Origin of the sequence: Ureibacillus massiliensis 4400831 = CIP 108448 = CCUG 49529, assembly GCF_000772965.1 — a bacterium.
Classification (GTDB): Bacteria; Bacillota; Bacilli; order Bacillales_A; family Planococcaceae; genus Ureibacillus; species Ureibacillus massiliensis.
In genome coordinates this window covers 1-53,355 of sequence record NZ_JPVQ01000026.1, presented here as the reverse complement: position 1 = coordinate 53,355, position 53,355 = coordinate 1, and the positions used below count along the sequence as shown (strand labels likewise).

The 53,355-nt window shown below is 33.9% G+C and carries 53 protein-coding genes; 8 read left to right on the top strand and 45 right to left on the bottom strand.

Annotated elements, in window-relative coordinates; translation table 11 throughout:
* Positions 1-46: 46 nt before the first annotated feature.
* From CD30_RS13245 to CD30_RS13060, 38 genes are all read right to left on the bottom strand, one after another.
* A complete protein-coding gene (locus tag CD30_RS13245) occupies positions 47-322 on the bottom strand; it encodes a PilZ domain-containing protein (RefSeq protein ID WP_036177809.1) in 276 nt (91 codons plus the stop codon).
* Positions 323-568: 246 nt separating this feature from the next.
* Positions 569-973 (bottom strand): flagellar export chaperone FliS, encoded by a 405-nt coding sequence (gene fliS / locus CD30_RS13240; RefSeq protein ID WP_036177795.1) that lies wholly within the window; start codon positions 971-973, stop codon positions 569-571.
* A 36-nt stretch (positions 974-1,009) separates the two neighbouring features.
* Complete coding sequence (locus CD30_RS13235; protein ID WP_036177793.1) at positions 1,010-1,369, bottom strand: flagellar protein FliT; 360 nt, start codon at positions 1,367-1,369, stop codon at positions 1,010-1,012.
* A 15-nt stretch (positions 1,370-1,384) separates the two neighbouring features.
* Entirely contained in the window at positions 1,385-3,664 is a 2,280-nt protein-coding gene (gene fliD, locus CD30_RS20560; RefSeq protein ID WP_052126211.1) for a flagellar filament capping protein FliD, read from the bottom strand.
* A 21-nt stretch (positions 3,665-3,685) separates the two neighbouring features.
* A complete protein-coding gene (locus tag CD30_RS13225; protein WP_036177791.1) occupies positions 3,686-4,054 on the bottom strand; it encodes a flagellar protein FlaG in 369 nt (122 codons plus the stop codon).
* A gap of 177 nt (positions 4,055-4,231) precedes the next feature.
* On the bottom strand, positions 4,232-5,371 hold the full coding sequence (gene pseC / locus CD30_RS13220; protein ID WP_036177789.1) for a UDP-4-amino-4,6-dideoxy-N-acetyl-beta-L-altrosamine transaminase: 1,140 nt from the start codon (positions 5,369-5,371) through the stop codon (positions 4,232-4,234).
* The gene (locus CD30_RS13215) at positions 5,371-6,180 is read right to left on the bottom strand and encodes a formyltransferase family protein (protein WP_036177786.1); all 810 of its coding nucleotides are present in this window, start codon (positions 6,178-6,180) and stop codon (positions 5,371-5,373) included. The genes pseC and CD30_RS13215 overlap by 1 nt, the downstream gene beginning before the upstream one ends.
* Positions 6,177-7,520, bottom strand: a complete 1,344-nt coding sequence (locus CD30_RS13210; RefSeq protein ID WP_235802062.1) for a DUF4910 domain-containing protein — start codon at positions 7,518-7,520, stop codon at positions 6,177-6,179. Before CD30_RS13210 ends, CD30_RS13215 begins: the two co-directional genes overlap by 4 nt.
* Positions 7,521-7,525: 5 nt before the next feature.
* Positions 7,526-8,698: a glycosyltransferase family protein gene (locus CD30_RS13205; RefSeq protein ID WP_141096061.1), complete on the bottom strand. Its 1,173-nt coding sequence runs from the start codon at positions 8,696-8,698 to the stop codon at positions 7,526-7,528.
* A 13-nt stretch (positions 8,699-8,711) separates the two neighbouring features.
* Positions 8,712-9,758, bottom strand: a complete 1,047-nt coding sequence (gene pseI / locus CD30_RS13200; protein WP_036177780.1) for a pseudaminic acid synthase — start codon at positions 9,756-9,758, stop codon at positions 8,712-8,714.
* Positions 9,755-10,717: a UDP-2,4-diacetamido-2,4,6-trideoxy-beta-L-altropyranose hydrolase gene (pseG, locus tag CD30_RS13195; RefSeq protein WP_036177778.1), complete on the bottom strand. Its 963-nt coding sequence runs from the start codon at positions 10,715-10,717 to the stop codon at positions 9,755-9,757. Before pseG ends, pseI begins: the two co-directional genes overlap by 4 nt.
* Before the next feature lies 1 nt (position 10,718).
* Positions 10,719-11,441: a cytidylyltransferase domain-containing protein gene (locus tag CD30_RS13190; protein ID WP_036177775.1), complete on the bottom strand. Its 723-nt coding sequence runs from the start codon at positions 11,439-11,441 to the stop codon at positions 10,719-10,721.
* A 2-nt stretch (positions 11,442-11,443) separates the two neighbouring features.
* Positions 11,444-12,130, bottom strand: a complete 687-nt coding sequence (locus tag CD30_RS13185; RefSeq protein ID WP_036177773.1) for an HAD family hydrolase — start codon at positions 12,128-12,130, stop codon at positions 11,444-11,446.
* Positions 12,127-13,053, bottom strand: coding sequence for an ATP-grasp domain-containing protein (locus CD30_RS13180; protein WP_052126210.1), 927 nt, complete (start codon positions 13,051-13,053; stop codon positions 12,127-12,129). Before CD30_RS13180 ends, CD30_RS13185 begins: the two co-directional genes overlap by 4 nt.
* A gap of 75 nt (positions 13,054-13,128) precedes the next feature.
* Positions 13,129-14,289, bottom strand: coding sequence for a UDP-galactopyranose mutase (gene glf / locus CD30_RS13175; RefSeq protein ID WP_036177771.1), 1,161 nt, complete (start codon positions 14,287-14,289; stop codon positions 13,129-13,131).
* 2 nt (positions 14,290-14,291) lie between these two features.
* Positions 14,292-14,777 carry a hypothetical protein gene (locus tag CD30_RS13170; protein WP_036177769.1) on the bottom strand — a complete coding sequence of 162 codons (486 nt, stop codon included), beginning with the start codon at positions 14,775-14,777 and terminating at the stop codon, positions 14,292-14,294.
* A gap of 11 nt (positions 14,778-14,788) precedes the next feature.
* Positions 14,789-15,676 (bottom strand): glycosyltransferase family 2 protein, encoded by an 888-nt coding sequence (locus CD30_RS13165; protein WP_036177767.1) that lies wholly within the window; start codon positions 15,674-15,676, stop codon positions 14,789-14,791.
* Between the two features lie 15 nt (positions 15,677-15,691).
* The gene (locus tag CD30_RS13160) at positions 15,692-16,666 is read right to left on the bottom strand and encodes a glycosyltransferase family 2 protein (RefSeq protein ID WP_052126209.1); all 975 of its coding nucleotides are present in this window, start codon (positions 16,664-16,666) and stop codon (positions 15,692-15,694) included.
* Between the two features lie 213 nt (positions 16,667-16,879).
* Positions 16,880-18,043, bottom strand: a complete 1,164-nt coding sequence (locus tag CD30_RS13155; RefSeq protein WP_036177765.1) for a glycosyltransferase family 4 protein — start codon at positions 18,041-18,043, stop codon at positions 16,880-16,882.
* Between the two features lie 379 nt (positions 18,044-18,422).
* Positions 18,423-19,793 (bottom strand): LbetaH domain-containing protein, encoded by a 1,371-nt coding sequence (locus tag CD30_RS13150; protein WP_036177763.1) that lies wholly within the window; start codon positions 19,791-19,793, stop codon positions 18,423-18,425.
* Between the two features lie 327 nt (positions 19,794-20,120).
* Complete coding sequence (gene galE / locus CD30_RS13145) at positions 20,121-21,122, bottom strand: UDP-glucose 4-epimerase GalE (protein WP_036177761.1); 1,002 nt, start codon at positions 21,120-21,122, stop codon at positions 20,121-20,123.
* Entirely contained in the window at positions 21,122-22,093 is a 972-nt protein-coding gene (gene pseB, locus CD30_RS13140) for a UDP-N-acetylglucosamine 4,6-dehydratase (inverting) (RefSeq protein ID WP_170933662.1), read from the bottom strand. The genes galE and pseB overlap by 1 nt, the downstream gene beginning before the upstream one ends.
* Before the next feature lie 101 nt (positions 22,094-22,194).
* The gene (locus CD30_RS13135; RefSeq protein WP_036177759.1) at positions 22,195-23,403 is read right to left on the bottom strand and encodes a motility associated factor glycosyltransferase family protein; all 1,209 of its coding nucleotides are present in this window, start codon (positions 23,401-23,403) and stop codon (positions 22,195-22,197) included.
* Positions 23,403-23,750 carry a hypothetical protein gene (locus CD30_RS13130; protein WP_036177757.1) on the bottom strand — a complete coding sequence of 116 codons (348 nt, stop codon included), beginning with the start codon at positions 23,748-23,750 and terminating at the stop codon, positions 23,403-23,405. The genes CD30_RS13135 and CD30_RS13130 overlap by 1 nt, the downstream gene beginning before the upstream one ends.
* Entirely contained in the window at positions 23,747-25,453 is a 1,707-nt protein-coding gene (locus CD30_RS13125; RefSeq protein WP_036177755.1) for a motility associated factor glycosyltransferase family protein, read from the bottom strand. The genes CD30_RS13130 and CD30_RS13125 overlap by 4 nt, the downstream gene beginning before the upstream one ends.
* Before the next feature lie 100 nt (positions 25,454-25,553).
* Positions 25,554-26,477 carry a flagellin Hag gene (gene hag / locus CD30_RS13120; protein ID WP_036177753.1) on the bottom strand — a complete coding sequence of 308 codons (924 nt, stop codon included), beginning with the start codon at positions 26,475-26,477 and terminating at the stop codon, positions 25,554-25,556.
* Between the two features lie 304 nt (positions 26,478-26,781).
* A complete protein-coding gene (csrA, locus tag CD30_RS13115) occupies positions 26,782-27,000 on the bottom strand; it encodes a carbon storage regulator CsrA (RefSeq protein ID WP_036177751.1) in 219 nt (72 codons plus the stop codon).
* Positions 27,000-27,443, bottom strand: coding sequence for a flagellar assembly protein FliW (gene fliW / locus CD30_RS13110; RefSeq protein ID WP_036177749.1), 444 nt, complete (start codon positions 27,441-27,443; stop codon positions 27,000-27,002). The genes csrA and fliW overlap by 1 nt, the downstream gene beginning before the upstream one ends.
* Before the next feature lie 117 nt (positions 27,444-27,560).
* Complete coding sequence (locus CD30_RS13105; RefSeq protein ID WP_036177747.1) at positions 27,561-28,124, bottom strand: DUF6470 family protein; 564 nt, start codon at positions 28,122-28,124, stop codon at positions 27,561-27,563.
* 214 nt (positions 28,125-28,338) lie between these two features.
* Positions 28,339-29,292: a flagellar hook-associated protein FlgL gene (gene flgL / locus CD30_RS13100; RefSeq protein ID WP_036177745.1), complete on the bottom strand. Its 954-nt coding sequence runs from the start codon at positions 29,290-29,292 to the stop codon at positions 28,339-28,341.
* 52 nt (positions 29,293-29,344) lie between these two features.
* Entirely contained in the window at positions 29,345-31,051 is a 1,707-nt protein-coding gene (gene flgK / locus CD30_RS13095) for a flagellar hook-associated protein FlgK (RefSeq protein WP_036177743.1), read from the bottom strand.
* Positions 31,052-31,180: 129 nt separating this feature from the next.
* The gene (locus tag CD30_RS13090) at positions 31,181-31,681 is read right to left on the bottom strand and encodes a flagellar protein FlgN (protein WP_036177741.1); all 501 of its coding nucleotides are present in this window, start codon (positions 31,679-31,681) and stop codon (positions 31,181-31,183) included.
* Positions 31,682-31,808: 127 nt separating this feature from the next.
* A complete protein-coding gene (flgM, locus tag CD30_RS13085) occupies positions 31,809-32,069 on the bottom strand; it encodes a flagellar biosynthesis anti-sigma factor FlgM (protein ID WP_036177739.1) in 261 nt (86 codons plus the stop codon).
* 158 nt (positions 32,070-32,227) lie between these two features.
* A complete protein-coding gene (locus tag CD30_RS13080; RefSeq protein WP_036177737.1) occupies positions 32,228-32,641 on the bottom strand; it encodes a TIGR03826 family flagellar region protein in 414 nt (137 codons plus the stop codon).
* Between the two features lie 184 nt (positions 32,642-32,825).
* Positions 32,826-33,449, bottom strand: a complete 624-nt coding sequence (locus CD30_RS13075) for a ComF family protein (protein WP_036177735.1) — start codon at positions 33,447-33,449, stop codon at positions 32,826-32,828.
* On the bottom strand, positions 33,446-34,888 hold the full coding sequence (locus CD30_RS13070; RefSeq protein ID WP_088350786.1) for a DEAD/DEAH box helicase: 1,443 nt from the start codon (positions 34,886-34,888) through the stop codon (positions 33,446-33,448). Before CD30_RS13070 ends, CD30_RS13075 begins: the two co-directional genes overlap by 4 nt.
* Positions 34,889-35,004: 116 nt before the next feature.
* The gene (locus CD30_RS13065; protein WP_036177733.1) at positions 35,005-35,847 is read right to left on the bottom strand and encodes a DegV family protein; all 843 of its coding nucleotides are present in this window, start codon (positions 35,845-35,847) and stop codon (positions 35,005-35,007) included.
* A 395-nt stretch (positions 35,848-36,242) separates the two neighbouring features.
* Positions 36,243-36,767, bottom strand: a complete 525-nt coding sequence (locus tag CD30_RS13060) for a nuclear transport factor 2 family protein (RefSeq protein WP_036177731.1) — start codon at positions 36,765-36,767, stop codon at positions 36,243-36,245.
* 416 nt (positions 36,768-37,183) lie between these two features.
* Between CD30_RS13060 and CD30_RS20645 the strand changes: the two genes are divergently transcribed.
* Positions 37,184-37,318 carry a hypothetical protein gene (locus CD30_RS20645; protein ID WP_268871092.1) on the top strand — a complete coding sequence of 45 codons (135 nt, stop codon included), beginning with the start codon at positions 37,184-37,186 and terminating at the stop codon, positions 37,316-37,318.
* Between the two features lie 70 nt (positions 37,319-37,388).
* Here the strand turns inward: CD30_RS20645 and CD30_RS13055 are convergent, their stop codons facing one another.
* Positions 37,389-38,063 carry a response regulator transcription factor gene (locus CD30_RS13055; RefSeq protein WP_036177729.1) on the bottom strand — a complete coding sequence of 225 codons (675 nt, stop codon included), beginning with the start codon at positions 38,061-38,063 and terminating at the stop codon, positions 37,389-37,391.
* 86 nt (positions 38,064-38,149) lie between these two features.
* A complete protein-coding gene (locus tag CD30_RS13050) occupies positions 38,150-39,313 on the bottom strand; it encodes a sensor histidine kinase (protein WP_036177728.1) in 1,164 nt (387 codons plus the stop codon).
* A gap of 170 nt (positions 39,314-39,483) precedes the next feature.
* On the opposite strand from CD30_RS13050, the gene CD30_RS13045 reads away from it, so the two are divergent.
* Positions 39,484-40,119 carry a YigZ family protein gene (locus tag CD30_RS13045; protein WP_036177726.1) on the top strand — a complete coding sequence of 212 codons (636 nt, stop codon included), beginning with the start codon at positions 39,484-39,486 and terminating at the stop codon, positions 40,117-40,119.
* Between the two features lie 256 nt (positions 40,120-40,375).
* A complete protein-coding gene (locus tag CD30_RS13040) occupies positions 40,376-41,458 on the top strand; it encodes an LCP family protein (protein ID WP_036177723.1) in 1,083 nt (360 codons plus the stop codon).
* A gap of 598 nt (positions 41,459-42,056) precedes the next feature.
* Here the strand turns inward: CD30_RS13040 and CD30_RS13035 are convergent.
* From CD30_RS13035 to CD30_RS13025, 3 genes are all read right to left on the bottom strand, one after another.
* Entirely contained in the window at positions 42,057-42,278 is a 222-nt protein-coding gene (locus tag CD30_RS13035; protein ID WP_170215840.1) for a hypothetical protein, read from the bottom strand.
* Positions 42,279-42,435: 157 nt separating this feature from the next.
* Positions 42,436-42,636, bottom strand: coding sequence for a hypothetical protein (locus CD30_RS13030; RefSeq protein ID WP_036177719.1), 201 nt, complete (start codon positions 42,634-42,636; stop codon positions 42,436-42,438).
* Between the two features lie 240 nt (positions 42,637-42,876).
* Positions 42,877-43,929 carry a glycosyltransferase family 4 protein gene (locus tag CD30_RS13025; protein WP_036177717.1) on the bottom strand — a complete coding sequence of 351 codons (1,053 nt, stop codon included), beginning with the start codon at positions 43,927-43,929 and terminating at the stop codon, positions 42,877-42,879.
* Between the two features lie 279 nt (positions 43,930-44,208).
* On the opposite strand from CD30_RS13025, the gene secA2 reads away from it, so the two are divergent.
* Entirely contained in the window at positions 44,209-46,572 is a 2,364-nt protein-coding gene (gene secA2 / locus CD30_RS13020) for an accessory Sec system translocase SecA2 (protein ID WP_036177715.1), read from the top strand.
* Entirely contained in the window at positions 46,572-47,468 is an 897-nt protein-coding gene (locus CD30_RS13015) for an accessory Sec system S-layer assembly protein (protein WP_036177713.1), read from the top strand. Before secA2 ends, CD30_RS13015 begins: the two co-directional genes overlap by 1 nt.
* 56 nt (positions 47,469-47,524) lie before the next feature.
* On the opposite strand, the gene CD30_RS13010 is transcribed toward CD30_RS13015, so the two are convergent.
* The gene (locus tag CD30_RS13010; RefSeq protein ID WP_052126208.1) at positions 47,525-48,040 is read right to left on the bottom strand and encodes a C40 family peptidase; all 516 of its coding nucleotides are present in this window, start codon (positions 48,038-48,040) and stop codon (positions 47,525-47,527) included.
* Between the two features lie 534 nt (positions 48,041-48,574).
* Between CD30_RS13010 and brnQ the strand changes: the two genes are divergently transcribed.
* The 3 genes from brnQ to CD30_RS12995 all read left to right on the top strand — a co-directional run bounded on the left by brnQ (position 48,575) and on the right by CD30_RS12995 (position 52,410).
* The gene (gene brnQ / locus CD30_RS13005) at positions 48,575-49,906 is read left to right on the top strand and encodes a branched-chain amino acid transport system II carrier protein (protein ID WP_036177711.1); all 1,332 of its coding nucleotides are present in this window, start codon (positions 48,575-48,577) and stop codon (positions 49,904-49,906) included.
* Positions 49,907-49,966: 60 nt separating this feature from the next.
* Complete coding sequence (locus CD30_RS13000) at positions 49,967-50,914, top strand: LCP family glycopolymer transferase (RefSeq protein ID WP_036177709.1); 948 nt, start codon at positions 49,967-49,969, stop codon at positions 50,912-50,914.
* A gap of 128 nt (positions 50,915-51,042) precedes the next feature.
* Positions 51,043-52,410 (top strand): S41 family peptidase, encoded by a 1,368-nt coding sequence (locus CD30_RS12995; protein ID WP_036177707.1) that lies wholly within the window; start codon positions 51,043-51,045, stop codon positions 52,408-52,410.
* 151 nt (positions 52,411-52,561) lie between these two features.
* Here the strand turns inward: CD30_RS12995 and CD30_RS12990 are convergent, their stop codons facing one another.
* On the bottom strand, positions 52,562-53,143 hold the full coding sequence (locus CD30_RS12990; RefSeq protein ID WP_036177705.1) for a TetR/AcrR family transcriptional regulator: 582 nt from the start codon (positions 53,141-53,143) through the stop codon (positions 52,562-52,564).
* Between the last annotated feature and the right edge of the window lie 212 nt (positions 53,144-53,355).

The following is a 53,355-nucleotide window of genomic DNA, read 5'->3' as shown; positions in this document are numbered from 1 at the left end:
GAGTGGCTCAAAGTTCCGCACAAGTGGCTTATTTAGGATGCAATATTCATCCAAAAGGTCTTGACCAAATAATTTCGCCAACCGCATGAATTTGTGTCACATCAAGAACGAAATGAATCTCAAGTGAAAATGGCTTATTTTTATATTCACCAATTTCGGCCTCAGTATAAATCTTTAAACCACGAGCACTTAAATCCAAAATTTTACAAGAATGCTTGATTTTTTGTGCATCGCTTTTTTCACCTGTACTAATTACGACGAAACTCGCTTCAATTGGTTCATTAAAGACAAAGCGAAAACCTTCTTGTCGTTTAAAAATCATAGGAAAATCCCCCTACAATATAATCAATTATTTACCTTTATTATCAAATTGTTCCGAAAAAATGTCGACTATTTTATCTCATCTTTCGACATTTTTCGCAAAGCTTGTTCAAATAATTGTAACGATTTTCTTATAGAGGGACTATTTTATGAGTTTTAGAAGGGATGATTCTCTAATAAAAAACACCCCCGAATCAATACTTTTTAAAGTACTCATTCAGGGGGGCTTATAATAGATGGAGATTTATTATACTTGTTGGCTATTGCTAAATTGTTGCTGACGTGTAATTTGGATCACTTGCTTCCATGTATCTCGGAATTCTGTAGTGAGGCCAATTACCTCGTCAATAATTGTTGTGTCGTTTTTAAGATTTGCTTCAAGAAGACGACGATTCATATATTCATATAATGGTAACATTTGCTTTGAAATGTCATAGTCCATATTTAATGTGGACATTAATTCATGAATAATGGCTTGTGCTTTTTGAAGATTTGTATTTTTGTTTTGTATATTTTTATCTTCCATCGCTTTTTTTGCCTGTGACAAGAATTTTAGACAACCGTTATATAACATTAACGTCAATTCTCCAGGTGAAGCTGTAGTTACACTATTTTGTTTGTAAGCATTTAGTGCGGAATTTTGTACTGCCAAAATTGACACTCCTTTTAAGGGCTTTAATCTGTATCATTACTTTTTCTTATCGTAGTACTTACCATCCATTACTTGTACTGAAGAATATGGATTCATATATTGTCTTTCGTGCTTTTTAGTGTTTTGAAGATCTTTCATATCTTGTTTGATAGCTTGCATAACCAAATCTAGACGTTCACGAATACCATTGTCCAATTTAGCTAAAGTAGCATGGGTCTTATCGTTTTCATCCATCTGAAAACCTTCATTTCTTAGCTGTTCAATTAATAAACCACGATTGTCTAACAATTGATTAATTGTTTCTATATATTGAGTCCGTTTTTCGCCAGTTGGTATTTCAGCAAGATGTTTAAAAAGTAATGCAGAAGTTTGTACCAATTGCTGTGTCTTATCCATTAGACGTACCTCATATTAATATGCTGGTGCAAATAGTGTAGCTTGGCTATTTGCCTTATTAATGGCTTGTTCCATCGCTGTGAACTGTCTCCAATAACGCTCTTCTACACTAACCAAACGATCTTGTAAACGTTCGATACGCTCTTCGATATCAAGCATTCTTTTACCAATAGAATATTGGTGGTCAGTCATCGTTGAACGACCAGCTTTTTTCTCAATATTTAACTCAAATGTATCAATTGAATCACGTAATCTTTGAACAATTCCGCGTGTGTCCACTTTTTTAGTTAAACCAGTTGCTGGATCTGTCTCAGTTGCATCTTTAGAACCTGTTTGGGTAAAGATTTTAGCCACTTGTTCAGAATCTTTTTCTAATGCGGCACGTAATTTCGTTTCATCAATAACTAACGTTCCACCATCATTATAGGATTTGGAAGTAGTAATTCCAATTTCAGCCAAAGCATCGATTGTCTTATCATTTAAAGCGCCAACTGAAGAAGAGAAATTCAAACGTAGGCTAGACATGCCGTCACGTATAATTGAATCATTACGCAACATACCACTTTTGGCTTTCTCTTCCCAAAGCTTTATTTCATCCTCCGACATATCTTCTTTTTGTTCATCAGTCAAAGGTTGGTAGTCCCGATATTTTGGTTCTTTTATTGTACTATTCAAATCTGTTATTAACCCATTATACGTCGTTACAAATTCTTTAATTTTTTCCATCATACCGTCAGTATCATTTGATGATGTAACTGAGACGCCAGGTACACTTGTATCATAACTTGTTCCACTATAGTTAAACGTCCCATTTAGTTGAATTGAGTATCCAGAAACATTAAAGGTATTTGTTTGACTGCTCATTTCTAAACCATTTACCATATACTCTGCGTTTCTACCACCTGTAGTAGCTAAATCAAAAGTAGTATCTGTACTTGTCGCATCTATTGCAAATCCAAGTTTATTAAATAGTGATTGCCCGGAATTATCTATTTCTGTAGTTGTTTCACCATCAACAGTTTTTTTAAATGTTGTTAGCAGCTGAATTTCGCTAGTTGCCCCGTCTTTATTCGCTCCAGTATTGCTAGCGGTGATAGACATTTGGCCATTTGAGAATAAAGCTGTAACACCAGCACCTGAAGAGTTAATTTTTTTAATTAAAGAATCAATAGTATCCGTTGCTTTAAACTCAATAATTGTTTCTTTCATCTTCCCATCGGCTTGAACAGTATTTAATTTAAATTTACCGTCATCTAATATTCCAATATGTTTTAATATAGTTGAACCTGTTGGAGTCGATGGTGTTTCATCTGCAACCTCATTAAATGCAACTGACTGTCCACTTACGGATTGATAAACACCTAATTGTGAAAGTAGACTAGAAGAAGACTCTGATACTTGTAAAGTCTTTCCATTCGCCCCCGCAATTGCAAACTTCCCTGTAGTCTCATTAAAACTAGCAGTAATGTCTGAACCTGACTTATTCAATTCTGTTAGTAAGTTATCGATTGTCGAAGTTCCACTTAAAGAGCTTAAATCGATTGATTTGATTTCTCCATTTATTTCATAATTGAATGAGGCAGGTAATGTTATTCCTAATTCTGTGAAAGTGGTACTTTTTTTGGCAAGGTTCTCTCCGACTTTAAGTGCTTCAGCTCTGTAACCTGTACCAAATCCTAGCTCTCGAAGATACTCCGCACTAGCTTGATCTGAGACTTCAACTTTAGCAGTTTTTGCTCCTATTGAGAATTGACCAGTACTTGAATTATAAGTAGATGAATCAAGGCCCTTAGATGTTAAGTCAGAGATAAAGCTATCAACAGTTGTAGTTTCATCAATGGTAATACTTTTATCAATGCCATCCACTTTAAAATTTATCGTTTGCGCAGTAAACCCAATATCTACAAGTTTGTCTGTTCCTATTGCATTACGATACGAAGTTTGTGCTACATTAACTGCCCCTGTAGTTGCCGCAGTTGCAAGTTGTTTTACCCCTTGAATATTTAATGTTCCAGAAGCATTTGATGCAGGTGTTATAGTTAACTTATCACTATTTATACCAGTAATAGTCGACTTTTTTTTCGTAAAATTACTAGAAAGTGCAAAGTTATCAAATAAATACGTATCAAATGTTTTTAACTTTGTATTGATATCTCTGTATGCATCTCGTGTCCATTCATAAACTGTTTTATTTTGTTGTAATTTGTTTAACGGGGCGCGTTCCGCCTGCATCAGTTTTTCAACGATAGAATCAATATCCATCCCTGACGCTAAACCACCAATACGTGTCACCATTTATATAACCTCCAATTATTGTTATATTTTTTCATCTACAATCATTCCAACTAGTTTTTGCATTTCATAAAAGGCATCGAGCAATTTCTTAGGTGGAATTTCTTTTACAACTTCTTCAGTGTCTTTATTTACAACTTGAACAAAATAACGATCAAGCCCCTCATGATAGACAAATTTAGAAGAATTATGATTGATTTCTAGGATTTCATTTAATGAATTAACAGCTTTTTCTAGCTTTTCTTCTGTTACTTCATTCTTTTCATAGCCCTGTTGTATTTGCATTGTTGTATCATCTAAGCTTCCTTGCTTTGCGATATTTTCAACTGTTGAACTTTGTACCGTCTTTGATACTGTCTGAGTGTCAACAGCAGATTGTGACAAAATACGCATACAGTCATCCTCCTTGATTTACAAGCGCATATAGTTCATTTGTTTTTATATCGGATACTAAATTAAAAATTACATAGAAAGATGGTGAAAAAAGTAAATAAAAAACTAAACACCCTCATGACTACATTACAATCATTAAAGAAATAAATGATGAATATATCATTGAGTGCTTAGTTTTTAGTTTTTAACTAATTCAATTAAGTTCTTGGCTACAAGTTGGACATCATCATCCGTCATATTTGGATGGATAGGTAACGTTAAAGCCCTATCATACCAATTCTCTGCAACTGGACAAATACCTTTTTCATATCCTAAGTTTTGATAATAAGGATGCCAATATACAGGTATGTAATGGACATGGACACCAATGTTTTGCGCTCGCATTTTATTAAAAATTTCTTTACGGTCGATCTTTTCATCTAGTTGAATCATGTAAAGATGCCAACCGGAGTTAGTAGCTTCTAACTGTTTCGGTATTGTGATCTCTGGGATTTTCTTAAACGCTTCATTGTATAGTTGAGCAATTTTACGACGTCTTTCCAAAAAAGTTTCTAGTTTATTTAATTGAGATAATCCTAGAGCTGCCTGTAAATCCGTCATACGATAATTAAAGCCTAAATCTGTCATTTCATAGTACCAATCTCCCTGTTCTAATGAATAAGGAGTTTTTTCAATCCCATGGCTTCGGAATAATAGAAGCTTTTTATAGAATTCTTCACTATTCGTTACAATGATCCCGCCTTCAGCCGTAGTTATTGGCTTAACGGGATGAAAACTGAACATCGTCATATCAGCAAAAGTACCGACTTTTTCCCCTTTATATTCAGCACCAAGAGAATGTGCCCCATCTTCAATAACAACAAGGTTATTTTTTTTGGCAATCTCCATAATTTTGTCCATATCTGCAGGCTGACCCGTAAAGTCCACAGGAATAATGGCTTTTGTTTTAGGAGTAATTTTTCTCTCAATTTCTAATGGGTCAATATTATAGGTCTCCTTATCTATATCAGCAAATACAACAGTCCCCCCCATATAGCGCACACAATTTGCACTTGCAGCGAAGGTAATAGGTGTTGTGATAACTTCATCACCTTCTTCAATTCCTGCAGCATAACATGCCCCGTGGAGCGCAGCCGTACCGTTACTATATGCAACCGCATATTTAGCACCAACATAATCTGCGATAGCTTGTTCAAATTCTTTAATTTTTGGCCCTTGTGTTAAAAAAGGGGATCGTAATGTTTCAATCACTGTTTGTATATCATCTTCATCAATTAATTGACGTCCATAGGATAAAAATTCAGGTAGTTTCTCCATTACTTTTCTCCTTTTTGAAATGCCGAAATAATAGGCGGATCAAATTTTGGTAATTTTCCATCTAAAAATTGATCTACAATATCGTTATTGTAGGTATTATAGACAAATCGCAAATGTTGCGGTATCCAGTCTGTTCCAACCCATAGCTTCCCGTTTCCCTTTTGCGGTGAATATTGAATTTCATCTAGAGGGATCGTTGTAAGTATTTTGCCTAAATCTATTGCAACCTGCTTTACCGCTTTACACGCAACATCGTGTAAACCATCACCATACTCGAGTGTTGGTACTGCATGATGAACAATATCGCCAGCGTCAAGTCTTGCTGAAAGCCGATGTATTGTCATCCCAGCCCAATTTGGTCGAAGCATATAGAATGGCCAAAATAAAGTAGTATTCCCTTTATACCATGGCGAAAGACCACCATGAATATTCCAGGCGTGTTCTCCTAAAACCTCTAGTAATTCATTATTTAATTTATGAACACCATAGCTGATTGCTATATCAAATTGCTGTTCTTTTATCCAAGAAATCGTATCTTCACTATTTAATTCTTGCAATGATACTTGTAAGGTAGGAATATCTCTATGAACCTGTGTATGACCATAAAAATGGCGATTTTCAGCTTCATCACGATCCTTAAAATGACGAATGAAGTTATTTCGATCAATTTCCTCAAGATTTACAGGTGGTTGAGGGACAAACGATTCTCTTATTTCCATTACATGTGCAGCTACTATTCCTAATTCAGCTAATTTATTCACTATATAAAGATGTCTAGGATGAGAACCTGTTAATAATATAATCTTCATTCGAATAACTCCTTTTCTTCATAAAAAGGACCGGCAAGCAAACCATGTTCCTTTAATGTTTCTATTGATATTTCATAATCCTCAAGTTTATAATTTAATGTTTTTGCTAAATCAGTTAATCGATGCTTTCCGTCTGAATAGTTTAATAAAGTCAAAATTTGGTTAAGTTGTTGACGTCCGTCAATCTTATTACTATTTGAACGCCCCCAAATAGTTGGCGTATTAATGTCAGGATAAAGATCATATTTCCCTAATTTAGGCTCACCAAATGGTTTTAGATTGATATAAAAACCGTTTAATTCTTGAAGTTTTAGAAGATACTCAATTTCATTGACACTTTCTAATAAAGCTTCGATTGTCATCTCTTCTTTTGTATCAAGAGAATTATGATAACCAGGATATTGTCCATAAATCATTTTTGAAAATTGACCTACTGGGAAGTTAAACCCGGGCGAACAGTATTGACGCTCGTCGGATCCGAATAATGGGGTAAATCGTCGTATTGGCATCTCGTATTTTTCTCGTTCATTTAAATGGTTAATTAAAATATCCATAGGTGTATTTTCTAATCGTGGTTGTTTAAAAGATAAACGATGATTTTTTCCACCTAAGCATGTTAATACGACACCAGAATAGATTTTTTTTCGTAAGTGTTCATGATACTTCCACAAAAAACTGATTGAACCAATCGTTTCTGGAAGAAATACAAAACGATAGGTTAACTCTCGATTTTCCCATTGTTTCAAACGGTTATATAAGAAAGTAGCAACTAGCGGACCACTCAATTCATTATTTGCCATAGAAGGGTGGCATATATAAGTACTTATCAAAACCTCTTTATCAGACTTCCCTGGTAAAACAGCTTGTGCAATATTAAGTTCACCGTTAATTTTTTCGCTATCAATATATGCGTGATAATTTCCTTCCGGTAGAGAGTCTAATTGTTCTTGACTCATACAAAATCCCCATCGTTCTTTATAATAAGAAATTACATAGGGCACCGCCTTAGGTTGTGAAGGAATAGTGTGAACATGTTTTTTTAATTCTGCTAATGACATCCATTCATCAATTGGTTCACTATAATTTACCACATGTAGGTTCAAGTCAGCTAAATCTATAATTTTGTTCCCAAACTCATCTTTAATCCATGCTTCTCGAATAACCCACTCTTTAGGTATCTCCCAGTCAAAAATTTCTGTTCCTGAAGGAATACCTTCCATTTTAATAGGTAGATACTCTTGCAATATACGAATGGTTTCTCGAACACCTTCTCCTGTAATACTTCGCATTATAGGAAATAAGCGATCAAATAATTCATCCATTTTTTCTAATTCACTCATAACGGTCATTTCTCCATGTCTTTCCAATATGCAACAGATTCTTTGTAAACATATAAAAGTTCTGATAAACGATTTATCCAAGTATGATTTTCTATTACTTCATTATAATTTGCTACTTGCAATGTTTTTCTGTAATCATCGTCATTAATAACTTTATTTATTTCTAGGATTGTTTCCTCAACATGAGGATAATTAAAATAGATTAAACCCTGAGGGATTTTTTGCTCTAAATATACATTGCAATCTGTTAATGGTATAGCGCCATGAACCATACTCATAAATAATCGGTCATGCCCTCCCTCTGGGAAATTAGGCATAATATTTAAAGCAATTTTAGCTTCGGCATAAACATTATCTAAGTCCTTATAATCCACCATTCCGTTGTTATGGAGATTAGGATAATTAAGAAATTCGTGACTATTTGAAATTGCTCCATAGAAATCAATTGTTAAGCCTCTTTTTAATAGCTCCTCAATTACAAAATTACGTTTAACACCACGAACGTAAAAATCACATTGATTAATTAAACTGTCCATATCAAAATAAGTAGTTTCATATACATAATTTAAATCTGGAATGGATTTAACCATATTTATAACATCTTGATCAATGTATATATCTCTTTTATGTAAAACTAAATTATCTAAGTATTTTTTCACATCAATCATACTCTGTGGAAATAATTTATCCAGTTCCTCTTGAGTCTTTAAATAACCAGTGAAAACAATATCGTATTTTTTCTCAGTATTTAAATAATTCGATCCTTCATACCTTGCGGCTGTAGGAATAAACGTTGTTATTCCTGTAATTTCAGGATGCATCTCTACATAATCAGCATGCGAGTTATCTAAACAGATGATGATCTTCTTATTTATAGGAACCATTAAACGTCCCTTATGATGACTTGGGTGGTCAAGAAGGTAATATACAAAGGGTATATTTAATTCATTGTATAATGATTCATGGCCGATTTTTATATCACAACCAATTCCATTAAATGACAAAACAAAGTCAACTTTTTCAGAAAATGCATTATTTAATAATTCTCCTCTATTTTCCGAGAGAAGATCAACATATTTAACATCAATACCATTCTTCATCATACTTTCACCAATAGCATAAGAAAACTCATTGGCGCTATTATACATAAATCCACCTAAATAAATGACAACCCTCATACTAATACCTCACTTATAATAAATAATCCCAACTTAAAGGTGTACCTTTTGAAGCATCCTTTTTAATTGTTTTTCCTATAACTAAATCGTAATATTTAGTTGGCAATCCTAACCCTGGTCTAACATCACGTACATTTTCCTTCGTTAATACATCGCCAGCTTTTAAGTCAGCTGCTATATACAAGGATCTGCGATGTTCTAAGGAAGCCTCTTCAGCCTTTGTAGGACCATATTTAATTTGCCCTAAACTTTGCCAAGCTCTTTCTGTCTCTTCAACAAGCATTTTCAACTCATGTGGCTCCATTGAAAAAGCGGAATCAACGCCGCCTTCTGCACGTGATGTAGTAAAATGCTTTTCGATAACTGTAGCACCTAGAGTTACAGCAGCAACAGACACCCCCACACCCATTGTATGGTCTGATAATCCAACTTCAGTTCCAAACAAATCTCGCATATGTGGAATTGTTGCTAAATTTGTATTAGATGGAGAGGCAGGATATGTGCTTGTACATTTTAATAATATAATTTGATCATTTCCTTCTTCTCGAACAGTTCTAACAGCTTCGTCTAACTCTGCAGCAGTAGCCATGCCAGTAGAAATGATAATAGGTTTGCCGGTACGAGCAACCTTGCGTATAAGAGGAATATCCACATTTTCAAAAGATGCAATTTTATAAGCGGGAACATCTAATGTTTCTAAAAAATCAACCGCTGTTTCATCAAAAGGAGAACTAAATGCTAGTAAACCTAGTTCTTTAGCTTTATCAAAAATCTGTTTATGCCACTCCCATGGCGTATAAGCCTCCTTATAAAGATTATATAAAGATTGACCTTTCCAAAGGTTAGCATCATTTGTAATAAAAAACTCTCCAGTATGTACATCTAAAGTAATTGTATCAGGTGTATACGTTTGAAGCTTTAATGCATCTACCCCTGCTTCAGCTGCAAGTTCTACTAATCGTAGCGCACGCTCTAGCGATTGGTTATGATTACCTGACATTTCTGCAATAATAAACGGTTTTGTATGTCGACCAATTTCCCTATTTCCAATTTTAATCATTTTATCAACTCCAATATTTTATGGACCCAAGCATTTGGCTGTTTATTTTCCGTTAATTGAATGCCTTTTTCACTTAAGCCTTCAATTTTCAAATCTTTTAATAATTGCTTATAAGTATCAACCGTAACCTGTTCATGCCAACCGAGGTTAATGATAGCTCCTAGCTTAGCTGCAAATTTAGTTGATACAATTTGATTATCGGCAACAATTGTACAAGATGAAGGGAGCCCAACATAACAACGCTCCCATGTTGTTGTTCCACCTGCTCCAATAGAAAAATCCGCTAGTTGCATCAACTGAGCGAGATAATTAATTTGACAATGATAGTTATAGCCCTTTTCCTTACATATTAAATGAATGTTGTCCTTTTGAACATTTCCATTCCCCACTACAATATCAATATGAGCAAAGGAAAATTCATCAAGAGCTTGTAATACTTTCATTGTTTCATTCGTAGGGTCAGTTCCACCCATAAATACTAATAGTCGCTTAATCTCTCCATTCCGATCTCGAAGATGTTTCCTTGCCTCGATAAATTCGTCGCGCATAATTAAATAGCCTGGTCCAAGAAGCTTAACACAGTTTTTAGGCACTAAATTTTCATAACGCATTTCAAAGTTTGGCACTACATTTTGATCCATTAGCAAATCACAATCATGTCTACGATTTGCTAAGTCATCGATAACGGCAATTTTTTTGGTAAATGGACGAACTTGTTTTTCCCATACTTCGTCAATTCCGTAGTGATCAATAATATATAAATCAGCTTTTTCAATTTGTGTTATATTAACAAAGCCTTCTTCTTTTACATAATCAATTAAATTTCCAGGAAGTTGCTTCATGAAAAACTTCACTTTACAATCGTATTCTTGTAAATACTTTGCCACTGTTAGACATCTCATTACATGTCCACTGCCTATTTCTACTGATGCATCTGTTCGAATAATTATTTTTTTCAAATCAAATCACCGGCTTTTGTTCAATATGTGCATTCAGTTTAGCGATTTCAGGATGTTGTTTTAAAAATTGAATCACCTCTGCGCTTGAAACTAGAGGGTTGTTGAAATGTTTTGCTATCTCGTAAAGTAATGCATAATCTTCCTCAGTATCTAACGTGATACGTAGTTCGGGCGCAATACGATTGGAAGGTGCATTATAAGTTACCGATTTAAACTCGTTGGGAAATTCATATGCATAATATGTGACATGTTCTCGATGTCTATTTTCTTTTCCGATAGAGTGTATTCGCTGTAAAGCTTCAAATGATATTAATTCTACAACCAACCCACGAGGCAAATCACCGTCTACAAGCACAATATCTTTACGTTCTTTCTCCATTAACGAAACAATTTCACTCGCCATTTCATAATCTACGAACGGACAATCGGAAGTAACACGCATAACATAGTCAGGATTATACCCCTTAGCACACTGAACATAGCGGTCTAATACATCATCTTCAGAACCACGGAAATATGCCACATTATGCTCTTCACACCATTTTGCAATTGCATCATCTTGTGACAATTCGGAAGTTGCAATAATTACCTCACTCACACCTTTAATTGCCCTACAACGTGCTATATCATATGATAATACATCTGTATCTCCAAGGGCTTTCAGAACTTTCCCTGGTAAGCGGGATGAACCCATTCTTGCTTGAATAATAACAATAGTTTTCATAGTTATACCTCAATTTCTGGCCATAATTTTTTTAATGCATTTGGCAGCTCAGAAATATATTGAATACGAATATCTGCCTCAAATTCCTCAGGCAGTTGTTTATTTACATGCTGCCCTGTCATTATTCTTATCGTTCTAAATCCTAAAGGTTTGATACCAACAAAATCTTTTGACGGATTATCCCCAATATATACAATATGTTCAGGTTCAACCTTTTCTTGTTTCGCTATTAATTGGAAACAATGTGGAGATGGTTTACTATGCTTCAACCCATATCTATATGTAATAAAACATTTATTCATATATTTCTCTAATTCTAAAGCTTGCACTTTATTATTTTGTACAATTTTGTTGCCATCTGTAACAAGGTAAAGTGGAAAGTTCTCCAACTGTTTTAAAACTTCAATGGTTTCATTAGGAAGTTGAATAGTTGGTTTATGTAACCGATAAATTGAAACACATTTTTTAGCCAATGTTTTTTTATACAGACCATATTCTTTTAATAAATCATCAAATATCGCACCTCGACCTTGTTTTTGAAGTCGATTCCACATCCATTGATATGATTCACTCTCAATGATTCCAAATTGTTCATTTAAAAATGTACTAACTGCTCGAAAACCACTTTTAACAAATTCAAATTCATCGTAAAGTGTATCATCCATGTCAAATACAATTACTTTTTTCATAAAATTAAATCCTTCTTATATCTTATTTGTTTTACATTTTTAATCTCAACTGGCCAATCATCAATATTTTCTCCATTACATTCTGCAATCCACCAATTAAATGTATCAAGACCTGCATAAATGCTTAATGTGGAAGCCCCACCAATTCGAGGATTGCATTCAATAATCCATAGCTTTCCCTGGTCATCTTCAAATGCTTGGAACATAACATGCCCTTCAAGTTCTAAAGCAATTGCCGTCTCCTTTATTAAACTTTCTAATCGAGGATGATCGACAATTTCAGTAATTTGGGATTCCCCATCCATAACAAGTGAACGTTTACGTACCACGGCAGCCTTTACCTTTTTATTTCTTGAAACATACACATCGATACTATATTCTTCACCAGTGATCATAGGTTGAATAATGGGTGCCTCAATTGTAGGGAGGATACTTTTCACTTCTTCATAACTTAAATTCAAAAAAAGATTTTTTGAACCAGCACCATTTCTTTCTTTAATAACAAACTTAGATGACGAACTTTTAAATTTATCTAAATTTGTAAAAGTTGGGATCGCTGGCAAACCTTTTGAATGTAAAAAATCAAAAAAATTCAACTTATCATTTGCAACCATTAAAGATTCATTAGAAGAAGAATGGACAAATATGCCTTCTCTTTCTAATTGACTTTTATATGAAGAAAAATATATTAAATCAGGACCTCTAGTTGGTAAAACATATGAAATATGATGTTTCTGACAATATAAAATAAACTCTTCTATTTTTAAATCCTTTAATAATGGCATTTGCCAAAACCCATCGGAAAAATATTGCACGAGATTGTTCGGATTCGCATCAGAAGCGATTATATTAAGGTTTACTGTTTTTTTTATACATTCTATCAGTGGTACTTTATTCGCTGCACTTGTAACTAACAGTTTCAACTATGTTCCCCCTTCATGATAAAAAGCGAAAACTCCAAAAGAGTCTTCGCCTTCTATTTTAAATTAATACGTAAATTATTTGTTAACTTTATCTCGAAAAACTTTTAAAGCCATAGCGACTACAGCATCCATATCATAATAACGATATTCTGCTAAGCGACCCAGTAAGATTAAATTATCAAATTGCTTTGCTTTATTTTTATATAAACTATACTTTTCTTGATTATCGTCATTTTGAATTGGATAGTACGGAATATCTTTACCAGGAACATCTTTTTCATAGCTTTGAGGAAATTCTTTTACAATAGTTGTATTTGCCACATCTTGTCCAGTTAAATGTTTAAACTCCGTGATACGCGTAAAATCATAATCATTTGGATAATTCACTGTACCAACTGCTTGGTATTCATTTTGCTGTAGACTTTCAAATTCAAATCGTAACGAGCGGTATGGTAATTCTCCAAATTCATAATTAAATAGTTCATCTACTTTTCCTGAATAGATTAACTTACCGTTAAATGGTTGTCCAAACAATTCCGTACTACCATTTTCACTATTAAAAGTAAGGACATCATGATAATCCGTATTTAACATGACATGAATATTTTTATTCGCGAATAAGTTTTCAAATAACTTAGTATAACCTTTTTTAGGCATTCCTTGATAACGGTCTTGGAAATAACGATTATCTCGAGAAATATATACTGGTACTCGCCCTGTTACAGCAGGATCAAGGTCCTCAGGCTTCACTCCCCATTGCTTAACGGTATAGTGTAAGAATATTTTCTCATAAATATAATCAGCTAAAAATTGTAAATCATCATCATCTGTTTCACGTAATTTTAAAATTGGTACTTTTACGTTATAACCAAAGCTTGAAATGAGTTTTTCCTCTAATTTACCAGCAAGGCTCGGTGGAAAAACAGTATGTAATGTATTCAAATTAAATGGAATCGGTACACGATTACCATCGAGTACACCCAAAACTTCATGATGGTATAAATACCATTCAGTAAATTGAGATAAATAATCCCATACATCCTTATTGCGTGTATGGAAAATATGTGGACCATATTGATGGATTAATACTCCTTGATCATCATAGCAATCAAAGGCATTACCACCGATATGATTTCTTTTTTCAATTACTAACACTTTTTCATTTAATTCATTTGCGATTCGCTCTGCCATGACAGCCCCAGCAAAACCAGCACCAACAATCACATAATTATACAATGTCAATCTTCCTTTCTTTGAATCGACATTAATTTAAATGGTAATACAAGACAAAGTGGTATAAATAATATAGCTGTAGCAATGGAAGAAAGCAAAGTCATGGTATTACTCTTTAATTTCATCATTTTTATATCTGATGGTGTAACTTCCCAAATTTCAGATACAAGATTACATATGAATCGTTTCTCAGCTTTAATTGTCAATGAGAAATTTAATACATTATAAAAACTTGAACCACTTAAATTCGTAACCGGAACTAAAACAGCATCATATGTATCAACGTCTACCTTTCGATTTACATCGAAAGAACCATTATATGGATATACAATCACATTTTTAATGACATCATACTTTTCTACAAGTTTGACACTATGTTCATGTGTCAACATGTCAATTTGATACTCTGGAAATGTTTTTACGATTTCAGGAAGGTTTTTATCTAATTGCTGCATACTAGCCGAACGAATGATTAATAATCTTTTAGTCATATTAGTCCTTCCTAACGATAAAATGTAAATGCTATATTTAAAGGGTTACGGAGCTTTTCTACGACTTCTTTACTTACAGGTTTACGTTTCCCTTTAAGCTTACTACTATTTTTAAATGCATCCCACATCGCCTTTAAATAAATATTTGTTTTTTGTTCCATTGAATAATAAAAACAATTATAAATTAACTTAGCTGTTGCTTTAATTGCTGTATTTGTCGGGAAATGCTTCCAAATAAGCCAAAAGGCATTGCGTGTATAGTAGAACGGCGCTCGCCAAGAAGCACGATTAGCTGGTGAATACTTATGATACGACACAATATTAGAGAAAAATTCAATCTTATACCCTGCATCCCAAATTTTATAAGCACAATCCATTTCATTGAAGTATAAGAAAAACTCTTCTGGGTAATAACCTATTTGTTTAAAGACATCTTTTCTTACACCCACACCAGCACCATTGAATCCCATGTAATAATCACGAGGGATGGCTTTTACACCTTCTTCATTATCGATATCTTGATTTATATCATCATAGTTATAGTAATTTCTTACATCAAAGGCGCATACACCAAGCTGTGGATCCTGCTCAAATGCCTTTACCATGCGACGCATAGCTGTTTTTGCAGGGAATGAATCATCATCTATAATAATGATATAATCTCCCTTAGCTTGTTCGAAACCAACATTATATGCTTTAATCCCTACATTTTCAGACATTTCAATGAGATTCACATGTGGAAACTCTGTCTTCACTACCTCTTGTGTACCGTCAGTAGAGGCGTTGTCAACAACGATTACCTCGTAGTTGTCATATTCAATTTCAGCAATTCGTGTTAAACTCTCACGCACATCTTCTTTTCGATTCCAGGCGAGCATGACGATGGAAACTTTTTTCATTATAACTCCTCATTCTTAATAATAATCAACATCAACTTTAAATCCCATATAGTGTAAATCCATTTCAATTTCCGCTCTAAAAGTTGAAGCTATAATTATATATGGTTTGGTATTAAAATTTGAAATTTCACTTGAATGAAATATATTTATATTGTTTTCAAACTTTTGGTTTGACCTTTTTATGTTATTATCAATCATACCTTTAATCTTTAGTTTTCTCTTTAATGCAAGTTCATTGTAAACTCTAGAACCTAAAGTACCGGTTCCCCAAATATAAATATCTCTACTACCACTATATTTATTTATGTCGTTATAGATTTTATCGAAACAGTGATGTTCCTCATAAACTTTATCTAAAACCTTATTTATTTCTACTTTTTTTGTATTCGTCAATGAGTCATCATGTTGAAGATAGATATATAGAGCTTGAGGAATATGTATCATTTTATATTTTTCATATATTTTGATCCAATAGTCAAAATCCTCTACTAACCTTTTATCTAATGAGTACCCTCCTAATTCAAGGTATATATCTCTATGGTACATAAAACACGCATAAACATAATTTGTCATGTACATTCGATTTGTTCCACCTAGATTTAACAGATTTATCTTCCCTGTATTCTCATTTTTAAGGTATATATTCGAGTATACAAATATTGGTTCTTTATGTTTATCTAGTTCATTTACCATAACTTCAATTGCATTTTCTAAATATTCATTATCATCACTTGTCCATGTTAAATACTTACCTTTAGATTTCTCAAAACCAAAATTCAGTGCTATAGGTAAACCTTCATTATGTTTATAAAAATATTTAATCCTAGAATCATTAAAGTTTTCTATTACCTTTTTAGTTTCATCAGTTGATCCATCATCAACAATTATTAATTCGATGTCTTTGTAAGTTTGATTCAAACAAGTTTCCACAGCTTTTTTTAGCTTTCCCGCTCTATTGTATGTTGGTAAAACTATTGATACAGTTGTCATATCTTTTAGAACACCTCAAAATTATCATTCAAATAAAATTCACTATTACCAAGGTACCCTTAATACTTATTGGAATTCTATTGAATTTTCTAAATATTTATAAAGGACATAAAAGTAAACCTAATCACTCATTTTCCCATTAGATTTGATGTAATATCAAATACACAGAACAACACTTCTATCCTATAATTAGTTTGTGAATTTAAAAAAATATTAATTTCCAGTATTAATATTATTTCCCCACTTTAAACTATTTAATATGTATGGATTAAGTGTATTAGGTAAGATTTTTTCTTTACATAGATTTAAAAGACTATCAGAATTTCTCATATGGAAAATCTCAACTATATAATCATTATTTACAAATTCCGCATCTATCAAAGTATTTAGATATATTTTATTTACACTAGTTGAGTTGTAATTTTTACTAAAATCCTCAAAAATAAATTCAATATCATCTTCATTAAACTCTAAATTTTCCTTATTTGAAATAAATCGATTTACAAAATTATTTACTTTTATTTGATTATAAATTTCGTAATTTAAGTACCCTGATAATTTACCGTAACCTATTAATATCACTTTTTTCTTCAATGATATTCCTTCCATCACCTGCTGTCCTATACCCAAAACAACCTCATATTTCTCAATTGTTTTTAGCGGATTATCAGAAATACCTTTGTACTCAAAAAAACCTTTTGAAAGTTTCACTAGTTCAATTAACTTTTCTAATTCATTTCCATGGCCATAGATATCTACTTTGGACAAATTATATTTACTTTTATTCTCATAAAATTTTTTCAAAGCTTTTACATTATCATCTGAAAATCTTCCAACAAATACTCCTATGCCTTTACTTACCTCAATTCTTCCCTCTAAAGAAATTGAATCCATATCTATAGAATTAGGAAGATACGTGGTTTTTTCATTAAAATATCCTTCTTTTAGAAACTTGGTATAATATTGGGAAACACTAAAAATATTCGGCTGAACTTCACCGATAAAATATCTAATAAGAATATCATCTTCTAGTCTATGAGTATAATTTAAAGAGCTTAGTCCATGCACAGTATATACCATTGGAATTTGGGTAACTTGACTAGCGAAAATACTACATAATATAGTATTAAATGGGTGTGCATGAATTATATTAATATTATTTTTTTCAACAAATTTAATTAATACTTCTGCACTAGCAAACATTTTTTCCGGTAGGTATAATATATTTTTTCTATTTTCAATTAAATTATGATTATCATATTCCCTAATAGCTAAATATACATTATGACCATTATCCTCCAAATATTTAATCTGTTTGAGAATACTACGTTCAAGACCACCAATTTTAAATTTTTCAGTAACAATTAAAATATTCATATCAACACTCCTGCTTAAACGTTTATTTACAAAATTTTGATTGCTTTGTTATATTAGAATGTTATTATTCCCAAAATATTTTCACTATTGCTTTTTAAAAGTTTGACATATACTAACTATAGTATTAATAAATAAACATTCTGTTCGATTCATATTAGAGTAGAATCTAAGTGTGAGTCTTGTTGATTTAAAGTAATATCCATAGCGTCTAATATATAGATTCTATCAAACTGTCAATAAAAGGCTAACAATGACCTATTAGAGGCACGTTTCCCATATGAAACTTTATTAGATTTTCAATGTTCTCATAGGCTTGAACTTTCATAAAATTTAGTGACTAGTAATTCAAAAAATCAGATATACTATTGAAATACTAATACTAATAGATATGCTTAACTATATAATTTTCTTTTTCTTTAAAACCGTTATCCACAAGTTCTTTTGTTATCTCGTTGTAATATGAGGATCCTACAATGAAAAAAACTTCTTCTTTTTTAAATTTTAAAAACACTTCATTCGGTGCAAATACACGAAAATCATGAAAAAAATTACCGATTTTTCTCGAGTCTGAGTCGATAAATCCACTAACGGTTAAATTTAATTTACTTAACAAATTCAACACTTTTATACCCGCACTACCAGCTCCCCATATAAAAATACTTTTATTAAATCCAATTAAATCGAATAAATCTTGATAAAATTCATCTACTTTTAAATATTTTTCAATCTCTTTATGGTACTCATTTAGTAAGTCAACATAAAAATTAATTGGAATTTCCTCTATCTTTGGAAAAACTGTTAGTTCATTACTTGATTTTACATAATCAAAACGGTGATTTTGAGGTAAGTATTCATTAATATAGTCTATTTCTTTATTTAATAGCTCGGCGTCTGATATCGTATATTTTATGTCTAAAGTAAATTTCTCATCATGAACACTAGAAAAAATATAAGTTGGAACCCAAGAATTTACTAATCCTCGTTCTTTATTTAATTCACCATTCTTCAGCATTGGAAACCGTTGATTCAGCTTTGATAATAATGTTACCGAATATTTCCCTATAGACTCATTACCTGTGAATTTCTTAATTTTTCTAGTATCTACTTCTCCATAACCAATTGTTTCTAAGAAGTCGTCTATTAAGTCATTATTCTTAAAAGCCTTTTTGTTAAACGGGCGGACTGTAACACTTTCCCTTCCGAAAATATTAATCCAACTCTTTATACTATTGCTATAAAATATCCAATGATTTTTATCATTCATACATAATCTAAAAAGATCTTCAAAACTAGACGAAACAAATCCACCTTTTATAGATTCTTGAATAGCACTTGGAATTAAAGCATTAAACGGCCGAACATAAACAATAATTTCTATTTCTTCAAAATATTGTTCAACAAAATTTTTTACTTTCCTAACTTCATCAATTGTTAATTCAGATAACTTTTCAGCTGAAATAATAAAACAATGTCCCTGAAAAGTTTCAAATTCCTTAATCCAATTATTTTTATATAAGGTCTGTTTTTCATTCATTTGGTCACTTTTTAAATCTTTTTGTCTGAAAAAAATTAGATTTTCCGGGTCATCTTTAAAGAGTGAAGTGAAACCATATATATGATCATGCGGTAGAAATTTGGGATAGTACAATCCATAATCCATGAAGCTTAATCTTGAAGCATATAAAGTATTCTGGATGGATGTTGTTCCTGTTTTAGGGGTACCTATATGTATAATTAATTTTTTTTTCAATTGAACTCCACCTTTATTATTTAATTATATTCAGTTATCTTAAACTTTCATACATTTCCTTTTTTCGTCAAATATCCCCACAAAGAAACGATGGATGTAATAAATTTAACTTGTTATTTACTAGAGTAATCGTTGTATAGAGAGGAGATGTTAAAATAACGTCAAATACTCTTCAAGTATCAGGTAAGTTTACTAATTCCCTCTTATAGATAGAGATTTATAACTTGTACCAAGCTCTATAGTTTTATCTCGTTCTTCCGCTACCAAAGGCTGTGGTAAAATCATATTTTACTTAAATTTCTTTACCCAATTGTCATTTATGAAAGGTTATTGGGAAAGTGGCACATTAATAATCTTACCAAATTGCTCTTTATGCCATCCCCAAGCAGTTTCAATAATTTGCTCAAGTTTATATTGTGGTGTCCAACCTATCAATTCTTCTGCTTTTCGAGAAGAACCAATCAATCTAGCTGGATCTCCAGCTCGTCGATCTACTATTTTTTTCTCAATACTTTTTCCAGTTACTTTTTCAACTTCATGAATAATTTCAAGAACAGTGAATCCTTCCCCATTACCTAGATTAAGCTTTAAATTTTGATTTACTTCTATTAAATAATTCATTGCTTTGTAATGGGCATCTGCTAAATCAATTACATGAATATAATCACGGATACATGTTCCATCTGGAGTATCGAAATCTGAACCATATACTGAGATATATTCACGTCTTCCAATTGCTACATCTAAAACAAGTGGAATTAAATGTGTCTCCGGTTCATGCCATTCTCCTATTGTTGCATCCTCAGAAGCACCTGCTGCATTAAAATAACGAAGTGCCGCATATTTTAACCCATACGCAACGGAATAGTCTTCCATTGTTTGTTCAATCATTAGCTTGGTTTTTCCATATGGGTTAATCGGATTCTGTGGATGATCCTCTGTTAAAGGCAAAAATAGTGGTTCACCATAAGTAGCACAAGTTGATGAAAAGACAATATTTTTGACCTTATATTTGATCATCGTATCTAGCAATCGAATTGTATTGACTACGTTATTTTGATAATACTTTGCTGGATGATTAACCGATTCTCCTACATTAGCGAATGCTGCAAAATGAATAACAGTATGAATTTCTGGATAAGATTTAAAAAGATTATCTAAATTATCTTGATTACCCAAATCCCCTTCAATAAACGGAATATTTAATGGGACAAATTCTCGGTGTCCAGTACTTAATTTATCAAAGACAACTACTTGCTCCTCTTGTTCTATTAAGTATTTTACCGTATGCGATCCAATATATCCGGCCCCACCGATTACAGCAATCATTACATACCCTCCGCCAATTCACGTAACTGTTCAATCGTCAACCATTCTGTATTATTATCACTTGCATAAACAAATCCCTCTGGTAATACTTTTCCACCTTCAGCAAACTTTTTAGACCAGAATGGGAACTCTGGTTGAATGACGTAATATGTATCAAACTCAACAGTATGACGTGCATCATCTTCCATAATCATTGCTTCGTGAAGCTTTTCACCAGGTCTGATTCCAACAAATTCGATTTTACATTCAGGTCCAATTGCTTTCGCTAAATCCACAACTCTCATACTAGGAATTTTCGGTACAAATACTTCTCCGCCATGCATGCGTTCTAAGTTATCTAGTACGAATTGCACACCATGATCAAGAGTAATCCAGAAACGCGTCATACGTTCATCTGTCACTGGAAGCACTCCACTTTCTTTTATCTTTTTGAAGAAAGGTACAACACTGCCACGACTACCAACTACATTTCCATAGCGTACTACAGCAAAACGAGTAGGCTTATCCCCTACATAAGAGTTGGCAGCTACAAACAATTTATCTGAGGCAAGCTTTGTAGCACCATATAAATTTACTGGAGAACAAGCTTTATCAGTAGATAGTGCAATTACCTTTTCTACTTTACAGTCAATTGCAGCTTCTATTACATTTTGTGCACCATGAATATTTGTTTTTACAGCTTCAAATGGATTATATTCACAAGCATCCACATGCTTCATCGCAGCTGCATGTATGACATAATCTACTCCATCAAAGGCACGTACTAAACGTTCTTTGTCGCGCACATCGCCTATGAAAAATCGCAGACGAGAATCTTTAAATTCCTGTTTCATTTCATATTGTTTCAATTCATCACGACTAAAAATAATAATTTTTTTTGCGCCAAGCTCCAACGCTTTTTTTGTGAATTTTTTTCCGAACGAACCTGTACCACCTGTTACTAAAACAGTTTTATTTTTTAAAATATTCATAACTAAATATTCTCCATTCTTTCCTGCTTGTCGAATTAAATCGAAATTTACATTACTATTATCGGCTAGATTACTTAAATATAAATAAAAAACCTATGAATTCATAGGTTTTTTGAGTGAATTAAATTTTGGAACTGTTGACGATTTATGTATTGAACATTATTAATCTTTGCGCCATCCCATGCTGTGTTATATACTCTTAACTTTCTAAGTTCCATTTCCCTATTCATCCAACGCAAATAGGTATTTAAGTTCGGTGTCGTAAAAATGGAATTTCCGCTATTTGAAATAACTTCTCGCAAATTATGTTTTCCATTGATAGTTCTACCTGATGTGGACAGCTTTGCATGTGTCAGATTACCTCTAAATCCTAAGTCCATACCAAACAAATATATTTCTTTAAACCCAAGTAGTTCAAGCAAACTAAACGTAGTTGTAGAGACAGATCCTCCTGTATCTATACAAGGAAAATTGATTTCCATTGCTAATTTTTCAGCATCTGGATATCCATTTTGAAATAATATATGTCGTTTTCCTTCGTGTAATTGAACTGCCTCATGATTTGAAGTACTTAAATAGAATAAGGGACCTTTATAGTTCGTACCACTAAGTTGTTTTTTAATTTCAGCTTTGGGATCTGAAATGATAACTCCACTCGGTTTTAATTGATTTGCAAGAACTGCTTTTAATGCCGATCCAACAACAAATAACTCTATTTCACCTTCAACATCTTTTAACCACTGTATTGTTTCATTCAAGGACGGTCCTGATGCAATTAATGCAGCTTGATTGCATTTAAAAGAAGGATATGGGTCAAAATCCTTAAGTAAAGTATTATTATTAAAATTCATCTCCATAATTTTGGCAGACATTTTATATGTCACTTGGTTAATTTTAATATCTTCAAGATAACTATTTAATGGATGTTCATAACCTATGGCCTTTAACCAAACATTAGGTATCATAATTTGAGTGTCAACAGAAATCGGTAAATCCTTCATATCATGTATAATATGGATATTTGATTTTTTCCACCACTGTTTAGAATGATTCAACTTGTAAAAGAGATCACATTCCTGTTGTTCGAAATAGTAAACATAGATGGGTTTTTCTTTTTCTAAATCTGACAATGCTTCTAAATGATAGCCCAACCCCAAGCCTATTAAAAGGTAATTAGAAAATGAGTAATCCAATTCATTATTAACCCATTGTCTGGCATCTTCAAATGGTCGATATTTACTGTAAATAGATATGCCATTTAACAATAAAGTACTTTCCCCATTTTTTGCTTGATTTATCTCCCAAATCATTAATTGTTAGTACCTTCTATTGGCAGTATTTCTTCAAAAAATGGTGCAATTTCATATTCAAACATATCCGCTACTAGTACATAATCTTGAATTTCTAAACCGCTATTGATTTCATTTAAAAATTCATGGATTTTTGTAATATCTAAAGTGATGTCAACTTCATTTTTTTGAAGAAGCTCTGTTGCTTGAGCAAGCCATCCCATTCCATCAGAAAAATCTAATATCATTTGTAATGCTTCTTGTATTTGATCTTTTCTTAGGCTGTTTGCAATTTGAATACTCCCATTAGGGACCCTTGTTAAATAATGATTATAGCTATCAATTACCTCTATAACTTCTTTTATCATGCTTCTCCCTCTTTTTCCTTGAAATCATTTAAAACCTTTTCTGCATACTCTTTAGCAAATTTCGTAATATTTAACAGCTTTTTATAAAGAGTTTCTGTTTGCGCATAGGCTCTTTTATAGGCTTCTTCTACTGTTTCATTTTCCTTTTCTAAAAAGCCTCTCATTACTTGCATTTTTATAGGAGCCATCATTGAATCAAGCGGTACAAAACTTAACACTTTAGCAATTTTATTATCGATTTTGTCTAATTTATTCAAAATAGATTGTTCAAATTTAGTATTAAATTTGTTTGAGTTTAGTGTTTTTAAACCATCTGTATATAACCCAATTAATTTTCTGTAATTTTTTATATCCTGTTTTATCGCGTCTATTAAGTCAAAATCAAGTTTTTCACTACGATCCACTTTATAAATGTTTACCTTTTCTTCTGTAACAAATTGTTGTACAAAGTCTTTAAAAGTTATCTGATCAAAACCTTCTAACTTAATTCCGCCTTCAGTACAATTAAAGAATGGTACATCTGGATTTCCGAGCTTCACCAACTCTTCAAACTCCAGTTTCATAGAATAAAACGGTTTAGTAGTCCAAACTAATTCACCATAATAACCTTCAGTCTGAAAGGCTTCTTTTTCTTTAATAAATTTGTCGTCGATTGGACGAGCATTAATATTATGTGCAGCATGGGTTAGATTATCTGTATAAGCTAAATCTTGACCAATTAGTGCAACAGGACCTGAAGAGATATAAAGCGCCATATTGAAAGCTAAATGAGCAACAGTTCCTCCGCTAATAAATACAGGCAAATCAATACCTAACTGTTTTTCCATATACTCCGTCACTGCATCAAATCCATTTATACCTGTAACGAAACAATCATTTAAGAATGCATCTCTTACACCTGGATGACTTTGCATCGTATATATCAATTGTGCATTTTCCAGTTTTAAATTTTGAAAATGTTTGTAATTTGGAATACCTCCATCGATAGAGACAACATAGTCCGGTTCAATTCCTTCTGCAATTAAGGAGTTAATCGTCGATCCTGCTGCGATCAGGATAATATTGTCTCTCACTGATTTTAATAGGTCTAGTTGTTTATTTAAAGATGGACCACCAGATGCAATCACAACTGGGCAATCATACACTTGTCTTAAAGTTTTAATATTTGCATCTTTCTTTAAATTGATTAAGTTCCCCATGAAGTTCATATGCCAGTCTCTAGCATAGCGGATCAACGTATAATCATTCACTAATACACGATATTGGACATCCTTTATTTTCGAAAGTAACAGTTTATAATCTTCCGGAAATAACTTTTCATAATTGGGTAAACAGATCGTTTTATATGCCGTTCGAACTTCTTTTGCTACCGCACCTAAGTAAAATTCAAAGTTGTTCAATATAGTACTTTCATATATTTTTAAACCAATATGTTTTTCATTTATATCAATATGTCTTTCATTAAAAAGAGGATCAACGACAAGCAGTTCCTCATTATGTTTAAAACATGATAATAGCGCATCAACTAAATACCCACATCCATAACCAAATATTATATGAGCATGGTGAGGAGTGTATTGTCTTTCAGCTATTTGTTGTGCTTCTCTAATCGGGTCATATTTACTATGTATATAATAATCATTTATTTTTAAAGTTGGAACCCCAGACTTTGCTGTTAATCGTTCTACTTGATGAACATTCATTTTTTTACACCTCATAATCTATATCGGCTACAAGTATTGATTATTAAGCAGAAAAAACCTTTAGTCAAATTTGACTAAAGGTTTTTAAGATAACTAATTATTATCCTAATAATTGAAGAACACCTTGTGGTTGTTGGTTAGCTTGAGCTAACATAGATTGAGCAGCTTGCATTAAGATATTGTTCTTAGTAAAGCTCATCATTTCAGCAGCCATATCAGTATCACGGATACGAGATTCAGCAGCTGTTAAGTTTTCAGAAGTTGTTCCTAAGTTGTTGATCGTGTGCTCTAAACGGTTTTGAACCGCACCAAGAGATGCACGAGTTTCAGATACACGGTTAATTGCAGCATCGATAATTGAGATAGAGTTATCTGCTTTAGATTGAGTAGAGATGTTGATACCGCCACCAACAGAAGTACTATCTGTTAATTCACTTACATCTGCTGTCTTAGCTAAAGCATTAACACCAAGTGCAGTTGCACTCATGTTACCAATGCTTAAGTTGATTGATTGACCAGAGTTAGCACCGATGTGGAATACTTTACCACCAGCAGAAGTAGCACCACTGATATCAAAACCACCAGCAGATTTAACTTGTCCACCGAATGTACCATCTAATAATTTTTGAGTGTTGAATTCTGTGTCAGTAGAAATACGAGTGATTTCTTTTGCTAAAGAATCGATTTCTAATTGAAGTGCAGCACGGTCAGAAGATACGTTTGTATCGTTTGAAGATTGTACTGCTAATTCACGCATACGTTGTAGGATTGCATGTGTTTCGTTAAGTGCACCCTCAGCAGTTTGAATTAAAGAGATTGAGTCTTGAGCGTTTTTAGATGCCATGTCAAGACCACGGATTTGTCCACGCATTTTTTCAGAGATTGCTAAACCAGCAGCATCGTCACCAGCGCGGTTGATTTTGTAACCAGAAGATAATTTCTCAAGGTTTTTAGAAGCTTGAGTGTTGTTGAAACCTAGGTTACGGTGAGTGTTTAAAGCAGAAATGTTGTGTTGAATTCTCATTTGGAATTCCTCCTTGAATTTGTTTTGATAGCTCCACATCCTTGTGGAACTTTGTTGACATAAAGAGAATTTTCTCCCTTTATGTCTTACATAATTATTATCGACAGTAAATTTTGTAGTTTAATAGATTTTAAAAAATTTTTTTATTAATTAGCAAAACGGAGTTATGATACTCACTTGAGTATCTTATTGTGTAAAAGTTTTACATTATTAAACAAAAAATCCGCCAAGAACAACGACGCTCTACTGAACTGGCCGTTTCATTAAATCTTGCGGATTTATTAACTAATTTATTATAAACACTCTATTTTTTCTTTAACTGCTCAAGTAAACTCACATTCGTATTCAACGCTTCTTTATTCTGCTCTTGAATTGCTTCAAATACTTCTGAACGATGAACTTTTACACTTTTCGGTGCAACAATACCGAGCTTTACTTGATCCCCATCGACAGATAATATTTTCACCTCAATATGGTCACCAATCATGATCGATTCATTTTTTTTACGTGAAAGGACAAGCATTATTTCGCACTTCCTTCCAATGCACCAATTGGATATTTTAATGGATACATACTACTATCTTGCAATACAATTTGTTTACCGAGTTTTTTATTTGCATTAATGACAACTGGGGCTAATAAATTTAATGTAGATTCTGGGAATGTATCTTTCAATGTTAAGATAGAATATGCAATTACATCTTCTTCTTTTTCAATTTTTAAATCCTCTTTATCCTCTTCACTTATATCGAAGGCGTAATCTTTTTTAAAGGCAAATGGATATGCGACGACAAAGCCTATTTCCACCTGCTCTGACGATTGAAGAACCGCTAATGGCAGATCAGCATCTAGGGGAAGTAAGATGAATTTATGTAGGTCTGGAAAACCGGGCATTCCATATTCAAACGTAATGATATCATTTTCATTTACTTCTACTTCACCTAAAAATTTTGTATTAATTTTCATTGTTCTCATTAACTCCTTTAAGCTTCATCAATATCTGAAACGAATTGCTGAATTTAGACGAAGCACCTTTGGCAACCTCTTATTTTGGAATGAATTAGTCTAAAATTAATTCCCTTACTATCCAATCACATCGATATTAATAGATGGCTTTTGTAAAATATCATGTGTGACTTTACCTGGTGTATAATCATGGATCGGTTTATTTATCTTCGCATCTATTCTTGGCTTTTGTGGTGTAGTATTAATATCTAATTTCCCAGCAACATAGTTAATATCGACAGCACCAACAGATGGAATAAATTTTATATTAAATGGTATTCTTTTTGGGCCATGGTTTTGTTTTGCAATATTTGCTGCAATCTGACGACCTTGACCTTTTCCAGCACTTTCCATCATTTGACGACCTTCCGCGGCATCCTTTGAAATCCTTTTTAATACAGCCTGTCTACCATCTTGCGCGTATTTAGCTACGGATTCCTTAGGTGTTAGTAATCCCATATCTCTCCATGCTTGCGACTGGTCAATTAATAATTTTGCAGGTTTACTGTTAATATTAACAATCGCTGTAGGCTGTGAAATTTTTAAATCTGCTTTTTCCTGATGTATTTTTTGAACTGGGTCATGAATTTGCATGTCCACTTTGATATCCCTAGTGGATATTTGGATTTGTGGAATCCTCATTTTGAATCACCTGTTTCGTATGGATCTTAATAGTGTTTAAGCTCTCATGAATATTACTAACAATAATTTAAGAAAAGCGTTTGAACCATTACGTCCAAACGCTTTAAAATTATCTAATAAAATCAACCAAGGTTGGCGACGACCTTTACAATCTCGTCGCTAACCAATCATAGCTTACTACATTGATTTTTAAAATCTTCTATAGAGATATAGACTATCTAATAAAATCAACTAAGGTTTGCTGAATAATATTTGCTCCTACAGATAATGAAGCTTGATGGATTGATTCATAATTTACCATTTCAGTAATTGTTTCAGCATAGTCAACATCTTCGTTATCGGACATTTGTTTTGTCACGTTAATCTCATGAGTTTCAAGGCGGTTTGTCATCATCTCGACACGATTTTGTCGTGCCCCAACATCTGCACGAGCCTCAAGAACTTTATTTTGCAATTCAGAAAGGGTATCATTCGTTCCATCGGCGATACCACCTAATAAATTTCCAATTTCATCACTATCTGAATTTTCCATTGCTTCCGAAATTTTACCCATTAACTGATCAACCTGTTGGAATAATCCAGCAGCATCAGAAGAGTTAACATCCAATTGAATTCCATCGAATACTTCCATTCTCACTTCAGAAGAAGTAGCAGGAATTAAATTATCTGTTAGAGTTGGTGGTGTCGTTGTATCATCCAACTCTAGTAAATCCGGATTAATTTCACCATCGATAAATAATGGTGCTTGCGTTTTTGTACCTGTGAAGATAAATTTATCTGCCACCTTTGTGTTACCAATGTCTTGAAGCTGTTCACGGATTTGGTCGATTTCTAATTTGATTTTTTGACGATCATCCGCAGTGTTTGTATCATTTGCTGCTTGGACAACAAGTTCTTTTACACGATTTAAAGCATCTCCAACTTGTCCAAGGGCATCATCTGATGAATCTAGCCAAGAATTCACTTGAGTCACATTACGTTCAAATTGCTCGACCTTATTTAAATCTGTACGATAACTCATTCCTTTAATCGCAACAACTGGATCTTGAGATGGACGAGTTATTTTTTTACCAGAGTTAATCTGATTTTGAAGTTCAGACATTTTATTATAACTATTGCTTAAATTTCGAAGCATGTTATTTGATAGCATTGATTGTGTTACGCGCATTGAAAGGTCACCTTTCTTTCGTTAAATGATATTGGTAGCCAAATCATATTACTTATAATCCAACTCGACCCATACCGTTAATAATTTTATCTAATGTTTCATCAATTACAGTAATCATTCGGGCATTAGCATTGTATGCTTGCTGGAACGAGATCATATTTGTCATTTCTTCATCAAGAGAAACTGAACTCATTGATGCACGATTATTTTCCACTGTTAAGCGAATTGTTTCCGTATTATATTGAAGTCTGTTCGCTTCTTGACCATCCACACCTAATTGACCAATTAATCCCTCGTAGAATGACTGGAAAGTGGCTCCATCAAGTGTTGGTAAATTGGTAAATGAAGTTGTTTCTCCACCTACCTTGATGTCAAAATTACCAGTATCTAAACTTATATATTGTAAATTCGCAAGTTCTATTGCCCATTTACCGTTTCCTTCTTCATTTTCTACACTAGACGCCGCTAATAAAGATGGATTATCCACTATACTTTGATTTACCTTTACTTTACCATCAACGATTTCAAATACATTGAATTCTTTAAAATCATCAGCATCTACTGTTCCATCACTATTTAAATCTGTTAACCCTGCATAATCTAGTGGATGTCCCGCTTTATGAACAGTATTAAACACTTCAATAAATGTAGAAGAAAGTCGCTCTAAATCCGATAGCATTTTAGGATAATATCCTTCAACTGTAATGTTAGAAGGTACTGTAACTGTTCCTTGTCCGTTATTTGGATCTGTTACATTTACATGTCCATAAGAATCAATTAATGAAGCAAGTTTCCCTTTAGAGGGATCTAACTCCCCGTATACAATAGCTTCTCTTTTACTAGATACAGCTCCAGTATTTTTATCAATTGTTTTATTTGTTGAGAAATGAGTGAAGAATTTATATGGTTCCTCTCCAGTTATTTTTCCTGTAGTACCATCTTCACTTACACCATTTGCAGTTAATTGAACATATTCTTTACCTTGAACTAATACGACTTCTTTACCATTTTTATCAACGTAACTAAGGGTATAACTTCCTTCGGCAATGTCTAATGCATTCCCACCTGATTCGACTGTATCCACCTTAACAGGCAAATACTGACTTAACTCATCTACTAATAAATCTCTCGCATCATATAAATCATTTGGCATATAGCCATTCGGTTCAATCGCGATAATTTGTTGATTGATTTCACCTATTTGTTTTAGGATTGAGTTTACTTGAGTAGTAGATACATCGATTTCATTCCCTAAATTCCCTTGAATTTGTTGAAGTTGAGTGTCGATATAGTTAAATGTATCTGCTAAATGCTCTGCTCGTTGTATCGCAACTTTACGAGAAGCGATATCTTCTGGATTTGAACTGACGTCTTGTAAAGAACCCCAGAATAAGTTGAAAGCTTCGTTCAATCCATATTCAGATGGCTCAGACATGATGTCCTCCATTTGAGAAATAGCCTTTGCCCTTGATTCATAATAGCCGAGTTTATTTGTCTCTTGGCGGAATTGACGGTCGATGAATTGGTCACGAATACGTTGTACAGAATCCGCTTCAACCCCTGTACCGATAAACCCAGCAGTTTTTGGACTGTTTAATCCTACCCCTGGATATCCAAGCGTTGGTTTCATATTTACTCTTTGACGGGAATACCCATCTGTATTTGCATTACTAATATTATGTCCCGTTGTATATAAAGCACTTTGTTGTGTGAATAGGCCTCGCTTACTTGCTTCTAAACCCATAAATGTGGAGCGCATCGTGTCTCCTCCTTTTGTTTTATAAATTAGTCTTAATTTTGATTGGAGCTTATTTCGATACACACTCCAATTTTATGTATATGAAAGTGTGTGAAACAATCCATATCACACACTTTGTTGAAATTCTTTTTAAGCTTGAGAATCAAAGTAGGATTTTTTTTGTACTGTATTATCTCCGCGCGCTTCTTTTCCAGAGTAGTTGATTTGATCTGGTTTTGGACGCAAAAGGTCTAATGTCATATTCACAAATTGTAATGATTGGAAAACAAGCTTTTGATTTAATTCGTTTTGTTTTCTTAAGTCATCCACTACAAGCATTAATCGATTTCGTACATCCTGTAATTGTGTCCGTTCTTCTTCATTCTCAACAACTTCGATTACGTCTGCGATCGCTTGTTTGCCAGCTTGTGAAATTCCTTTTCCTGTCAAATACTCGCTGACAGCTTGCTGACGTTGCTTTTCAAGAGTTTCTATAGCTGCAACGTGGGATTGTTCATTTTTTAACATGTTATCAAGTTCGGCCATGTCGCCCTTTTTCACAATCTCTGTTTTCTGATAAGACAGTTCAAGTAAACTTTTATGCAGTTTTTCAAGTCTTTCTAGGATTGTAATAATTGATTGTACCGACATTAGTTGAACTCCTTTACATGTTTAGATAATCCTTTGAATGGTAAAGAATCACTTTGTTAAACATTCATTACTTTGCAAATTAATCGATTTTTAGCAAATTCGTCGCTAGAAAAGCTCTTAATTCGCATTAGTAGCGATAGTATTTCAGCATATCCGCTGCTACTTTGCGTGCATCCACTTTATATTCGCCAGATTCTATTTCTGCTTTTAATTTTTCTACTTTTTCTGCTCGTTCTGCACTATAAGTAGAAGACCCTTGCATTTCTTTTGCAGCAGTGGATATTTCGATTTTATCTGCAAACGGTGAATGTCCACTTACTGATTTTAATTTTTGTTGTTGTTTGTTATATGGATTTACATTATTTACGCCAATTGAGGTAATTTTCACAACTACCCCTCCCCTCAAAAAACATTATCTAAAATATATTTCGGACATTTTATAAAAATGTTAACCTTTCCAAAGAAAAAAGCTTACTTTTAGCCTGAACAACTTTTATCCATTTACTCTCATGAATAAAATCTGCTAAGCGAAAAGTAAGCTATTTATTAATCTTTTTGTTCTGCTAAATAAGTTCCTTTTTCACGTCTCTTAATATCTTCTCTAAATTCTTGAGCAGCCTCAAAAGTTCTTAATTCTGATTTTAAATCATCCTGACAATCCTGACATAGCTTTCCTTTATTTGTTATTTTTCCGCAGTTATCACATGGATAGCCTAAGTTAGGAAATACCGCTGGATGTAAGCGCCCTTTTCGAACCCATTTATAAAGTACTTCCTCTTCTACTCCAGTTGCTTCTACTATTCTATCAACTGTTGCTGCACGGTTTTCGCGCTTTCTTAAAAAACGATAGACGATTTGATACATATCTTCTTCACGTTGAGCACATTTATAACAAACATCTCTAACCCCAGTGTAATTAAAGAATTCCCCACAACTTGGACAATTTCTAATTTCAGCCATATCGATTCCTCCGAATAGTAATCCCTCATAATATTATCGGCGATTTTAATAATTTAATTTTGATAATTATCTCTGATTTCATCCTACTACTCGATAATCGAAAAGTAAATGCAGTTCACGAATTTTCTACATTTTCAATATATTTCCTAGAATGCAAAAAAGCGCGATTCACACAATTTACCCTTCACCCTTTGATTAAAGTTATTGCTTTAACAGACTTTGCACCAGCTTCATATAGAGCACGACTTGCGTGCAGAAGGGTGGTACCCGTTGTCAAAATATCATCAACTAAAATAATTCTCTTGTTTTTCACCTGAACTTCTTCCCTCAATTTAAATAGTCGGGATGTGTTTATTCGTTCTTCTCTTGACTTTCCTACTTGAGTTTCAACTGAAATCTTTTCTAAGTATTGTTCGAAACGTATACATGAAGCTTTCAAAATTTCATCAATATGAGCAAACGATCTTTCTTTAAGCTTAGTAGGATGAATAGGTATCGGTACGATTGTTTCAGGTTGCTTTGCTAATATTCTATCAATATCATTTCGAAAAACCTTTGCCAGCACAACATCATGCATAAATTTGTATTGATGTAAGTAATCTTTCATTTTATCGTTATATTTATAGATTGAAAGAATTTTTTCCTCACCTTCTAACCACTTTTTAGAATCCTGCTCAATTGGCTCAAATTGCTCTTCACATTCTTTGCAAATTACACGAGGAAATTCCCTTCCAAGTAGTATTTCCCATGTCATTTGTTCATTTAAAGTTGCGTTACAAAGTAAGCAATTCACGACTTCCTTTTTCATTTACATGCCTCTCCAAATCCCATTTGATTTAGTCGCATTATTTCTTTTTTGGCCATATCCATCTCTACCGTTATCCCATGATGGAAATAAACAATATCCCCATCAGCAAAATGAATGTTTCTTCCAACTCGCCCGCTAATTTGAATTAAGGCACTAGAAGTAAATATTTTTGATTCAGCGCCAACCACTGCAACTTGTACATTTTTTATCGTGACACCTCGCTCTAAAATAGTGGTCGTTAATAATCCCGGAATGCCTTCGTTTCGGAGTTTCATCACTTTTTCTTTTCGATACGGGTCTTCGGCATGTACACTTAAAATCTGAGGATGAATTTCTTCAAATAGAGGGGCTGCGATTTCCATTAGCCTAATGGTAGGAAAGAAGATGAGAAATGGCTCATTTTTTTCAATGCGTTTTTCAGTCCATTCTCGGAGCTTTGTAGGAATCCTCCCTTTTTCAATCCATTTTCCGTAATTCCAAAGTGCTTCAAATCTCGGAACGGGTAATGGTTTTCCGTGGTATCTTCTCGGGATAAAGGAGACGCCCCAGCTTTCTTTTTTCGTTCTTAATAAAATTTGTGCTGATGGAGTCGCCGTTACTAAAACAATAGGGGCATTGACCTTTCGAGCTTTCATCACAGCTTTTTGCAATGACTCATCAAATGTATAGGGAAAAGCATCTGCCTCATCAACAATCACAACGTCAAATGCTTCTTCGAATCGGTAAAGCTGATGTGTTGTTGCAAGAATTAGCTCAGCAAATCCAGTTTTATTAGGAGCCCCGCCATATAATGCATGTATTGTTGTTTGCGGAAATACCTTTTGGAATCGCGGGAACAACTCAAGCACAACATCTGTTCGTGGGGTAGCGATACATACACGCAAGCCTTTATTTAATGCATAATGTACTCCAGGGAATAGGATTTCGGTTTTTCCAGCGCCACAAACTGCAACCAAAAGATGATCTTTCTTCTTTTTTATGCTTTCCACTAACTCCTTTGATGCCTTTTCCTGCAAGTCTGTAAATTGACCTTCCCATGCTAAAACATGTTGCTTCTTTAGCCGTTTTGCTGGGCCGTTCCATCGAATCAATTCCGTACAACTACTCATTCTCCCCATGCTAATACAATGTCTGCAATAAGCGCATATACTTTCACAACGAGCGCAGTTGAATTCAATGAACTCTTGCTGATTGTCATTTTGGCATCGATTGCATCGGTATTGCTTTCTCTTAAACAAGATAGAATTTGTTGTCTTATTTGATATAGCTTTTAGAAGACGGAAGTAGCCGTAGCGAATATACGCATCTATTTTTTCTTGAGGAAAGGGCGTATTCGTTCGTGTCCAGATTCTCCCTATGAAAAAATCTTGAATTTGTGCTTCTATAATAAGACCTCGATAGGATCGAAATTGATTGGTTTTATTTAATTTATAATACAACGTTGAACCTCCTTCTTCTTTGTCTTTAAACAAAATAAAAACCTCTGTCCTAAAACAGAGGTAATTGTAATTCTTATTTAATTACTTTATCCACGATTGAAACGATTAATTAACTATTACTTCTCAACCCAACCCATTCCAAGGGAACCTTCCCCTAAATGTGTGCCGATAACTGGGCCGAAATAACTTAAATGAAATTCAATATTTGGATACTTTTCGGAAAGCTCAGCCATCCATTCTTTTGCTTCTTCTTCTCGATTAGCATGAATAATCATTCCGTGTAGTTTTTCATACTTTGCCGCATCTTCTGCTAACAATTCTTCCACACGTTTTAACGCTTTTTTCTTCGTGCGAATTTTTTCAAATGGAACAATTACTTTATTTTCAAAATGAAGGACCGGCTTTATTTGCAAAAGTCCACCAACTAAAGCAGCAGCCGAAGACAGTCTCCCACCTCTTTGTAAGTGAGCTAAATCATCTACAACGAAATAGGCTTTCATTTTTGATTTTATATCATCAAGTTTTCTTAAGATCTCGTCCATTGTGGCGCCAGAACGAACCATTTCGCTTGCGATCCTTGCGAATAACCCCTGTGGTGAACAAGAGATTTCACTATCAAAAACATGCACTTTAATACCTTCTACCATGTCAGCAGCTTGTATAGCACCTTGATATGTGCCACTAATTCCACTTGATAAATGAATTGAGATTACCTCATCATTATCTTTTGAAAGCTCTTCAAAAAGCTCAACGAATTGTCCAACTGGTGGTTGTGTTGTTTTTGGAAAAACCTTTGCTCCTCGCACCTTTTCATAAAATTCAGATGCAGTTATTTCAATTTCTTCTTCATATATACCGTCTTCAAGAGTTACGCTCAAAGGAATCATTCGAATGTTGTAGCGTTCCCTTTCTTCGGGTGTTAAATACGCTGTACTATCAGTTACGACCGCAATACTCATCGATTTACCCACTCTCCCTTAGGCAATAGTTTACATGACAAATGATATCTTGTGAACTATATACTATAGAGTTGTTATTTTTATTAATATTTTTTTATTTTCGGATAAAATTTCCTTTTTACAGTGATAGAAGGTAGTGCTCGGCTTTTTCAAAAATGTAGAGAAATCTAAGATGTACTATAGAACAAACACATTGCCGTTTAACACACATATAGTAAAATAAAACATTCATGAGTTTTAACTCCCAACCCAGGATGAAAAATTTTTTCACTGAAAAAAACATTCCGCGATGTTTGGCTATTTCCCATCCAACACGAAATGCTTTATTTTTAACCACGAACTACACTGTTCATGGTACATATTTTATAAGGGAAAATAATTCAGTTCTCGTTTCCTTAAGACTGATTCCCTATATAATAAATACTTGTTACTTTCCACTGTCCATCTTCTTTTACAAATACAGTAACCTGACGACCTTCATCACTTAATTCAGTGCCTGTTGCATTTTCAGTTAAGTCAGTCACAATATTTGAATACACTTGTGCTTCATTTTCGCTATATTTCACAATGGTCACATCTGAAGGCGTTTTTGTAATATCGTACTGTTCGAAAGCTAACTCTGCTTCTGCCTTATCGTCCTCAATCGTGAAACCTTGCGGATCCTTTGCAAGAGTATTTACGTAACGATCGATATCCTTCGAATTAAAGGAAGCAATGTATTCATCAAAGGCTTTAAGTATCGCTTCTCTTTCATCTTCTGGAATATCTGTCACTTCTTCAATATTATCGCCCATAATTTCAAAACCGATTGTTCCATTATCTATTACTTGTTCAGTGTCTTTAGTATTTACGTCTTGTTCTTTATTACTACAAGCTGCTAGCACGAATACTGCCAGCAATGCTATAAACCATTTATTCATCAACTCATCCTCCCGCGCACAATTGTAGCATATAATTCGACCTATGCCTAACGTCTTATGTTTTCGATTAAATTCGGTAATTTATAACAGAAAAATTAGCAATATTATACTTTTTTCATTTCTTTACCGCTTTTTTATGACGTCAAAACTTATCAATTAGTTTCTTTTTAAGGGAATTTTTTTATTCTATTGAGAAGAAGGCAGCTAAATCGAATGGGTAATGACGAGCTAATATGCATTTTAATAAAGTTGATTTAATTTTTCGTCATCATGGTGATCATCACCTAAAGAGTATTAGAAGCGTTACACTACTGTATTAGCCATATAAGTCGATTGGAGTGGAAGACGCGAAGACTCCTACGGAAAAAGCATGAACAGAAGCACCAAACTGAGCATAGCGAGGGAAGGCTGAGGCCGTGAACGTAGAAAGTGTAGCGCCTGTAACGGAAATGGGCGTTTTCTTAATATGTATTGTAAATGAAAAAGACTACAGACAAACTCAATTTTTTGAGTTTGAACTGCAGTCTATCCCAATCTATTTTATAGATTAGAATCTTTAATCTTATTATTATGTAGGTCCATAATCTTTTTGAAATCAACTATTATAGGAACCAATTAGAATTAACGTACTTCAACCCAACCATTTTTAATTGCCGTTACAACAGCTTGTGTACGGTCGTTAACGTTCATTTTTTGTAGAATGCTAGACACATGGTTTTTAACTGTTTTTTCAGAAATATATAAAGTTTCTCCGATTGTACGATTCGATTGACCATCTGTTAATAATTGAAGCACTTCACATTCACGTTTCGTTAATAAGTGGAATGGTCGACGAATTTCTGTTTGATGGAAGTTCCCTTTGTTATCATGTTCACTTAAACGTCGGAATTCCGCTACTAAATTTTTAGTAACTTTCGGATGTAAATAAGACCCACCGTTTGCTACGACTTTAATCGCTTCCACAATTTCATCTGCATCCATTTCTTTTAACATATATCCAAGGGCACCTGATTTCAATGCATGAGTTACATAGCTTTCATCATCATGAATAGAAAGCATAATTACTTTTGCATCTGGATATTCTTGAATTAAATCAGCAGTTGCATCCACACCATTTTTCCCTGGCATATTGATGTCCATTAATACTACATCCGGAGTATTATCGCGATATAAACTTAAAATATCTGAACCGTCGTCGCCTTCAGCAACAACTTCAAAAGTATCCTCAAAATCTAAAATTCTTTTAACACCTTCGCGGAATAGTTGGTGGTCGTCAATAATGATAATTTTTGTCATAGTAGTTCCCCCTAAATATTTTCAATTGCTTCTGTTTTTTATATCATGCTTTTGTTTTCTAAACGATATTTTCTACCAAAAGTTTCCTAGATTTCAACATTTGTCACAGGAATCGGGACTTTGAAACTAACGATTGTTCCTTCTCCTATAGTACTTTTAATATCCATTGTTCCTTTTAATAAATCAATTCGTTCTTTCATACCTACAATTCCAAAAGATTGCTCTTTTATAATATTTATATCGAATCCTTTTCCACTATCTTTTACACTAATATTAATATGATTTCGTAACCACTCTATTTTAACCCAAACTTCTCTTGAATTTCCATGTTTAATTGCATTTGTTACAGATTCCTGTACTAATCGAAAAATGGACACTTCATAGTCAGATGGCAATCTTTTTTCATTATTACTTAATGCCTGGAAATGAACTTGAACGCCAGGGTTATATTCCATGACTGTTGACAAATACTTTTTTAAAGTAGGTATAATTCCTAAATCATCTAAAGCCATTGGTCGTAAATCATAGATAATTCGTCGCACCTCTGATAAGGCCTCTCTGACGGTTCTTTTTAAATCCCTAATTTCAATAATCGCCTCATCAATACCCTTTTCACGATAAGTTCTTTCAATCAAATCCGAACGCATGAGTACATTTGCCATCATTTGCGCTGGGCCATCATGAATTTCCCTAGAAATACGTTTTCTTTCTTTTTCTTGAGAATCAATAATTTTAATACCGAAGTCATGCTTCAGTTTAGCTTTTTCAAGTGCTTTTCCGACATTTCTCAAATCCGAAGTTAAGTAATTTAAGACAACATTGACTTGGTCAACAATATGCTCTGCCCGTTCGATCGTATCCTTGAGCCCTCTTAGACGACGCTCTAAATCATCACGTTTTTCACGTAATTGCTTTTCCTTTGCACGTGTTAATGATAATTTTATTTGTAGATCATTTGCAGATTCATACGCTTCTCTTACTTGCGTTTCATTGTATTTGTCAAAGTATCTACTTACTTCAACTAAACGATTTTTTGCTTGCTTCGTTCTCTTTTCTAATTCATCACTTTCATTAATCGTGATAATTATTTGTCGCTTGATTAATTCAAGCTCTAATTTCATTTCTTCAAAGCTTTGTCTGCTTTGTTCACTTATAATAAAGATATCGTTTTTTGAATTTGTTATTGTATCAATCATCCGATTAAAGATGACATCTAAAGAACCGATATCGATTTGATCATTTGAAAGCATCTATTTGACCCCATTCTAAATAGGTTTTCAGTCTCAATTTATTTATAAAATGATTTTACATTTCTTATTACTCATACTAAACTATTATAGCATTTTTTATGAACATTTTACCTAAATTGAAATATTTGTAAAGAAAATAATACAATTCGTGCATTAAAGGAGTTTAGATTATGCTAAAAAATTACAAGACAGTTAAAGGCTTTGGTGAACAGGAAATAATTATATCCAAGTCTAGATTCATAGCTTATGTAGAACGTGCAGAAACTGAACAAGAAGCTATAAATTTTATTGATAAAATAAAAAAAATGCACCCTTCTGCAACACATAATTGCTCCTGTTATATGATAGGAGAACATGATCAAATCCAAAAAGCGAATGATGATGGGGAACCTAGTGGAACTGCTGGCGTTCCTATGTTAGAAGTATTAAAAAAACAGGGTCTAAAAGATACTGTCGTTGTCGTTACTCGTTATTTTGGTGGGATAAAGCTTGGAGGTGGCGGATTAATCCGTGCTTACGGAAAAGCAACAACAGAGGGACTTCAAGCTGCACAAGTTGTTGAACGTAAGTTGCATCATGAGATGAAAATTTCCATAGACTATACTTGGTTAGGAAAAGTTGAAAATGAAATTCGTTCTTCCCAATATTTACTAAAGGACATTCAATATGCTGAGAATGTTGAAGTCTTTGTTCATGTTTTAAGTGATGAGGAAGAGACTTTTAAAAGTTGGATGACTGAAATTACAAATGGTCAAGCTACTATTTCCTGTGAAGATCAAACATATTTAGAATTTGTTATATCATGACGAATTTCGTTTACTGATAAACTCTAACATAGTATAATGTACCTTATTGAGTTTATTTATACATGGCATTAATTTGCATTTTTTAATATTTAATTGTAAAATTTTGGCGATTCAATTAACATCGCTTTGATGTATTAGCATTTCGAAATTTTATTTTAATTTCAAATGTACTATCCGTTTATTTAAATACATACATCGATTTTAAACAAAGAAATTTTGAAATATACTTGATTTCCAATCTAGAGGAGAATTTTTAATGAAAAGAAATGAAAAGAAAAAGAAGGATGGCCGCACAATCTTTTCTTATACTTTAAAAATAGTTTTATTGGTTTGCGCTTCCCTTTTAATCTGTGGGACGACATACTTTGTCTATTTAACGAAAAAAGCAGAGTATGCCGCAAGTCAATCATATGAAGAAATTGAAGACAGAGATATGTCTGATAAACGCGAAGTAAAGGTCGAACCAACCCAAGATAATGTTTCGATATTATTTATCGGTGTGGACGACAGTGAAGAACGACAAGCATCGGGTGCAGGTAGCCCACGTTCTGATGCATTAATTTTGGCAACACTTAACAATAAAGAAAGAACAATTAAAATGGTCAGCATCCCACGTGATTCTTATGTAAATATTCCTTATTTAGGTTATAAAGATAAAATCACACACGCTCATGCATATGGCGGAACTCTTGCAACGGTTGAAACAGTTGAAGAACTTTTCGATATCCCTGTTGATTATTATGTAAAAATGAATTTTAATGCATTTATCGATGTTGTTGATGCTTTAGGCGGGATTGAAGTGGAAGTTCCTTATACGAAATGGGAAAAAGATGAGAATGATCAAAATTCAATCTTGTTAGAAGAAGGCCTTCAATTGTTAGACGGTCGTAAAGCATTGGCACTTGCTCGTACTCGTAAATGGGATAGCGATATTGAACGTGGTAAACGTCAACAAGAAATCCTAAAGGCTATTGCAACGAAAGCTGCGAACTTCACTTCTATCGGAAGCTATGGTGCAGTTATTGATGCTGTAGGTAAAAACATGAAAACAGACATGACTTTTGACGAAATGACTCACTTCTTTACTTATTTATTAGGCGGCATCCCGCAAATGGATTCATTAACACTTGCTGGTACAGACGGTAAAGATCCATATACCGGTGCATATATCTACGTTTTAGATGAACAAAACTTACTTGAAACACAAACGATTTTAAAAAGTCATCTCGGTCTAATTCCTGACAGCTCCAACCTATCTGGCACGACTTCAGATTCTAACATCGAAGAAGCCGCTGACGATGATAACGGAACAAGCGAAGATGCGGTTTCAAGAAATTAAATAATCATCTCGTTAGTTTTACTAACTACTAACACGCTGGGATTCGCTCCTGGCGTGTTTTTTATTTTGTTGGATGCGGGATTAAATTCTTCGTATTGGTAAGGGTTTGTTTGTTTATTGGATACGGTATGAAAAGATACCCCGGGGTTATGCGGTTTATATTGAGTTGGTCGGATGGACTACAGATTGAATTTAATGGAACGGATAACTGCTTGTTTTGAGCACTTAGCTTTGCCATTGAATCGCTTAACTAGTTTATTGGGGCGGTTAAGGATATAGGTTTTTATATTTGAATTTGATTGAGCGGATAACTGCTCGTTTTGAGCACCTAGCTTTGCCATTGGATCGCTTAACTAGTTTATTGGGGCGGTTAAGGATATAGATTTTTATATTTGAATTTGATTGAGCGGATAACCGCTCGTTTTGAGCACTTAGTATGGGAATTGGATCGCTTAGCTACTCTATTGGATCACATATGTGTTCCTTTAAGGCACATAACACTTATTGGATCACTTATTCTAACTATTTGATCAGTTGAAAAATGTTTTGATCGTTAATTCATATACAAGTGGATTCCAAAATAATAGGTAATATCGTATTAATCTGTTCCATGAATCAGTTTTGTCCATCTATTTATGCGTTTTGTCCGCTCTGCACCATATTTTGTCCATCCATGTTCACGTTTTGTCCGCACAGCCCCTTCTTTTGTCCACTCAGGAGTTTTATGTCCACCCATGTTCACGTTTTGTCCGCACACCCTCTTGTTATGTCCACTCACCACCAGCTTTTGTCCATCCACGCTCGCATTTTGTCCGCACAACCCCTTTTTTGTCCAATCAGAACTTTTATATCCTATCCACTTTCACGTTTTGTCCGCACACCCTGTTGTTTTGTCCACTCACCACTAGCTTTTGTCCATCCACGCTCGCATTTTGTCCGCACAGCCCCTTCTTTTGTCCACTCAGAACTTTTATGTCCTATCCACTTTCACGTTTTGTCCACACACCCTGTTGTTTTGTCCACTCACCACTAGCTTTTGTCCATCCACGCTCGCATTTTGTCCGCACAGCCCCTTGTTTTGTCCACTCAGAACTTTTATGTCCACCCACGTTGACGTTTTGTCCGCACACCCTCTTGTTATGTCCACTCTGCACCATCTTTTGTCCATTCATGTTCACATTTTGTCCACTCAGTACTTTTATATCCTATCCACTTTCACGTTTTGTCCGCACAGCCCCTTGTTTTGCCCGCAGCCCCTTTATGTCCATCCTCACATGCGTTCTGCACACACGTTTTGCCCGCTCACACCCTCATTACGCACTCCTCTAAAACCCGTCCACACCAGGCTCCACCTACTCTTACAAACAAAAAAGCTATTATTATGAATCGCTAGTTTACAATCCATAATAATAGCTTTATTAATTTATTGTTTTACTAAATATTCTCGCTAATTTTATCAATGGTCGGTAGTTTTTACCCGCAAGACCAATGATTTCAACGAACAGTTCTAATGCGATTAGAATCACTGTTACTAAAAGAATTGCACCCCAGATTTTTGCCATCGAGAAGATAATTGCAAATAATCCGAACATCGCAGCAATACCGTAAATAATTAATACTGTTTGACGATGTGAAAATCCAATATCGATTAAACGATGGTGCAAATGCGATTTGTCGGGATCTGACCATTTTTGCTTATTACGCACTCGACGTACAATCGCGAAAAATGTATCAGAAATTGGAACTCCTAACATAATAACCGGGATAATGAATGATACCATTGTAATATTTTTAAAACCAAGTAATGATAAGACCGCAATCATAAAGCCTAAAAATAATGCACCTGTATCGCCCATAAATATTTTCGCTGGATGAAAATTATAGAATAAAAAACCAATTGTGCTACAAGCTAATAAAGCTGCAACAGCAAGAACGAAAAAGTCGGCCATAATAAAAGCCATTACAGATAATGTTATAAGTGCAATCGTAGAAACACCTGCTGCAAGACCATCTAAACCATCAATTAAATTAATGGCATTAGTGATACCAATAATCCACAAGATAGTAACAGGAATACTTAAAAATCCAAATTCCAATTCGCCACCAAATGGTAACGTGATAAATTCAATTTGTATTCCACCGTAAAAAACAATGATTCCCGCTGCAGCCAATTGCCCTAGCATTTTAGCCTTTGCTGAAATTTCGTACATATCATCTAATACACCAGTAATAATAATCAATGTAGCACCAATTACAATCGCTACGATATATTGACTATCTGGTCTTAAAATCAATAGCCCAATCAAAAATGAAAGAAATATGGCTAAACCACCTAAACGTGGCATGATGCGCGAATGTACTTTTCGATAGTTCGGAGCATCAACCGCTCCAATTCGAAACGCTAGTCGCTTCACAAGTGGAGTTAGTAATATTGACGCGAAAAGCGCCACAATTAAAGACACGTAAATCATGTCTATCCTCCTTAGAGATATTTATATGCACGCACAAATCTTGATTATTATAGCATGATTTATTTTGAAAATATAGCTATTCTCTATAATTAACAAAAAACTGTTAAGATATTCTAATGTCTTTGTCTTCATTTGAAATATATTGGTAATATTAGTCATAATGCCGAAATCTTTGACTCTTCGCTTTAGTTTTCCCTACCCATAAGTAGTCATACCACCAAAAGTTTGATAGAATATTTAAGTGTCAAGATATACTTTGGCAAATAAAGGAGAATAAAAATGCTGCCATTTTTTAATAAAGAAAAAACATCAACTCGCGAGTTAAAAAGATACTACAAAATCGTTAAACAAATCAACGAACTCGAAACTACATATTCGTCAATGTCTGACGAAGAACTTTCAAATATGACACCAAAGTTTAAAGAACGTCTTTCAAATGGCGAAGATCTAGTAAACATTATTCCTGATGCATTTGCCGTAGTACGTGAAGCGTCGAAACGTATTTTAAACATGCGTCACTTCGATGTACAGCTTATTGGCGGACTTGTCCTAACAGAAGGAAATATTTCTGAAATGGCGACTGGTGAAGGTAAAACATTAGTAGCTTCACTACCATCCTATGTACGTGCCCTTGAAGGTAAAGGTGTACATGTAATTACAGTGAACGATTATTTAGCAAAACGTGACTATGAATTAATTGGACAAATCCATCGTTTCCTTGGTCTTACAGTTGGTTTAAATGTACCAATGATGGAACCAAGTAAAAAGAAACGTGCATATAATGCAGACATCACTTATGGTGTTGGTACCGAATTTGGTTTTGATTATTTGCGTGATAATATGGTTCGTTCTATGGAAGACAAAGTGCAACGTCCATACCACTTTGCAATCATTGATGAAGTTGACTCTGTATTAATCGATGAAGCAAAAACACCATTAATCATTGCTGGGAAAATGTCTTCCAATGAAGATCTTCATCGTATTGCAGCTCGTCTTGCAAAACGTTTTGTTCGTGATGAAGATTACGAATTAGATGATGAAACAAAAGCCACTTCCCTAACTGAACAAGGTATTGAAAAAGTAGAAGCCGCTTTTGGTGTAGATAACCTCTATGACCTTGACCACCAGCTTCTTTATCATTATGTAATTCAAGCCGTTCGTGCACACGTAATGTTTGAGCGAGATGTGGATTACATTGTGAAGGATGACAAAATCCAATTAGTGGATATGTTCACAGGACGTATACTGGAAGGTCGTTCTCTGTCTGACGGATTGCACCAAGCAATCGAAGCAAAAGAAGGCGTAACAATAACTGAAGAAAATAAAGCACAAGCACAAGTTACAATTCAAAACTACTTCCGTATGTATCCAAATTTATCTGGGATGACTGGTACTGCCAAAACACAAGAAAAGGAATTTATCGATGTTTATGGAATGCGTGTTATTCAAATTCCAACAAATAGACCAAAAATTCGTGTTGACCAACCAGATATCATCTTTGAAACAAAGGAAGCAAAATATGAGTACGTTGCAAAAGAAGCAAAACAACGTCACGAAAAAGGACAACCAGTTTTAATAGGCACTACTTCCATATTACAATCTGAAGTGGTGGCTCAATATTTAGATAAATACGAGCTTAATTACCAATTGTTAAATGCGAAAACGGTTGAGCAAGAAGTGGAATTAATTTCACAGGCAGGTCAGAAAGGTCGAATTACTGTTGCGACAAATATGGCTGGCCGTGGTACTGATATCGTTCTAGGTGAAGGTGTCGCAGAACTAGGCGGATTGTACGTTATCGGTACTGAAAAACACGAAAGTCGTCGTGTTGACAATCAGCTACGTGGACGTTCTGGCCGTCAAGGTGACCCAGGTGAAAGCCGATTTATCCTTTCGATTGAAGACGATATGTTCCGTCGCTTTGCAAAAGAAGATACAGAAAAATTCATGAAGAAAATGGTTGTCGACCCAGAAACTAAGCGTATCACGAATAAAGAAGTTACAGAATTGATTGATCGTACTCAACGAATCGTTGAAGGTGCTCACTTCTCATTACGTGAATACAATTTAAAACTGGACGATGTGATTAATGAACAACGTCGAATCATTTATTCATTACGTGATAATATTTTAAAAGCCGATAATCTAATGGAACATTTGCAAAAAATGTTATTTGAAACAATTGATTTTGCGGTTCGTGATAATGCACCAGAAGAGGCTGATCCTATCGAATGGGATTTCGATAACATTGAACGAACTTTAAATACACTTTATTTAACACCAATACAATTAAATAGAGATGTACCAAAAATCAACAATATCTTTGATGAAGTTGAACCAGGTTATTTAGAGCTAAAACAATACATTGAAAGCTTCAAAGAAAATGAACGAGTAATGAAGGTCATTCCAATGGTTATGTTGCGTTTCATTGATGTCATGTGGGTTAAACATCTTGAACAAATGGCCCATTTAAAAGAAGGAATTGGTCTACGTCGCTATCAACAAGAAGATCCAATGCGTATTTACCAACGAGAAGGATTAGAATTATTCGGTAAAAACTACCAAGAGCTTCGTCGTTCAATTGTTGAAGAATTAGTCGCGTTCATGAAAACACTACAAAACGATAACCAGGAGGAACAATAATGGGTTTATTTGATTTATTTAAAAAGACAGATAAGGTCGGGAAAGATAGTGCCATTGATTCAGCTAACTTACTTGGAAATGCTGAGGAATCAGACAAAGGAGAAAAAGTAAAAACAAAGCTTTCATACCATCCGGAATGGAACGTACCTCAAGAACAAAAATATATTTTTAACTTTTTAGCAAATGAGCTAGAGCCTTTAAGTCCGAATCAATTATCATTAGCTGCAATCGATATTGATGTAAATCGTGACGGTTCTTGGGACGTGAAAGCATTTTTCCGTAACTCTCTTCCAAACACAGTAGAGCTAGGTGAAATGCCGTTGCTTATTATTGATAAAGATGGTCGTCAAGTTGCATCCCAAACCTTTGATTTTAAAGAAATCGGTACCCTACCTCCAGAAAGCGCGCGTCCTTGGGTATTTCATTTTGATCGAAAATCAATTCGTGTCAATGAAAAACCTGAAGAAGGCTGGAAAATTGCTTTCAACTTAATAGCATTAAGAGGGCATCAATTAGAGCTTGATGACTCATGGAAAAAACAATTATCTCAAGAACAAATTGAGCTACTAGAAAAGGCTGTGAAAGAATTACCAAAATTAAGCAATACAGAAGTGAATTTCACAGGCTTCCAATTAAAATTACATGAAAATAATAATCTTGTAGTCTCTATGTTTATTCGAAATGGAAATGACCGTGCTATAAATATTGAACAATTACCTTTAGAAATTGTTGATGCAAATGGCAAACAAGTAGCAAAAGGTTACTTTAAGCTTGACCCTGCTTTAACTGTTCAGCCAAATTCAACAAAACCTTGGACATTTATTTTCCCGGCTGAAAAAGTTAACTCCGAGGGAGCAGATTTATCTCGTTGGTCTGCACGTGTCATTAATAAATAAATTCAGAGAAACATAAATAAAAGTCCTCTAAAAGATTTGCTCTTTTAGAGGACTTTTTATTCAATAATAGTTCCATTGGGATTATAGGCAAGTTTCACATCAGCTATTCTCTTTGCCCCAATATAACGAGTTCCCCAGTACCACTTATCATTTAAATTAGAAATACTGACACCTAGTACTGATTGAGAATGAATAAACTTTCCTCCCCCGTAATAAATACCGACATGGGAAACCCCTTGACCAGACGTATTAAAGAATACAAGATCCCCCGTCTGAAGCTCGTCCCTACTAATACTCTCCCCTTCTTTAAATAACCCAACTGAAGTACGTGGTAACTCAATTCCTAAATCGAGAAACACTCTGTTTACAAATCCTGAACAATCGAATCCACTTTCTGTAGTTCCTCCATATAAATACGGTGAATCTAAATATTGTTTAGCAGCCAATCGTAATTCCTTCGAAGTAAAATCAAATTCCTCTGCATTAGCTTCTAAATTATCTTCCGAAAGGTAAATGAAGATGCCAAACAAAGAAATGGAGACTATATATAGTGACTTTTGGAAAATTTGCATTGGGCCCTCCAATAATCGTTATCAAAAAAAGGTTACTACACATATCATTCCTATAATTTCCAAAATTTAAAATTACAATTCATTTACAAAAATGTTACTAAAATTACTCACACATAATTTATTAGTTAATGAAGATACTTTAAAAGAAAAAACTAACATAGAAGATTTGAGCCTTATCTATATTCAGAATTTTGTAGCACTCCTCTATTATGTTTTCTTATATACCTTATTTCATTTACTAAAATAAGTTTTTGCATAATCGTTTTAATTTGAATAATAATTATTCGTACTAATCAAACCATCAATTATCACATTTCGAAAAATTCATTTTATTTTAAATTAACCGAAATATAGTAATATTTAAAATTTTTTAACATTAAAAACGTTCTTTTTATCAATAAATTGCAAAAATTTAAATATAACTATTTCTTTTGAAATTATTCTATGATAGAATTCATCATTGTGTACGACAACTCTATTTATTATTTTTATAAAGTTTCGGATATTCAAATAAAAAGGGAGTATTCACATATTATGAAATTCTTGAAAGAAAACCTAGCTGTAGGATTTATGCTATTAGCTTTATTCCTTGGCGCGGGTAACATCATCTTCCCACCATTGTTGGGACAACAAGCAGGGACAGAATTTATCCCTTCAATTTTAGGTTTTCTAATTACTGGTGTAGGGCTTCCGTTATTGGGAATTGTAGCTGTAGCCTTAAATGGTGGAGATTTACAACATGTTGCAAATCGTATTCATCCAGTATTTAGTATCATCTTTGTTTCTGTCATTTATTTATCAATCGGACCATTATTTGCGATTCCTCGTACTGCAGCTGTAACCTATGAAATAGGTGTTGCACCATTTTTAGGGGATATCCAAACTAGCTGGCTTCCGTTATTAATAACATCACTTATTTTCTTTATTTTCGTTCTATATTTATCATTGAACCCAAGTAAATTAGTTGACAGAGTCGGTAAAATTTTAATGCCATTATTATTAATAGTAATAGCATTGCTTGCATTTAAAAGCTTCATCACGCCAATTGGGGCAATCGGTGAATCACAAGGCGTATATATAAATCAAGCCTTCTCTAAAGGATTTACAGAAGGATATTTAACAATGGACGTACTAGCTTCTCTAGTATTCGGTATTCTAATTGTTCAATCATTAGCTGCAACAGGTATCGTTGATCGAGTTAAACAAGTAAAAATGACGATTTCTGCCGGCATTATTGCTGCAATTGGACTAGCATTCGTTTATATTTCATTAGGCTATATCGGTGCTACAAGTGCTGAAGTGATAGGTTACCAAGATGACGGTGGTAAAATCATTGCTGCTGCTGCACAAGTGCTCTATGGCGATGCAGGAAATATTATTTTATCGGCTGTCATAATCCTAGCATGTTTAACAACTGCAATCGGATTAGTTTCAGCTAATGCAACATTTTTCAATAAATTATTCCCGAAACTTTCTTATAAATTTTTAGTCGTTGTATTCACATTATTTAGTTTCTTAATCTCAAACTTCGGATTAAGCACACTGATTTCAATTACATTACCTGTTTTAATGTTCATCTATCCTATTGCAATTGTTTTAATGTTCTTAGTTATGTTCGATAAACTTTTTGGAAGAAGACCACTAGTTTATAGCTTAGTACTTCTTGCTACTGCATTGGTTAGTTTATACGACGGTATTAAAACTGCTGGCTTTGAAATTGAATGGTATGCAAATATTTTAAATACATTACCACTTCATGAACAAAGCTTAGGTTGGTTAGTTCCAGCAATTGTTGCTTTAATCATTGGTTGGGTCATTCATCTCTTTACCAAGTCAAGCTACAAACCAAGACAAAATAATATTTAGTAGCATACAGACTAGTATCTCCTCTATTTGCATATACTGCCAAATGGAGGAGATATTTTTATGAGAAAGTGGTTTAATTGGAAAACGATTCTCATCGTTGTTGGATCTTTATTAGTCATTGCTATTGGATATGCAACTTATTTATATATAGAAGTAAAATCTACCTTTGAAGCGATTCATGAACCCATTGTGAGTGACTCAACAGAATTTGCTTCCGAAACATCCGACCAGTCTACTAAAGAATCACCGATACAATTAACGATTCAAAATAAAGAAGCACCTCAGCCGATTTCAGTTCTCCTTCTAGGCATCGATAACTGGGAATCCTCTGGACGTGCAGACACGATTCTCACTTTAACATTAGATCCTAATACCGAATCAATGAAGATTTTAAGTATTCCACGTGATACTTATACAGAAATTATTGGATTCGATTTTTCAGATAAAATAAATCATTCATATGCCTTTGGTGGCGTTAAAACTTCTTTACAAACCGTTGAAAACTTATTGGACATCCCGATCGATTATGTGGTAACTGTCAATATGGAAGGCTTTACGGAGATGGTCGACTTAATGGGTGGTATAGAAGTGACAAATGAGTTCGCCTTTTCTACTGATACCCATGAATTTCCAGAAGGCAATATTACGCTTTCCGGAGAAGATGCACTCGAGTACGTTAGAATGCGGAAAGAAGATCCCACAGGCGATTTTGGAAGACAAGGTCGACAAAGGCAGGTGCTAGAAAAATTATTTAACAAAGCAGCCTCCATCAATTTAATCTGGCAAGCCCCAGGTATATTAAAAATCATACGAAATCATGTTGAAACAAACCTTACTTTTGATGAAATCGTTGAGTTCCAAAACTTATATCGATCAACTTTAAACAATATTGAACATCTGAACTTTACAAAAGGCGATGGTCGTATAGAAAATGGTATTTGGTATTACTTTTTAAACGAAGAAGAATTAACAGAAGTAAAAAAAACATTGCAGCAATCATTACAATAATTTAAGACTCCCCACTACACGATATTAGGTGTAATGGGGTTTTTTAATACTTCATTTCTATTAAACACCTACTAAATTCATAATCTAAGCGTTATAATAGAGCTACAAAAAAGAACGAGGTGTTTTTGATGAAAAAGTGGATATCAATCCCCCTACTTCTGATCTTAACAATCCTGCTACCACTAAACACATATGCAGCGACATTTGATGACGTTAAATATATTATCGAGCATGATTATGTTGGTGAAATAGACGGCAATCTTGATAACGCCAAAACAATCGATGAAATGATCGAAATGCTCGATCCATACTCTGCCTATTTTACAGAGGAAGAATATCAATCTTTTATTAATTCAATAGACAATACAACAGTAGGTATTGGCGTTGTCATTCAAAAGCATGAAAAAGGCATTCTAATTATGGATGTAATGGAAAATGGCAGTGCATTTAATCACGGAATCGAAGATGGAGACATCATTACAAAAGTGAATGGCAAGTCAACTGTTAATATGACAACAGAACAAGCCTCTTCCTTAATTCAAGGGAAAGAGGGGACATCTGTAAACATCACGGTTTTAAAAGGAAATGGGACGTCTCAAACGGTGTCTATCATTAGAAAGCCATTTACTGTACAAAATGTAACAACACAGTTACTTTACGGAAATGTTGGTTATATCCAAATGGCTTCTTTTACGAACAATGGTGCTAATGAAGTAAAAGCTGCTCTGGAAAAATTAAAATCACAAGGTGCTACATCCTTTATTCTCGATTTACAGAACAATGGCGGTGGATACGTATCAACTGCTGAGGAATTAATTGGCATGTTCCCAAATGCTTCTCATGCCTATAAGTTAAAAGAGGCATCAGGCACGACTCTCTATCCATCCATTTATCAAGCGACAACATTCCCTATTAATACGAGACTGTTAGTGAATCGATATAGTGCGAGTGCTTCTGAAATGACTGCTGCTGCATTGCGCGATCAAAATGCCGCCTTAATCTATGGTGAACAAACCTATGGAAAAGGCACAATGCAAGGCTTCTATACGCTTAGTGAAGGCAGATTAAAGCTAACTATTGCTGAATTCACAGGTCCAAAGGATACAATTGTAAATAAAAAAGGTGTTACACCACATGTACAAACAACATCAAATCCAATTTATCAAGCACACTATGATGCAATAAAAGAAAAGCTTACAAAATATAAAGAATTAAATAGCTTAAAAGAAGTTCCAACAACAAAGACCTTCACTCTAAATTTTAACAGATCAGTTGCTGCTGACTTTAACCAAAAGGCAGTGGAGCTCGTAGCACTTGGTGGTCAACCTGTTGACATTGCCATTGAAACGAAGGGGACACAACTGTTGATAACACCAAAATCTCCTTTAATTTCTGGGGCTGAATATATGTTAATTATTCACCCATCCATTTATGATACAAATGGACAACAATTAAAATTAGGCAGCTATCTACATCTTACTGTTAACAATCAATAATCCCTTAACGGAAAAGACATAAAAAAACGGCGAAACCATACGAAATTGGTTTTGCCGTTTTCCACTATAAATATAGTATTAAATCATCATAATAAAAGCCCAAATATACTCAAGGAGTCAACCCTTCTTAAGTATCTAGCTCAAAATAATATTATAAAGCTGGTTCTTTCTCGTAAACAAAAAATATATTTACAATATCAGATGCTAATTGTTCTGGACTTCTTTTACCAGTTAACAGCTTTGTGAACGATAAACGCTCGATGGAACCGATAAAACATTCAGCATAAATCTTAACATCCATATTTTCACGAACGAAAAGGTTTGCTTTATCTTTTAACATTTCCATTACAACATTAGAAAACTCTTCTTTTAATAATGGTGCATACTCAGAATCATAGAATCCAATTTTCGTTAAGTTTGGATTTTCTAAGAAGTAATTAAAAATATCCACTAATTTTAATTGAATATTTTCAACGATCCCTTTTGAAGAATCCAGCTCTTTATTTACAATCTCAAAAAAGTCCACTTTAAACTGTTCGTTTAAGTCTTTGTATAATGACTCCTTACTTTGGAAGTACAAATAAAAAGTTGGCTGTGTTAAATCAGCAGATTTTACAATATCACTAATTTTTGTTTCATAATAACCGTTAATTGAAAATAGCTCGATTGCTTTTGATAATAATAATTGCTTACTTCTCTCACCATTCGAGTTAACTCTGCGACCTCTCGGCATTCATATCCCTCATTTTCTATTGAACATTACCAATCTTATAACTTCCCAGATAATTTACAGATAATTATATATTAAATTTGTCTTGAAATAAAGGAATTTGCTTATAAAAATATTAGTCTGTAAAGGAAAAACTAGTAAAAAGAAATTAGTCATGAATAATTTCGGTTGTACAATTTATAACGTTGGTGAATGAAAATCACCTTCTCCCGAAA

Excerpts from the sequence above, each read along its gene's own strand:
- CD30_RS13210 (WP_235802062.1), bottom strand. The coding sequence starts at position 7,520 with ATGAGTGAATTAGAAAAAATGGATGAATTATTTGATCGCTTATTTCCT.
- CD30_RS13170 (WP_036177769.1), bottom strand. The coding sequence starts at position 14,777 with ATGACTAAAAGATTATTAATCATTCGTTCGGCTAGTATGCAGCAATTA.
- CD30_RS13015 (WP_036177713.1), top strand. The coding sequence starts at position 46,572 with ATGGGTTTATTTGATTTATTTAAAAAGACAGATAAGGTCGGGAAAGAT.
- CD30_RS13050 (WP_036177728.1), bottom strand. The coding sequence starts at position 39,313 with ATGCTTTCAAATGATCAAATCGATATCGGTTCTTTAGATGTCATCTTT.
- CD30_RS13065 (WP_036177733.1), bottom strand. The coding sequence starts at position 35,847 with ATGAGTATTGCGGTCGTAACTGATAGTACAGCGTATTTAACACCCGAA.
- CD30_RS13215 (WP_036177786.1), bottom strand. The coding sequence starts at position 6,180 with ATGAAGATTATATTATTAACAGGTTCTCATCCTAGACATCTTTATATA.
- pseC (WP_036177789.1), bottom strand. The coding sequence starts at position 5,371 with ATGGAGAAACTACCTGAATTTTTATCCTATGGACGTCAATTAATTGAT.
- csrA (WP_036177751.1), bottom strand. The coding sequence starts at position 27,000 with ATGCTTGTCCTTTCACGTAAAAAAAATGAATCGATCATGATTGGTGAC.
- CD30_RS13190 (WP_036177775.1), bottom strand. The coding sequence starts at position 11,441 with ATGAAAACTATTGTTATTATTCAAGCAAGAATGGGTTCATCCCGCTTA.
- flgK (WP_036177743.1), bottom strand. The coding sequence starts at position 31,051 with ATGCGCTCCACATTTATGGGTTTAGAAGCAAGTAAGCGAGGCCTATTC.
- fliD (WP_052126211.1), bottom strand. The coding sequence starts at position 3,664 with ATGGTGACACGTATTGGTGGTTTAGCGTCAGGGATGGATATTGATTCT.
- CD30_RS13185 (WP_036177773.1), bottom strand. The coding sequence starts at position 12,130 with ATGAAAAAAGTAATTGTATTTGACATGGATGATACACTTTACGATGAA.
- CD30_RS12990 (WP_036177705.1), bottom strand. The coding sequence starts at position 53,143 with ATGCCGAGAGGTCGCAGAGTTAACTCGAATGGTGAGAGAAGTAAGCAA.
- fliW (WP_036177749.1), bottom strand. The coding sequence starts at position 27,443 with ATGAAAATTAATACAAAATTTTTAGGTGAAGTAGAAGTAAATGAAAAT.
- CD30_RS13105 (WP_036177747.1), bottom strand. The coding sequence starts at position 28,124 with ATGAGGATTCCACAAATCCAAATATCCACTAGGGATATCAAAGTGGAC.
- CD30_RS13090 (WP_036177741.1), bottom strand. The coding sequence starts at position 31,681 with ATGTCGGTACAATCAATTATTACAATCCTAGAAAGACTTGAAAAACTG.
- secA2 (WP_036177715.1), top strand. The coding sequence starts at position 44,209 with ATGCTGCCATTTTTTAATAAAGAAAAAACATCAACTCGCGAGTTAAAA.
- CD30_RS13245 (WP_036177809.1), bottom strand. The coding sequence starts at position 322 with ATGATTTTTAAACGACAAGAAGGTTTTCGCTTTGTCTTTAATGAACCA.
- CD30_RS13075 (WP_036177735.1), bottom strand. The coding sequence starts at position 33,449 with ATGAAAAAGGAAGTCGTGAATTGCTTACTTTGTAACGCAACTTTAAAT.
- CD30_RS13225 (WP_036177791.1), bottom strand. The coding sequence starts at position 4,054 with ATGCGTATTTTGTCACAATCTGCTGTTGACACTCAGACAGTATCAAAG.
- galE (WP_036177761.1), bottom strand. The coding sequence starts at position 21,122 with ATGATTGCTGTAATCGGTGGGGCCGGATATATTGGATCGCATACGGTA.
- CD30_RS13125 (WP_036177755.1), bottom strand. The coding sequence starts at position 25,453 with ATGAATGTTCATCAAGTAGAACGATTAACAGCAAAGTCTGGGGTTCCA.
- CD30_RS13010 (WP_052126208.1), bottom strand. The coding sequence starts at position 48,040 with ATGCAAATTTTCCAAAAGTCACTATATATAGTCTCCATTTCTTTGTTT.
- CD30_RS13130 (WP_036177757.1), bottom strand. The coding sequence starts at position 23,750 with ATGATAAAAGAAGTTATAGAGGTAATTGATAGCTATAATCATTATTTA.
- flgL (WP_036177745.1), bottom strand. The coding sequence starts at position 29,292 with ATGCGCGTAACACAATCAATGCTATCAAATAACATGCTTCGAAATTTA.
- CD30_RS13025 (WP_036177717.1), bottom strand. The coding sequence starts at position 43,929 with ATGATTTACGTGTCTTTAATTGTGGCGCTTTTCGCGTCAATATTACTA.
- CD30_RS13160 (WP_052126209.1), bottom strand. The coding sequence starts at position 16,666 with ATGACAACTGTATCAATAGTTTTACCAACATACAATAGAGCGGGAAAG.
- CD30_RS13060 (WP_036177731.1), bottom strand. The coding sequence starts at position 36,767 with ATGAATAAATGGTTTATAGCATTGCTGGCAGTATTCGTGCTAGCAGCT.
- CD30_RS13080 (WP_036177737.1), bottom strand. The coding sequence starts at position 32,641 with ATGGCTGAAATTAGAAATTGTCCAAGTTGTGGGGAATTCTTTAATTAC.
- brnQ (WP_036177711.1), top strand. The coding sequence starts at position 48,575 with ATGAAATTCTTGAAAGAAAACCTAGCTGTAGGATTTATGCTATTAGCT.
- CD30_RS12995 (WP_036177707.1), top strand. The coding sequence starts at position 51,043 with ATGAAAAAGTGGATATCAATCCCCCTACTTCTGATCTTAACAATCCTG.
- CD30_RS13040 (WP_036177723.1), top strand. The coding sequence starts at position 40,376 with ATGAAAAGAAATGAAAAGAAAAAGAAGGATGGCCGCACAATCTTTTCT.
- CD30_RS13165 (WP_036177767.1), bottom strand. The coding sequence starts at position 15,676 with ATGAAAAAAGTTTCCATCGTCATGCTCGCCTGGAATCGAAAAGAAGAT.
- CD30_RS13235 (WP_036177793.1), bottom strand. The coding sequence starts at position 1,369 with ATGGATAAGACACAGCAATTGGTACAAACTTCTGCATTACTTTTTAAA.
- pseI (WP_036177780.1), bottom strand. The coding sequence starts at position 9,758 with ATGATTAAAATTGGAAATAGGGAAATTGGTCGACATACAAAACCGTTT.
- CD30_RS13045 (WP_036177726.1), top strand. The coding sequence starts at position 39,484 with ATGCTAAAAAATTACAAGACAGTTAAAGGCTTTGGTGAACAGGAAATA.
- hag (WP_036177753.1), bottom strand. The coding sequence starts at position 26,477 with ATGAGAATTCAACACAACATTTCTGCTTTAAACACTCACCGTAACCTA.
- CD30_RS13055 (WP_036177729.1), bottom strand. The coding sequence starts at position 38,063 with ATGACAAAAATTATCATTATTGACGACCACCAACTATTCCGCGAAGGT.
- CD30_RS13155 (WP_036177765.1), bottom strand. The coding sequence starts at position 18,043 with ATGAATATTTTAATTGTTACTGAAAAATTTAAAATTGGTGGTCTTGAA.
- pseB (WP_170933662.1), bottom strand. The coding sequence starts at position 22,093 with ATGAATATTTTAAAAAATAAAACTGTTTTAGTAACAGGTGGTACAGGT.
- CD30_RS13000 (WP_036177709.1), top strand. The coding sequence starts at position 49,967 with ATGAGAAAGTGGTTTAATTGGAAAACGATTCTCATCGTTGTTGGATCT.
- CD30_RS13135 (WP_036177759.1), bottom strand. The coding sequence starts at position 23,403 with ATGATTTGGGAGATAAATCAAGCAAAAAATGGGGAAAGTACTTTATTG.
- CD30_RS13205 (WP_141096061.1), bottom strand. The coding sequence starts at position 8,698 with ATGAGGGTTGTCATTTATTTAGGTGGATTTATGTATAATAGCGCCAAT.